Origin of the sequence: Bartonella sp. TT119HLJHH (genome assembly GCF_042193385.1) — a bacterium.
In the GTDB taxonomy this organism is placed as follows: Bacteria; Pseudomonadota; Alphaproteobacteria; order Rhizobiales; family Rhizobiaceae; genus Bartonella.
Genome location: NZ_JBHILS010000006.1, coordinates 1 through 57,671, shown reverse-complemented (window position 1 = coordinate 57,671; position 57,671 = coordinate 1). Strand labels below are relative to the sequence as shown.

Sequence of the window (57,671 nt, the reverse complement as noted above, 5' to 3'; positions counted from 1 at the left end):
TGATCGAACAATGCGCATGCAACAACAAGAAGAATGGAACTTTTTATACACATATCACTCCCCAATAGGGAACATAAAGATAACTGTCTTTTCTATCATATCCCCTCTGCTCCTAAAAGAGCTCACATACCCCATTTTCTCTGAAAATAATAAGTTGTTAAATATAAAGTGCATTCGTTAACTTCTATAATCGCTGTTGATCATAACGTACTCTTTTGTTAAATCGCAAGACCAAACTGTCGCCGTACCATTACCCAAACCGATATCAACACGAATTGTTATGTGTTTACTTTGCATATAAGTACCTATTGCTTCTTCACAATACTCAGGATCTCGTTCGCCATTAATCGCCAAACGATGTTCACCAAACCAAATCGTTAACAGATCACGGTCTACTTCAACACCTGCCTTACCCACTGCCATAACAACCCGCCCCCAATTGGCATCTTCACCGGCAATTGCTGTTTTTACAAGGGGTGAATTTGCAATTGAGAGAGCAATCGTTTTTGCAGCATCGTTTGTTGTAGCACCAATTACATTAACTTCAATTAAATGACGAGCACCTTCACCATCACACACCACTTGTAACGCAAGCTCATGCAAAAGTGCACTCAAGTGCTTTGAGAACACTTCATAACGCGGATCTGTTTTACATCTAATGCAAGGAAAATTTTCTTTTCCTGTCGCAAACATCATGAGTGTATCTGAGGTTGAGGTATCGCTATCAACCGTGATTGAATTGAAAGAGCTCTGAACCGCCTCTGACAACATGGATTGGAGTGCATCCGAAGAAATGGTAGCATCACTAACCACAAATGACAGCATTGTCGCCATATCGGGTGCAATCATACCAGCACCTTTTGCAATTCCATTAATGGTAACATGCTCTCCCCCACAGTCAAAAGTGCACGTAGCAAGTTTTGGAAATGTGTCCGTTGTCATTATGGCTTTTGCAGCTTCCAACCAATTTCCCTCTTCTGCTGTCTCTGTCATACTGGGTAACAGATTGACAATACCCGATGCATCCATTGGCTCACCAATAACACCCGTAGAAGCTATAAAAATTTCATCTTCTCTAACCTTTAAAGCGTTCGCTGCTGCACAAATGATTGCATTGGTTGTGTGCTTTCCTTTGCTTCCTGTAAAAGCATTTGCATTTCCAGAATTCACAATAACCCCCCTCGCAACCCCATGAGGAAGCGATGCACGACAATGCTCTACAGGGGCAGATGGACATTTTGAACGGGTAAAAACACCGGCCACACTCACTGGTTTATCGAATATGATGAAAAGAAGATCTGTACGATTTTTATATTTAATCCCAGCTTCAGCTGTTGCTATCCGTACACCAGATAAAGGAGAAAGCTCCTGGATCTTTTGAGGTGACAAAGGAGAAATTTTCAAAACCACAATATGCTTTCTATAAAAACGAATGAAATGATTGCAGATCAATAACCTCTCATAGAAAACTGCTAGTTTTTTTGAACAAAACTAACCTAGCAAATTATCTATTAAAGAGGCTATCCACCTATTTTTCCTAGCTACTCCGTATCTTCTTCATCGGATGTCTCATCGGGAAGTAGCGTCCCATTTTGATGAAGCGATTCCATGATTTTTGTAACATTAGGATCAGGGTATTTCACATCTATCTTGCTACGCAAATCAACAATCAGTTCTTGATAGCGCTTTTTTATCAGCTGTGTCCGCAACATCTCTTTAACATCATCAAATGCAGGCGGTTGTTTTACACGACGATCTTCTAATTTAATAATATGCCAACCAAAAGGACTTTCAACGGGTTGTTTCGTGTATTCGCCAACTTTCAAACCAAATGCTGCATCTTCAAAAGGCTTGACCATTTGACCATGGCTAAAATAACCAAGATCACCCCCAACGGCAGCAGAACCATCTGTTGAACTTTTCTTTGCAATCTCTTCAAAATTTTCGCCTTTATTCAAATGCTTAATGATAGCTTCTGCCTCTTTTCTCGTTTTGACCAAAATATGACGCGCTTTAACCTCATCCTCTTTAGGTAAAGCCGCAACTTCTTGCTTATAAAGAGCTTCCAAATCAGTGTCCGATATTTTATCAACAATCGCCTGTTTAAAATAAAGCTGCTGAAGAACATTGTCACGCATGACTGCCATACGTTTATCGTAAGCTTCTGTCTTATCAAGCCCTTTGCTTCTTGCTGCTTTTGCAAGTGCCTGCATATCTAAATAAGCTTTTAGAACCATCATACGGCGTTGTTCATCAGGAAAACGTGCTAAATTAGGATTTATTTCAAGCGCTAAATCATCTAATTGGCCTGCTGTAATATTTTTCCCATCAATAACCGCCATAATATGAGAAGGAGAAACGGATTTTTCAGAAGCTTTCTCTAAAGTCTTTAAATCATTCGACGATGAATTCAAACCTTCTTGGGCTTTCACCCCTAAACTTGTACTTGCCAATAAAGTTGATGCTAAAAACAGCGTGATAAAGTTAAATTTCATAAATATACTCCTTAAAAATGAAGGCAGGTTCAAGATTCCAATTTTCTTTACCATAACACTTTAATCTTTAAACATAGAGAAATAAATTGGTAATTTATTTCAAAAAAGTATAAAATTGTCCTTTTATCTCAGTTTCTCCAATCCTATCTAATGCAGATGAAAAACATGATAATAGAGAAAAATGACATATTGTATCTTAAATTACTTTGTATTGTATCAATTAAATAGCATACTTAAAGTTGACATAGAGCGCTTAGCCTCTTATCTCTACTTTACAATTAAAGTGGAAAATTGCACACCAGCAAGTATAATGGTACCATCTGCATTTCATGATGTCTCTAATGATATCAGATAACTTGAAAAAAATGTAGAGTATGGGGAAAGCGTATGAATTACCCAACAAGAGTGACAACAATTAAAAGAAAGGGCCAGAGATGGTCAGTTTAGGTGTTTTTGCCCGTAAGTTTTTTGGTTCTGCTCATGAGCGACATCTCAAAGCACTCCGCCAAAAAGTTGCACAAATTAATGCTTTGGAAGAACAATTCGTAAAATTAAGTGATGAGCAGCTTTGCCAAAAAACAGATGCCTTTCGTAAACGTCTTCGTGAAGGTGAAAGTGTTGATTTGCTCTTACCAGAAGCTTTCGCAACTGTTCGTGAAGCCGCAAAACGTGTTTATGACATGCGTCCTTTTGACGTACAACTTATTGGTGGAATGGTCCTTCACGACTGTGGCATAGCTGAAATGCGTACAGGTGAAGGTAAAACATTAATGGCAACTCTACCAATTTATCTCAATGCATTGGAGGGTAAAGGCGTTCATGTTGTGACAGTAAACGATTATCTCGCTAGTCGTGATGCTGAAACAATGGGAAAAATTTTTAGTTTTCTAGGACTTACAACGGGCGTGATTCTTCATGACCTTGATAGTGATGCCCGCCGAGAGGCCTATGCATGCGACATCACCTACGCCACAAATAATGAACTAGGTTTTGATTATTTGCGGGATAATATGGCCTTCGATCGTAGTCAAATGGTCCAACGTGGACATCATTACGCAATTGTCGATGAAGTTGATTCGATTCTTATTGATGAAGCCCGTACCCCCCTTATTATTTCTGGTCCTCTAGAAGATCGTACTGACTTCTATAACCTTATTGATACATTTATTCCTGCCTTAACTCCAGAGGACTATGAAATAGACGAAAAACAAAAAACAACGACCTTTACCGAAGTTGGTACTGAAAAAATTGAAAAACTGCTTGAACAAGCTGGGCATCTTAAAGGTGAAAGTCTTTATGACATAGAAAATGTCGCTATCGTTCATCATGTCAATAATGCTCTAAAAGCCCATAAACTGTTTTCTCGCGATAAAGATTACATTGTTCGCAATGATGAAATCGTTATTATTGACGAATTTACAGGGCGAATGATGCCTGGGCGACGTTATTCTGAAGGACTTCATCAAGCTTTAGAAGCTAAAGAGCATGTTGCTATTCAACCAGAAAACCAGACACTTGCTTCCATCACTTTCCAAAATTACTTCCGTATGTATAGAAAATTATCTGGCATGACTGGAACGGCAACAACAGAAGCCGAAGAATTCAGAAATATTTATGGTCTTGACGTTGTTGAAGTCCCTACAAATTTGCCAATACAACGTATTGATGAAGATGATGAGATTTATCGAACAGCAGAAGAGAAATATCGAGCAATTGTGCGTGATATCCGTCAAGCACATGAAAAAGAACAGCCTATTCTTGTTGGAACAACCTCTATTGAAAAGTCAGAACAATTGGCAGAGCGTTTGCGAAAAGAGGGCATTACCGGTTTTAGAGTCTTAAATGCTCGCTATCACGAGCAAGAAGCATACATCATTGCGCAAGCAGGAGTTCCTGGAGCTCTCACCATCGCAACCAACATGGCGGGACGCGGTACGGATATACAGCTTGGTGGTAATGTTGAAATGCGCATCCGGCAAGAGTTACAGGATATCCCTGAAGGTCCAGAGCGCACAGCTAAAATTGAAGAAATCAAAAAAGATGTTCAGAAGCTTAAAGAAAAAGCTTTAGCAGCTGGAGGGCTTTATGTTATCGCTACTGAACGTCATGAAAGCCGTCGTATTGATAACCAGCTTCGTGGACGTTCTGGTCGCCAAGGTGATCCTGGTCGCTCAAAATTCTTTCTCTCTCTTCAAGATGATCTTATGCGTATCTTTGGCTCTAACCGTATGGATGGTATGCTGCAAAAACTTGGATTGAAAGAAAATGAAGCCATTATCCATCCATGGATTAATAAAGCCCTTGAAAAAGCACAAAAAAAGGTCGAAGCACGAAACTTTGAAATTCGTAAAAATCTGCTAAAATATGATGATGTCATGAATGATCAACGCAAGGTTATTTTTGAACAGCGTATGGAGGTCATGAACGCAGATGATTTAACAGAAATGATCCATGAAATGCGCGATGAAGTCGTAGAGGATCTTGTAGAGGCCTATATTCCTTCAGGGACATATTCTGAAAAATGGGATGCAAAAACTCTCGAAGAAGAGCTTCAACACCTCTTTAATCTTGAGCTTCCAGTGGAAGAATGGGCAAAAGAAGACGGAATTGCCGAAGAGCAAATTCTAGAGCGTATCTCAGATGCTGTTACAAAACTTGAAAATGAGCGTACTGAACGTTACTCTCCAGAAGTTATGGCTTATTTTCACAAAGCAGTATTGCTCGAAACTATTGACACGTTATGGCGTGAACATCTGGTAAGTCTAGATCATTTGCGTTCTGTTGTTGGTTTTCGTGGTTATGCTCAACGGGATCCACTCAATGAATATAAGACAGAATCTTTTGAACTCTTTCAAAGTATGTTGAAAAATTTGCGCAAAATTGTCACTTCTAAACTTATGCGCTTTGAAATTATTCAACACTCCACAGAACCGACCATGCCTGAGCAAACTGATGCTGCTTCTTCTATCTTTAATGATCAAAGTCAAGAAAATGGTCCCACCTTATGGGCAAGATCACAAGAAAATAGATTTGTTAATCCACAAGATCGTGACCCTAATGATATAACCACATGGGGAAAAGTTGGACGTAATGAGCGTTGTCCTTGCGGTTCAGAGAAAAAATACAAACACTGTCATGGAACCTTTGTTTGAAAAGCAAACTATGCAAATGAATAAAAAGCGAAATTATGAGCAAGAATTACGCACAGCTGGTTTAAGAGTAACACGCCAACGACGTATTATTCTTGATATTTTGAATGATACAAATGATCATCCCAATGCATTTGAAATTTTTCAGCGTGCAAACAAAGTGGATTCGAGTATTTCACTCTCGACGGTTTATCGAACCATGAAAACATTAGAAGGAAATGGAACAATCCATCGGCATACTTTTAGTGGTGGTCCATCTCGTTTTGAACAAGCAGATGGGCAACATCATGATCATCTCATTGATATAGAAACAGGACAAGTTATCGAGTTTCATTCTGATGTTATTGAAAAACTGCAAGAGGAAATTGCAAAATCCCTTGGCTATGATATTATTAATCATCGCCTTGAGCTTTACGGAAAAAAACTCTTAAAAAAATGATTATATATCATTAGATAAAAGACCTCTGGCAAATCAAATTTTATAAAAATTTACCTTTAAAATATAATAGTTTTCATTGGCAAAAAAAAAGAATTGCTTTATTACCTCTTTTTGTATGATGCTATGCGGTAATTCATTGCCAATATTATAACAAAAAATCATTGCAACAAAATACTATAAAAATTGTATTATGAAAAATTAGGCCAATATTATCATGGTTTCTTTGCCACAAGATCGTATGAGACAGCTTGAAAAGCGCTTTGAAATAATTGAAAGCCAAATGACGACGAATCCAAATGCTGAAACATATGTCAAATTAGCTTCTGAATATGCAGAACTACAACCCGTTATTGCCTCTATACGCGCATTAAATGCTCTTTACGAAGAGATTACAGAATTAGAAACGATTATCAACGATAAACAAACAGATATAGAGATGCGTAATCTTGCCCAAGAAGAGCTACCATCGTTATATAAAAAAGTAGAGCAATTTGAAAAAGAACTCCAAATTCTGCTTTTGCCTAAAGATGTTGCTGATGAAAAAAACGCTATTGTTGAAATTCGAGCAGGAACGGGTGGATCAGAAGCAGCACTTTTTTCCGGTGATCTTTTCCGCATGTATGAACGTTATGCCCATGCTCACAATTGGAAAGTAGAGGTTATTTCAATCAGTGAGGGGGAAGTTGGTGGATATAAAGAGATTATTGCTACCATTTCAGGAAAAGGAGTCTTTTCTAAATTGAAATATGAATCAGGGGTTCATCGTGTGCAACGTATCCCCGAAACAGAGACAGGTGGACGTATCCATACATCTGCTTCTACCGTTGCTGTGCTTCCAGAGGCTGAAGAAATTGATATCGATGTTCGTCCTGAAGATATTCGTATCGACACAATGCGTGCATCTGGAGCAGGAGGACAGCATGTTAATACAACGGATTCAGCTGTTCGTATCACGCATATTCCAACAGGAATTATGGTCGTACAAGCAGAAAAATCACAACATCAGAACCGAGCACGAGCCCTTCAAATTTTACGGGCACGCTTATTCGATATCGAACGACAAAAAGCGGAAAGTGAACGTTCAGCTTCCCGTAAAAGTCAAGTTGGTTCTGGTGATCGTTCAGAACGTATTCGTACCTATAATTTTCCACAAGGACGCGTCACGGATCACCGTATTAATCTAACCTTGTATAAGCTTGATCGCATTCTAGAGGGAGATCTTGATGAGCTTATTCATGCACTCATCTCAGATCACCAAACAGCACTCCTGATGGAAATGGATAATAATTGAGTAAATATTCTTTTAAAAATGTCATCCAACGAACTCAAGAAAAACTGCGCACGAAAGGAATTGCTGAAGCCGATCTCGATGCGAAAATACTCGTTGAATGGATAACAGGAATAAATGCTGCTGAAAGAATTTCTCAACCGGATATGCCTCTAACTTCTGAGCACATTACACAAATAGAACAGGCTTTACAACGGCGTATTGCAGGCGAACCCGTTTACCGTATTATAGGAGCACGAGAATTTTATGGTATATCTTTTACATTGTCTCAAGAGACGTTAGAACCACGCCCTGATACAGAAACGCTGATAGATCTTGTTCTCCCTTTTCTCCAAAAACAGGTCGAAAATTCAAGAAGAACAACATTCCTTGATATGGGAACAGGAAGTGGCGCCATTGCCATTGCACTCCTTAAACAAATTCCCCAATCCTATGCGGTGGCAGTCGATATTTCTGAAGATGCCCTTAAAACAGCGAAAAAAAATGCAAAAAATGCTGAAGTAGCACACCGCTTCACACCTCTTCTTAGCGACTGGTTTGATTCTGTCGCAGATCGCTTTGATTTCATTATTTCCAATCCACCTTATATTCCCGCAAAAGATATCAAAAAACTTGCAAAAGAAGTGCGCTTATATGATCCATTGCGCGCTCTGATAGGAGGGGAAGATGGTCTTGATTTTTATCGAAAACTCGCCCATGAAGCAGCCAACCACTTAAAAGAAAACGGCTATGTCGCTGTTGAAATTGGTTTCTCTCAAGAAAATGAAGTTTGCAATCTGTTTGAAAAAAATGGTTTTCAATGTTTAGAAGTGCGCAAAGATCTCTGTGGGATACCTCGCGCTCTTCTGTTTACATGCAAATATTAAAATTCCCAATCATCATCCGTAGTAGCAACCGCCTTACCAATGACATAAGAAGAACCAGCCCCTGAAAAAAAGTCATGATTTTCGTCAGAGTTTGGTGATAAAGCTGCCAAAATAGCGGGGTTAACATGACAAACCTCAGGTGGGAAAAGAGCTTCAAAACCCAAATTCATTAAAGCCTTGTTTGCATTATAATGGAGAAAAATTTTAACATCTTCCGTCAATCCAAGTGCATCATAAAGATCTTCAGTATATTTGCACTCGATATGATAAAGGTCAAAGAGCAAGTTAAAAGCAAAATCTTTAATTTCTTGCTTTTTGGCTTCATCAAGCTTTGCAAAGCCTAATTGGAATTTATAACCTATATAATAACCATGAACAGCTTCATCACGAATGATCAGTCGAATGAGATCTGCTGTATTGGTTAACTTAGCGCGGCTGGCCCAATACATTGGTAAATAAAAACCAGAATAAAATAAAAAGCTTTCCAGTAAAGTAGAAGCAATTTTTTTCTTGAGTGGATCATTTGCTTCATAACGTTCTAGTACTAATCTAGCCTTTTTCTGCAAATGAATATTTTCTTCCGACCATCTAAATGCATCATCAACTTCTACCGTCGAGCAAAGGGTTGAAAAAATAGAGGAATAAGAACGTGCATGAACCGCTTCCATGAAGGCAATATTCGTCAAAACCGCCTCCTCATGCTCTGTTATCGCATCAGCCAACAGTGAAATGGCTCCTACAGTATTTTGAATTGTATCGAGAAGCGTTAATCCTGTAAAAACACGAATTGTTAGCTTGCGTTCTTCATCCGTTAAGCTTGACCATGAGGGAATATCATTAGAAAGCGGAACCTTTTCAGGCAACCAAAAATTTCCAGTTAAGCGGTTCCATACTTCAAGATCTTTCTCATCATGTAATCTATTCCAATTAACAGCACACACAACAGGATTTTTGGTTGTAATCTTGGTCATATGATGATCTCCTATAAACTACACGAAACACAGCCATCTACTTCTGTTCCACTTAATGCTACTTGCCGTAATCGTACATAGTAAATACTTTTTATCCCCTTTTTCCAGGCATAAATTTGTGCGCGATTAATATCACGTGTAGTAGCCGTATCAGGAAAAAATAATGTTAATGAAAGACCTTGATCAACATGCTGTGTTGCCGCAGCATAGGTATCTATAATTTTTTCAGGACCAATCTCATAAGCATCTTGGTAAAAATTCAAATTCGTATTATCCATATAAGGAGCGGGATAATAAACGCGCCCAATTTTTCCCTCTTTGCGAATCTCGATTTTTGAAGCAATCGGATGAATAGAGGAAGTGGCATGATTAATATAGGAGATAGATCCCGTGGGAGGAACTGCCTGTAGATTGCGATTATAAAGCCCGTACTCAACAACTAAATCCTTGAGCTCCTGCCAATCCTTTTGACTTGGAATAACAATATTGTTCCGCTCAAAAAGCTCTTGCACAAGCGCAAATTGCGGTTTCCATTCTCTTTCAATATATTTCTCGAAAAAACGTCCATCTGCATAAGCTGATTTTTCAAACCCTGCAAACATTTCTTGACGTTCGCGCGCAATTAAATTGGAAGCACGTATGGCGTGATATGTCACAATATAAAAATAGATATTGGTAAAATCAATCGCTTCTGGAGACCCATAATAGATCTGCTCACGCGCTAGAAACCCATGCAAATTCATTTGTCCCAAACCAATCGCATGACTTTCAGCATTGCCTTTCGCAATGGAAGGCACACAATCAATATTGCTCATATCCGAAACAGCTGTCAGAGCGCGAACAGCAGATTCCACGGTCTGTCCAAAATTAGGACTTTCCATTGCTTTGGCAATATTCATGGATCCAAGATTACAGGATATATCACTTCCAATCGTGCGATAAGTTAAATCTGTCTCCAGTTCACTCGCCTCACTCACCTGCAAAATTTCTGAACATAAATTGCTCATACTTATGCGCCCAGCTATCGGATTCGATCGATTAGCAGTATCCTCAAATAAAATATAGGGATAGCCCGACTCAAATTGAATTTCCGCTAATGTCTGGAAAAAAACGCGTGCACTTATTTTCTTTTTACGAATCTTTGCATTATCAACAAAAGAACGATAATGCTCCGTTAAAGAAATATCGCTAAAGGGCTTACCTGTCACACGCTCGATGTCATACGATGAGAAGAGATACATATCCTCATTATTCCGTGCAAGCTCAAAAGTAATATCAGGAATAACAACACCAAGCGAAAGCGTTTTAATTCTAACTTTTTCATCAGCATTTTCACGCTTTGTATCCAAAAACTTCATAATATCTAAATGATGAGCATGCAAATAAACAGCTCCAGCCCCCTGACGTGCCCCAAGCTGATTGGCGTAAGAAAAAGAATCTTCCAAAAGTTTCATCACTGGTAAAACACCTGAGGACTGATTTTCTATTTGCTTAATTGGCGCTCCAGCTTCCCGCAAATTCGTTAAACAAAGCGCCACACCTCCACCACGTTTTGAAAGCTGCAAAGCCGAATTAACCGCACGACCTATCGATTCCATATTATCTTCAACACGTAGCAAAAAACACGAAACCAATTCACCTCGTTGTTTTTTCCCAGCATTTAAAAATGTCGGTGTTGCCGGTTGAAAACGTCCTGTAATAATTTCATCCACAAAACTTTCAGCAAGAGCTTTATTCCCTTGTGCCAAATATAAAGCCACAAGACAGACACGATCTTCATAACGTTCAAGATAACGTTTCCCATCAAAAGTCTTCAGTGTATAGCTGGTATAGTACTTAAATGCGCCTAAAAAGGTAGGAAAACGAAACTTAAATGCATAAGCACGTTTAAAAAGCTTTTTAATAAAAGAAAAATCATAAAGCTCAAATAAAGCTTTTTCATAATAACCTTCTTCTATTAAGTAATCTATTTTTTCCTTCAGGTTATGAAAAAAAACTGTATTTTGATTAACATGCTGAAGAAAATATTGCCGTGCAGCAAGCCGATCCATATCAAATTGAATATGACCATTTTCATCATAAAGATTAAGCATTGCATTCAACGCATGATAATCTGTAATCTGATCCGATTTCTGCGATTGTCCTATACCAATTGTTTCCAAAATCTTTCCAATCCCTTTTTTACATAAATAACGTCTTCATCAGTTCCACGCAGCTCAAAACGATAAAGGCAAGGTACACAACATTTTTCAGCAATAATTTTACTTGCTAAATTATAATAGCGACCAAAATTACGATTCCCACCGCCAATAACACCACAAATTAATTTTCGGTTCTCAGCTTCATTAAGAAACTGGACAACGGCTTTCGGCACGGCCCCTCTTCCTTCGCCATCTGCATATGTAGGAACAACCAATACATAAGGTTCACCAACCAATGCAGAAGGCTTTCTTTTATCAATTTTGAAGAGTCGTTGACCAAGCTGCGAGACAAAATGTTCTGTATTACCCGTTGCACTCGAATAATAAACAATAAGCCCCATTAAGCACAAAGACCACTAATCATATCTGGTCTAAAACCAGACCAATGATTTTCACCACAAACAACGACAGGAACCTGACGATACCCCAGAGATTGAACAAAACTGTATGCTTGTTCATCACAAGAAATATCAACAACACGATAATGAATGCCTTTTGCATCAAAAGCGCGGCGTGTAGCATCACATTGGACACAAGATGGTTTGCTATAAATAGTGATCGACATTTTCTTCAACTTTCACAATTCCAAACAATCAACCCTGAAAGGTCAATCTAATAATTTTATAGGTACTCAAGAATAACAAAAAACAGAAATTGTACGCAAAACATGTGGTTATTTTCAAATAATATACTGCTTCCTGAACATAACAGAATTCCTCATCAAATAACTTCAAAAACTATGATGAGAATAAGCGATTATTCTACAACTTAAATGGCAAAGCCCCCTAGTTATAAAACAATCTTTTGTTTGCATTACAATTCCCTCCTGCTGTCTAAAAAACTAACGTTCTAAACCACCGTTTTTCAAGAGCTCTGTTTTACTCTTTTACGGCAAAAATCAATTACAAAAACGAAAGGGAATCCTTCCAAAAGAGATTCTTCAGTAAAAATACTGCTATACCTTTGGCCAATAAACTCTTTACAATAATGGAAATAACTTAGATACCAAACGAAACACACTAACACCCTCTCTTGTGCTTATTTAGAATCACCAATCATTTTGATACTATATATAGTATATACTCTCTCTCTTTCGTCAAGGTGAATTCAATTATTATTTTTAATTTTCCACGATCTTCACACTAAAATTTTCAGTACTCAAAACTATGTAATAATATAACATTTTGTTGACAAACGTTATATTATTACATAGTTTCCCAAATAATAAGCAATGATGGTAAAAAATATGGATCTGCACTTCAATAAGACAACATTAGGCTATAGGAATAGAATAGCAATAAAGAACTTTTCAGCAAAGTTAAAAGCTGGTTCATTGGTTGCAATAACAGGTGATAATGGCGCTGGAAAATCAACACTGCTAAAAGCCATCGCCGGATTGATTAAACCTCTTAAAGGAAAAATTACAAAACCAAAAAAAAGCCGCATTGCTTATCTTGCTCAGCAATGTGATGTAGATCAAACATTTCCAATTGATGTGAAAACGCTTGTAAAAACAGGATTGTGGTCTTTTTGTGGATTATGGAAAAACCAGCGCCCTTATGATTCTAAGATTCAAAATGCTCTTAAAATGGTTGGGCTTACAGAACTCGCACCCCGTTCGCTTGAAACATTATCAGGCGGGCAATTGCAACGCGCTCTTTTTGCACGTATCATTGTACAAGATGCCAATATTATTTTGCTTGATGAACCTTTCAATGGTGTAGATCATAATACCCAAAAAGATCTTCTTGCACTGATTACATGCTGGCAACAGCAAGGACGCACAGTTCTCACAGCACTCCATAACCCTCTCATCGTGCAAGAATTTTTCCCCCAAATGATTCAAATTGATCAACAAAACGCCTTTTATGGAGAAACAACACAGTTTTTAAACAACACCCTTTATCACGTTATGCCATCTCTCACATCCAATTCTTTCCCTATTAGCGCACAAAAACAAAATCTTCCCATCAATGATCCTCTCTTTCTTAGGTTATAAGACGTGTATGCATTTTTTCTTGCCCCCTTTGTTGATTTCCAATTTATGCAAAACGCCCTTATCGGTTCTATTTTCCTGTCTATTAGCGCTTGTCCTGTTGGTGTATTTTTGATGCTCCGTGGAATGAGCTTGACAGGAGATGCTATTTCTCATGCCATTCTTCCTGGTGTTGCAACTGCTTTTCTGATTTGTGGTTTTTCCCTCATATCTATGACTCTTGGTGGCATCTTCGCTGGTATTATTGTTGCTTTAGCAACCATTTTGATTTCACGAAACAGCTTTCAGAAAGAAGATGCATCAATGACCGTCTTTTATCTTATTGCACTCGCGTCAGGTGTTATTATTATCTCACTGAAAGACTCAACAATTGAGTTGCTTCATCTCTTATTCGGATCGGTTCTTGCACTTGATGCACAAGCCCTTTGGTTAATCACTACTATAATGCTGATTACACTCTGCAGCCTTTGTATTTTTTGGCGTGCACTCGTTTTAGAAAGCTTTGACCCCCTCTTTTTTAAATCACTCTCTCCATTGAGTAAATATATTCATATTTCATTGCTTGGACTTGTGGTGTTGAATCTGGTTGGAGGCTTTCAATCACTAGGAACATTACTCTCCGTTGGCATTATGATGATTCCAGCCATTACAGCCCGTTTTTGGTTTTCACGGCTAGGCCCTATTTGCGCGCTTTCCACTCTTTTTGGAATCATTTCTAGCGTATGTGGTCTCCTGCTTTCTTTTCATCTTTCACTTCCCTCCGGCCCAGCTATCATCATGGCCGCAGGATTTATTTATCTTGTTTCCTGTTTGATAAGCCCACGTGGCTTTATTGTAACATGGTTTCCCCACCTCTTCTATACCTCCTCACTTTAAGGAAAAAAATGTGCCTAAGTTTGCTCAAAAATTTGCTCTTCTTGGAGCTTTATTGCTTGCCCTTTCTCCATTTTCTGCTTCTGCACACAATAAAATAAAAGTTGTTGCGAGCTTTTCCATTCTCGCAGATCTCGTAAAAAATGTAGGAGACAACCATATCTCTATGACCACTTTTGTAGGTCCCAATGCGAATACCCACACTTATGAACCTACTCCTCATGATGCTCAAGCTCTTAGAAATGCTCAAATTATTTTCATCAACGGACTTCATTTAGAGGGGTTCATTGACCGCCTCATCACAGCAAGCGGTACAAAAGCACTTCTTGTCAAAGTTAGTGATAATATACCCCCTCTCGAAATGAAAAAACAAGAACATGATGCCCATCATCACAGCGTTATTGATCCACACGCTTGGCAAACAATTCCCAATGTCGAAATCTATGTGAAGAATATCGCTGCTGCTTTTTGTAAAATCGATCCACAATCCTGTACCAGCTACAAAAAAAATGCCGAAACCTACATCCAAAAACTTAAAATAGCACAAGATACCCTGAAAACAAAAATTGCTGCCATTCCTAAAGATAAACGTATCATTATCACATCTCATGATGCCTTTGGCTATTTTGCCAAGGAATATGGTTTTACTATCCTTGCCCCTCAAAGTGCTTCAACAGAAGCTGAAGCAACCGCAGCCGATGTTGCTAAACTTATAAAACAAATTAAAACCAATAAGGCAGCTGCCCTATTCGTTGAAAATATCTCTAATCCCCGTCTCATAAAACAGATTGCAAAAGAAACAGGTTTAACAATTGGTGGAACACTTTATTCTGATGCATTGTCAAACAAAAATGGCCCTGCAGCAACTTATCTCGATATGATGGAACATAATGTAAATACCATCATTGATGCTATCACGAAACCTTAAAAAATCTTCTACGAAAGAGAGAAGAAAAAATTCATAAAATCATAGATCTATGATTATGTTACCAATGATACTCAATCCTCATGATTGGTGACAATGATATAAAACAAAGTTGATTTTACAGAAAAAATTTATACCCTATAGATGCTAAAATGGATCAAAGTTAAGATATAAGGTGCATAGTGCCATCATTTATGAATAATTTTCTCTCTCTATTTTTCTTATTCATTCTTTATAAGATACATAAATTATTACATCAGGAAATAGATAATAATAGATTGTTTTTTATTGATAAAGTACCTTTCTAAATGAGAAGAAATATGGTTAATAAATGGTTATTATCTCTTGATGTTTTTCTACAATGAAAAGAACTTTATTATGTTTGATGTTTGAAAATAATATCCTTCTTATAGACCATAAAAGTGCAAGATTTCATTATATGAGTGTTTCGAATATTCTCAACATCATGTGACAATGGACCATTACCAAAACTTTTAAAATTTTATTTTTAATCTCATCGGTTATACTCTGATTTTGTGAATGTAATCAAGAAAGTCAAAACACAACATTATCATGACACAGCATAAAAGAGAGTCGTGTCACATCAATTAATGCTTACTTATTATTTGTGCGCTTTCCTGTGTTTTTATTAAAAGTATGAAAATTCTGATGAGCAACTGTGAAACTTAGTTTTTGACCATATTCGTGTGTCAAGCGCTCTTTTATTTCAATCGTAAAGATGATACCATTCCAACGCGTTAAAACATGGCAACCTGTTCCAATAGGCTTGATAAGCTCAATTTTTGTGTGAAAGACTGGTCCTTTATCTGGATGTTCGCCCAATAAGATTATTTCAGGTCTGAAGGCTAAAAGATCTGTTTCTTCGCTATAAGTAAATGAATGCCCTAAATGTTGTTCTAAGACATGGCGATCAAGAAAATTCATAGGAGGAGAACCAATAAAATCAGCAACAAATGTTGTTGCTGGAGTATCGTAAATTTCCATTGGTGTTCCAATTTGCTCGATAGCTCCTTTATTCAAAACGACTATTCTATCAGCTAATGTCATAGCTTCTAGTTGATCATGGGTAACATAGAGGCTGGTTGTTCCTAATGAACGCTGTAGTGTTTTTATCTCAATACACATTTGTGCCCGTAATTTTGCATCAAGATTTGAAAGAGGTTCATCAAAGAGAAAAACACGGGGTTGACGTACAATCACACGCCCCATTGCTACACGCTGGCGTTGTCCTCCTGATAATTGTCGTGGTTTACGATCAAGAAATGGTTCTATTTCCAAAAGTTTTGCAGCATGTGCGATACGTTTTTTAATTTCTTCTTTAGGGGTTTTTCGATTTTTAAGACCATATTCTAAATTTCCACGAACTGTCATATGGGGATAAAGAGCATAATTTTGAAAAACCATAGCAACATCACGATCAGCGGGTTCACGATCATTGATACGTTCGTTATCAATACGTAGTTCACCTGAGGTAACTTGTTCAAGCCCTGCAATAATACGTAATAAGGTTGATTTTCCACACCCTGAAGGACCAACAAGAACAAGAAGTTCTTTATCGGCAATAGTTAAGTTTAAATCATCAATGACCAGAATGCCGTTGTCATACTGTTTTTTTATATTTGATAACTGGATTATGGCCACAATTACTTCTCCGTTTCAATAAGGCCTTTGATAAAAAGCCGCTGCATGAAGATAACAACAAGAACAGGGGGAACCATGGCAACAACCGATACTGCCATGAGTATATTCCATTGAGGATCATGTTGAAGTGATTCGACAATAAGCTGTTTTAAAATAATAAGGATCGTTTGATGATTTTGATCCGTTGTGATGATAAGAGGCCAGAGATATTGTATCCATCCATAAATGAACATAATGATAAATAAAGCAGCGATATTGCTTTTACTAAGAGGAAGAAGAATATCCTTAAAAAATTTAACTGGACCTGCACCATCAACACGTGCCGCCTCTAAGAGTTCATCTGGAACAGTCAAAAAAAACTGGCGAAATAAAAATGTAGCAGTTGCAGATGCAATAAGTGGAATAATCATTCCACTATAAGTGTTAACCATCCCCAATTTCGCAACAATCTCATAGGTTGGAAGAATACGAACTTCGACAGGGAGCATCAATGTAACAAAAATAAGAACAAAAGCAGTTTTTCGGAAGGGAAAACGCATGTAAACAATTGCATAAGCAGACAAAAGTGAAATAATAATTTTTCCAATACTAATCCCAAGAGCCATAATGAGTGAATTCATTAAGAGTGGCCAGAGGTTGGGCAAACCCAGCTGTGCAAGGCCATCACCAAAGATTGTTTTATAATTTTCCAGAGCATACTTCCCAGGCAAAAGAGGAAGTGTTCCTGAGTTAAATGCTGCTGAACTATGAGTTGATGCAATCATAGCAACATAAACTGGAAAGCAAATAATGATAATACCAACAATAAGCGTTATATGGGTTAGAAATTTCAAAACAGGGCGATTTTCAACCATAACTTATTTCCTAATATTGTACACGACGCTCAATCCAGCGAAATTGGATAAACGTTAAGACAATAACCATCAACATCAATAGTGTTGATTGTACTGCCGATGCACCGATTATTTGATTTCTAAAGCCATCATCATATACTTTATAGACGAGGATGCTCGTTGCACGCGCAGGACCTCCAGAAGTTGTGCTATCAATGATACCAAAAGTATCAAACATAACATAATTGACATTAACGATAAGAAGAAAAAATGTCGTTGGTGAAATTTGCGGAAAGACCACCGTCCAAAATCGTTTAAAGGGACCAGCACCATCAATAGCTGCGGCTTCTATTTGAGAACGCGGAACGGACTGAAGACCTGTAAGAAAAAAGAGAAAATTGTAAGAAATCTGTTTCCAGCTAGCCGCAATGACAATAAGAAGCATCGCTTGATTGCCATTAATACGATAATTCCATAAAACCCCTATTTTTTCGAGAAGAAAAGGGATAATCCCAATAGTGGGATGAAAGATAAACAACCATAATATACCTGCCAATACTGGAGCAACAGCATAGGGCCAAAGCAAAAGCATTGTATAAGCCTTTTTTGCACAGATGACACGATCAACACAGACAGCTAAAAGAAGCGATATTGTCATTGATACGACAGTAACTGAGATGGAAAATACTGCGGTTGTAAGAAGTGATTGCAGATAAGCAGGATCAGAAAGAACGGTTAGATAATTTTCAAAACCAATAAAGGTTGCTGTAAAGCCAAAAGGGTCTTCACGCTCAAAAGATGATTTTATTGCTTGAGCAGCAGGCCAAAAGAAAAACAAAAAAGTCACAAGAAGCTGAGGAAAAAGCAATCCGTAAGAAAGGAGACTATTTTTAAAATATGCATGTTTTTCTTGCATTCGTAGGGCTCTTTAAATGTAGAGACTTTAAAAAGACAAACAAAAAGGACTCAACTGTTTTTGTTGAGTCTTTAATGTTTAACAATAAAACGAAATTAATGATTAGATTTTTCAAATTCACGCAAAAGTTTATTTCCACGTTTAACGGTCTCATCTAAACCATCTTTCGGTGTTTTTGAACCACTAAGAACAGCTTCCAACTCTTGATCAAGAATGGCACGGATTTGTGGTAAATTACCAAATCTTATCCCTTTCGAATTAACTGTTGGAGGATTAAGATTGATCTGCTTGATAGCTATATCGGCACCTGGCGTTTTCTCATAGAAATGTTGTTTTTTGCTCAATTCATAAGTTGCTTTTGTGGTTGGAAGATAACCTGTCTCCTGATGCCATCTTGCTTGATTTTCTGTTTTTGAAAGAAATTTAAGAAAAGCGGCTGCCCCCGCATATTCCTTTGCGGTATGGCCCTTAAACGTCCAAATAGAAGCTCCCCCAATAACTGAATTTTGCGGTGCTCCTTCTACATCCTTATAGTACGGTAGCATACCAACCCCCACATTAAACTGAGCTTCAGAAACAATTCCAGCATATGATCCTGAAGATTGCATTAAAATTGCACAATTTTGTGCCATAAACATTGGTGTTGAATCTAATGCGCCAGCAGGACCACCATAGCGGAAAATACCTTGATCAGACCACTTTTTTAGGTCAGTCCACATATGTACTTGTAAAGGTCCATTAAATGTAAGTTCTGAATCAAATCCTTTAAAGCCATTTTCCTTCGTTCCAAAAGGAACATTATGCAACGCTGAAAAGTTTTCTATACCAATCCATTGAGCGGCATAAGTCATTGTAAAACCACACGTTGCCGCTTTAGTCTCAAGAATTTTTTTGGAAAAATCTTCTATATCTTGCCACGTTTTAGGAGGCTGTTCTGGATCAAGCCCTGCTTTTTTAAAGATATCTTTGTTATAATAAAGGATGGGTGTTGAAATATTGAATGGCATAGAAACCATACGCCCCTGTTCATCGGAGTAATAGCCACTAATAGCAGGAAAATAATCTGTAGAATCGAACTCTTGTTTTGTATCAGCCATAAGTTGATAAAATGGATAGATTGCGCCTTTTGCTGCCATCATAGTTCCAGTACCAACGTCATAAATTTGAGCGAGCACTGGCTGTTTCTTTCCACGAAATGCTGCAATGAGTGAAATCAAACCCTCTTCATACTCACCGCGATATGAAGAAATAACTTTATATTCAGACTGACTCGCATTAAAATCGTTAATAAGACTTTCAGTTTGCTTTCCTAATTCACCACTCATAGAATGCCAAAAGCTGATTTTTGTCTGTGCAAAACTTGCTGTCACCCCCGCTGTAGACATTATGATAGCAACCGTGGCCGCTATGGAAAGATAAAAACGACTCATGGTTCACCCTTTCTGAAGTGATGGAATACAAACTACCCCTAAATTTATAGTATTACACATGAACATGCTATGACAGTTTTATTTCAGAAACATATTCTCTCATTTAAACAGGAACCACCAAAAGGTCAAATGAATTTGTTTAAATTTATTCATTTTCTTTTATAAGCTTTCTTATGTATTAACGAAGAGACAAATAGAATTTCTCTTAAAATTAAAAAAATCATTTTGAGCGCCTAATAGTCTCTTTCCCTGTAACGAGATCACACCCCTCACGCAAAACAAAATGACACTGTATTACCAATTTCCATGCTGTTAAAAAATCTTTCAATACCTCTACATTTCATGATAGCTCCTATAAAATAAGCCATAAAGCCTCTCCACTAAAGTGTCTAAGACTTTTTGTATGCCATCATTTTACACTTCATAAAAGTGCAAAAGAACATCATCATATGAGACCCTCATGCTTCAACAAGTCTTGCATTTGAAATACGTTAAATGAATATTTTTATTCTTTTCTCAATAATTTTTTATCCACACACCAACCCTGCTTGTAATGTGAAAACGAATGATTTTGATTGATTCATTGTAAAAATATTTGAAATAAGAGAAACTGACGTATTAAGGTCTCTTAATTATATGAATAAACTATTAATTAGCATTATAAATCAATGTATTATTGTTATATATTAGATATTTTTTCCATCATACTAGCTTTATGAAGGTACAGGAGTTTCTTTTATAAAATATATATTTTTTACCTTTGTGCTCGCAATTTCAATGCAAGATCAGGTTGATCTGTCGTAATATAATGTACAGGCATATCAAGCCAATGTGATAACCGAGCTTTTCCGTTGATCGTCCATACTCCTACAGTAAAACCAGCCCCAAGAGCTGATTCAATAAAGTTCTGTGAAACAATAGAACCATTTAAACTGAGATCAGAATATCCCAATTGTTTCCATTCAGAAAAATGACGGTCCATATCACCTTCAAAATTATCAACACATGGACCAGATGGTATTCCTGCTTCAATAAAAGGACGAAGGACTAAAGGATCAAAACTAATTGCAGAAACCCGTTCTGTTAAATTGCGGCTTTTTATGAGCGCAAGCGCTTTTTGGGATAATATTGTTTCACGCTCCACTTCACCACATGTTTTGATTTCAAGATGTAACGCAACATTCGTTGGCGCTAGAAGATCAAGCACCTCTTCTAATAAAGGAGGTGCTTCTCGGCTTCCTTTCACGCAGAGTTGTTTGCGTATTTCATTATCAATGTCGTGAATATATCCCTTTTTGCCAACCAATTGCTCTAGATAAAAATCGTGAAAGACAACCACCTCACCGCTTTTCAGTAAGTGAACATCACATTCAACTTCATCAACACCTAACGCTATGGCATTATTAAATGCAGAAAGAGTATTTTCAGGATAAAGATGAGCTCCACCACGATGTGCAACAATTTTTTTCTCAGACATGCAAAATTTCATACTTCTCACTTTTCAATATATTGACGTACAGATTTTCAGATAAAGACTTATATCACATGAAAATGCACAATCATTTTTAAAGATTTTTTCTACATTTTTCTGAATATCAAACCCTCAGTCATATTTTATTCTGAAAAAGGCTTATCCTTCATTTCAATTATTCCCATTCAATGGTACCAGGAGGCTTTGAGGTTACATCATATACAACACGATTAATCCCTCTAACTTCGTTAATAATACGTGCTGCTGTCTTACTTAAAAATGCCATATCATAGGGATAAAAATCAGCGGTCATTCCATCTACAGATGTGACAGCGCGAAGAGCACAAACAAATTCATAAGTGCGATCATCCCCCATAACACCAACAGTTTGAACTGGAAGAAGAACAGCAAAAGCTTGCCAAATTTCATCATAAAGACCGGCCTTACGGATTTCCTCAAGATAAATAGCATCTGCTTCGCGTAAAATTTCTAATTTTTCACGTGTTACAGCACCTGGACACCGAATTGCAAGGCCGGGACCTGGAAAAGGATGGCGACCAATAAACTGCTCCGGTAGCCCTAACTCTCGCCCTAGCGAGCGAACTTCATCCTTAAAGAGCTCACGCAACGGTTCTACAAGTTTCATCTTCATCTGTTCTGGTAGCCCACCCACATTATGATGGCTTTTAATGGTTACCGTTTTACCAATAGCAGACACACTCTCAATAACATCTGGATAAAGTGTTCCTTGTGCTAAAAACTCTGCACCTCCTATTTTTTTAGTTTCTTCTTCAAAAACTTCAATAAAAAGGCGACCAATCGTTTTGCGCTTTTTTTCTGGATCTGTCTCACCTTCTAAAGCATTAAGAAATATATCGGCAGCATTAACATGAATAAGCTCTATATTATAATGATCACGAAAGAGCGTGAGAACTTCTTCAGCTTCATTCTTGCGCATCAGCCCATGGTCTACCAAAATACATGTCAGTTGATCTCCTATAGCTTCATGAAGGAGTACCGCTACAACAGATGAATCCACTCCCCCTGAAAGACCACAAATCACACGACTTTTCCCAACTTTTTGTCGTATCGTAGCAATTGCCTGCTCACGATAAGAAGCCATTGACCAATTGCCTTTAATAGCAGAGATCTTATGAACAAAATTTTGCAAAAGTTTTGTACCATTGTGTGTATGGATAACTTCAGGATGAAACTGTACCGCATAAAAATGTCTTTTTTCATCCGCAATAGCCGCATAGGGAGCTCCTTTTGAGGTTCCTATGACACGAAAACCTTCTGGTAAAGCTGCCACACGGTCACCATGGCTCATCCATACTTGATAACGAGAACCTTTTTTCCACACTCCATCAAAAAGGGCACTCTCTTCTTGCACTTCCAAAAAAGCACGCCCAAATTCACGCTCATGCCCAACTTCAACCTTTCCTCCAAGCTGAACACACATGACTTGTTCACCATAGCAAATACCCAGAATCGGAATACCCGCCTCAAAAATTTCCATTGGAGCACGCGGAGAGCCCTCATCAATAACGGAATAAGGACTCCCTGATAAAACAATAGCTTTAGGATTGATCCGTCTAATAGCTTCTAAAGCTAATTGAAAAGGAACAATTTCACAGTATACCCCCATTGCTCGCACCCGTCGTGCAATAAGTTGTGTAACTTGTGAACCAAAGTCAATAATAAGAACAGTGTCTGGATGTGATATGCTCATAGAAAACCAATCAACAATTGTAAAAGAAAACTCATGAGAGTTATGATTCAATCTTTCTCTTTTCACAAGCCTGTTTTCTTAAGAAAAAGATTATTCTCGTAAAGTTTATGATAAAAAGTGCAAAAATATGGATCAATGTTTTTTTTGCAACACAGATAAAAAGAACCCATCTGTTTGTGTTGTGGCCGGCGACAAAGTAAGTCCATAATTTGAAAAAACTGGTTGCACAGGAGAAAAACTAAAATGTTTTTGCCAAAGCGCTGGCATATCTATTGGAGAAAAATGAGAATGTTGTTGAAGAAAATGGGAAATTTGTTCCTCATTTTCATCTGTAAAAAGAGAACAGGTAATATAGATTAAGCGCCCATTTGGCTTAAGATAAGCTATCGCTTCATTCAAAATAGCCCTCTGTTCTGTTTGGCGTTGTTTCACTTGTTCTAATGTTAAACGCCATTTCGCATCTGGACGACGACGCCATGTTCCTGTCCCACTACATGGTGCATCTAGTAGAACTCTATCCATCTGGCCTATTAATGGCTTCAATTCTTCTTTTTGTGCTCGTGTTTGTACATTACGAACACCAGCACGTCGAAGACGATCAAAAATAGGAGCTAGGCGCACTTTATCAAAATCATAAGCATAAATTTGCCCACGATTGTTCATATCGGAAGCTAAAGCTAATGTTTTGCCCCCAGCACCTGCACAATAATCTAATACCTGCATGCCCTCTTGCGCTTCCACAAGGTGAGCAACAATTTGAGATCCTAAATCCTGTATTTCAAAGTGTCCTTTTTGAAAAGCTGGTTCCACTTGAACATTGGGATGACGATTAAACTTTTCAATCGGTGCAATTCTTAAAGCTTGTCTAAACCATGGAAAAGATTTAAGTTTGGTTTTTGCTAATTCTTTCAGCACCTTTTCTGGTGTTGCCTTTAGGTTATTTACCCGTAGGTCTAAAGAAGGACGCGTTGCTAACGCAGCCGCTTCAGTGATCCAATTATCACCAAATAAAGGATGCAAATGCGCTTGACACCATTGCGGAATATCACCACGAATATAGTCTGGAGCATCCACTAATTGCTGACCTTGCCATGATTTACGCTGTTTAACCCCTAATAACTGCGGTGCAAACCGATCTTCTGCCAACTCACCGTCAATTTGCTCCAGCGTCATTTTTCCAGAATCTAATAAAGCACCAAAAACGATATCTCGGATATCATCACTCTCCATACGCCATTGTAAAGAATATCGTCGTCTTAAAACATCATAAACGATTGTACCAATGGCTGCGCGATCACCTGCTCCAGCAAAGCGATGAGAAAGACCCCAATCTTTTAAAGCTTCTCCTACTGGGCGATACCTAATTTCTATCTCTTTGAGAACATCTATTGCCGCTTGCAAACGCCCACCTAATCGCATTCATTTCTCCCATTAAAATAATAAAATTTTAAATCATCTAAAAAAATAATATTACCTCCTTCTTGCCAATGAAACCTTCTCAAAGCCATCAAAAATTTATATTCAATATTAAAATGATTTGACCATATTTTTTTATAAAATCTAATTTAGAGTATCTAGATTTTTCCCTTTATCTTCTGCCCAGTCGCTTTTTATCCTTCTACCTCTTATGTTAAAAGATACGTAGCCATCCATAAAGAACTTATTTCCGCCATGCATTACGAAAAAATCAAATATTTCCCATCTTTGTACGGCTATCCTGCTGAAAAAATAGAAAAAGTCTTCTCATAAAATTAAACAATTTCATCTTACGTTCAACAAAAAATTAACTTTTTAGAAAATGCTTGGAACCACTATTTGGCATGACCGTTTTTATTGTACTGGCAATTGCCAGACAATTTAAAAGGAGAAAATAATGACTTATAATAATGGAAAAACAACCTCATCTAAAAGTCGTCACAATACAATGCCCTCAAACAATGCAAAGAAATCCGTCCAAAGTGATCAGACAAACACTCGCCAACGTGCGTCAAAGACAGGACGGAAGACAACAAAAAGTTAATTCTAATTTTATATAACTTATTTCACATAGTCTTGAAGAAAGAATTAGAGTTTTCGCCTCTAATTCTTTCCTTTTAGGATTATTATTCCAAATCACAAACAGAAAAAGAACAGCCTCTCTTCCTTGTTTGCGGAAGATTTTATATTGATGCAATATGACATTAGGCTCTTGTATCTTTAAACTGGCCCACGATAGTTTGGACTCTCCCGTGTGATAGAAACATCATGCGTATGACTTTCATGGAGTCCTGCATTCGTAATACGAACAAACGTTGCTTTTTCACGAAACTCTACGAGATCTTTTGCCCCAACATACCCCATCGAAGCACGAAGTCCACCAGCAAGCTGATGTAGAACTGATGCTATAGGACCTTTATAAGCCACCTGCCCCTCCACACCTTCAGGAACCAACTTAAGTTCATCACGAACGTCATCTTGAAAATAGCGATCAGCCGATCCTCGTGCCATAGCACCAACAGATCCCATACCGCGATAGGCTTTAAAAGATCGACCTTGATATAGATAAACTTCACCAGGACTTTCTTCTGTACCTGCTAAAAGAGAACCAATCATCGCTGCACAAGCCCCACCCGCTAAAGCTTTAGCAAAATCACCCGAAGCTTTGATCCCTCCATCTGCAATTATGGGAATGCCCGCTTTTTCAGCAACTTCTGCAGCATTCATAATGGCTGCAAGTTGAGGTACACCGACACCAGCAACTATACGCGTTGTGCAAATAGAGCCAGGACCAATCCCAACTTTTACCGCATCTGCACCACTGTCAATCAATGCCTGCGTTGCTTGAGCAGTCGCCACATTCCCAGCAATAACAGCTGGAGAGGAAGTCATCTTTTTAATTCGTTCAACAGTGTCTAATACACGCTGAGAATGTCCATGTGCAGTATCAATCACTAGAATATCAACACCTGCATCAATTAATCGTTCAGCCCGCTCAAACCCATCGTTCCCTACACTACTTGCAGCTGCAACACGCAAGCGACCTTGCGTATCTTTGGCAGCGTTTGGATTTAATTTTGCTTTTTCAATATCCTTAACTGTTATCAGTCCGACACAACGATTCTGTTCATCCACAACTAATAATTTTTCAATACGATGATGATGCAAAAGATACTTCGCTTCATTGAGTTGAACATTTTCACGCACTGTGATTAAATTTTCATGCGTCATTAATTCATAAATTTTTTGTTTGGGATCCGATGCAAAACGCACATCCCTATTTGTCAAAATGCCAACAAGCCGTCCAGCAGTTTCACCTTTAGCACCATTTTCAACAACCGGAATACCGGAAATACCATGAGAGCGCATCAAAGATTTTGCTTCTTCAAGTGTTGCATCTGGTCCAATGGTGACTGGATTAACAACCATACCAGATTCAAACTTTTTTACTTGGCGGACCTCTTCTGCCTGCTCTGCAGGAGACATATTACGATGAATAACTCCAAGACCACCAGCTTGAGCCATCGCAATAGCCAAACGCGATTCTGTTACCGTATCCATTGCTGCAGAAAGCAATGGCAAATTGAGCTTAATATCCGCTGCAATGCGCGTACTGAGATCCACTTGACTAGGCATAACAAGAGAATGACCGGGTTGTAAAAGTACATCATCAAAAGTCAGTGCCAATGCACCTGTCCCCGTTTCAACAATCTTTGCCATAGCAAAATTCCTTTTATAATAAAACACCGCAAGGAGCTTTAAAATACAACTGCGGTTCTCATACATGGTAGATTGGCAAAAAATTATGCCATGCTACAAACAAAATGCAAAGAAAAATAAAATATTTTTTTAAGTGTGGTTTATAAAAATTTACAATTGTGATTCAATAGGTAACCAACTTATTATTTTTGCAAATGCGCGACGCCAAAAATTGCTTTCTGGCTCATAGTCAATGCTATATTTTTTTTCATTTTCAATAAAATCCCAATAAATACGATTATTATCACCAAGACGCAGATGATAGCTCATTTCCCCTGTGGTTTCTTCAGAAAACAACAAATCTAATCTTGCTGTAATGGGAGCACATTCAAAAAGAATGCCCATTTCTGTATTTAATGATGCTGATCTTGGATCAAAATTTAAAGATCCAATAAAAGCTGTTTTACGATCAATTAAAAAAGCTTTGGCATGTAAACTTGCCTTACTCGATCGAAACAATCGTAACCCATGAGTATTGCCTTCCGCTTTTAATTCATAAAGATTAACACCACTTTTCAACAATGCCTTACGATACGGTACATAACCACCATGCACTAATGCGACATCAGTAGCAGCTAAAGAATTTGTCAGAATTTTGACATTAACACCCTTTGAAACCAAATTACTAAAATTCTGCGTGCCAACCTTACCAGGAACAAAATAAGGTGACGTAATCTGAACCGTTTTTTGGGCATTTCCAATAACCTTTGAAAGTGCCTTCATAAGCCAATTGCTTGCTTTTTTACGCAATGCTTTTTCTGGAGGGTCAGAAAGAACAACAACTTTGTCTGCTAAAAATAACCGCTTTCCTGTTTGGATAAAACAATTAAAGTTAATGTGCTCTTTGACATAATCTAAATAAACTTTTGCAACCGTGGAATCACGAAACTTTCGTAATTTATCTTTCCAATAGCTAAGATCACTTGCGCTTTTAGGAACAACCAAAGTATGAATTGGCAAAACAACAGCACTATTCCAAAAATCATCAAAGATACTTTCTACCTTTTTAACAGAGGGACCGATTAACATCAAATCTAAATCTCGAAAATGGGATTTTTTACCAGCATCAAAATAAGAATCTGCAAGATTACGTCCTCCTACAAAAGCGACCCTGCCATCAACAATAAAAGCTTTATTATGCATTCTACGTGTTACAGTAATTGCCCGTAATATAATTTCTAAACCACGGCGCAAACCACCTTTACGCGATCGCCCTGGATTAAACATTCTCACCTCAATATGAGGATGTTTATCTAGCGCAATATAAGCTGGATCACGTGCTTGAGCATTAATATCATCCAAAAGAAGCCGTACCCGAACACCCCGATCTGCTGCCTCAACTATTTCACTTAATAATAGGCGCCCCGTTAAATCATCGTCCCAAATATAATACATCAGATCAAGGCTACGCCCAGCCTCTGCTGCTCCTATTGCCCGAACACAAAACGCATCCAAATTGCTGATAATGAGGGAAAGGGCATCTTTATCAATCCCCAATCCATTTTCTTTCTCAGCTAATTGACTGACAATACGATCAAGCTTAGTTTCATCTTTCTGAATAGGCAACGCATAAGAACATTGCCCCCTAGCACTTTTCACAAAACGCCCATACGTATAAATTGCCAACATAGATGCAATAAAAAAAAAGAGGACAAAACCAATAACAATTTGTAAAAAAGGCAAAGAGGGCAAACTTTCTATTTTAAACTATCGCATCATCAGTAATGCAAACGATAACACTAATCACTTTATCTTAATCATGTAGCAGATAAAATGCCACTTTTTGCTTAAGAGAGTATAAATTTAATATTGATGACACAAAAATTTTAGCGGTAGTATTTAAAAGTTTTTAAAATGCCTCTCTGCTTTAATAAATGTAAACTTAACTAAAATTGTATAAATTGAAACAAACAATTAAAATAGTCACAATAAAATTTATATTTGATTTAAATCTCAAAATTATACTCTATAGATAAATTTTACAATAAATGATTGTTTTCTTAAGCCCCCCCACGGACTTTATCAAAATCCACTCTATTTTTTTGAAACTCATGCTTGTCATGAAGAGAGATTTGTTATGAATTTTACTTTCGTTCTTGATTTCTTATTGCTCTCAATTCTTCCATTTTTCTATAAAGTGTAGAGCGACCAATGTGAAGGCGGCGTGCAATCTCACTCATATGTCCTTTATAATGTTTAACCGCTTTCTCGATAATATCATGTTCCATCTCTGCAAAAGTACGCACATGCCCATCAGTATTCAAAAATTTTATCGATTCTTGTTCATCATCTTCTTGCATATTACCCTCAATGATATTGGGAACATTCATTAATGAATTTCCCATTAATTGCGGAAAATCTCGAACAGTTAATAACGGTCCTTCACTGAGTAAAATCGCACGAAATAAAAAGGTTTCAAGCTCATTTCTATTGCCAGGCCAATCATACTGCATAAGCAAGGAAAGAGCAGAGCCTGCTAAACCATGGACATGTGATCGCCCTGTTTCTGTAATAATGCGATCAATCAAACGTTGTGTGATCTCTGGAAAATCATCCCTTAATTCTCGTAAAGCAGGGACGCTAATAGACAAATGAGAAAATTGTTCAAACAAACTATGCAAAAAAAAGTTCTCATTAACCAAGTCCTTTAAACGCGATGTTGAAATAGCGATGATCCGGAAAGGAAAAAAATCTCCTTTTGTATCCCTTTCCCTTTCTTTAAGGTAATGAGCAAACCGTTTTTGCTGTATGGGCTCAAGTCGATCAATATCACAAAGGCAAAGTGTCCCTTTTTCAAGAGAAGAAACCAATGGCAGGAATTCTTTAAACCACTGCTGATTTTCTTCTTCTGGATCAACGATAGCTGAACATTGAAAGCGAATAAAAACACCCTCCGAGAATAATCCCTCATGATGAATAATCCGAGCTAATGTCTCACGTCCTGTTCCAGCTTCCCCCTCTATCAAAAGATTCTGTAAAGAAGTTGCTGCTTGTCTCGATTGTTCTAACACTATCTGCATAGCTCTACTTTTTACGCAAAGATCAGAAAACCGTAAATGATTCTCTTTTTTTCGCCGAATATCTCGCACCTCATGCTCCAAGGCAGAAATAAGAGCAAGGATATCCAAAGTAACTCTTACGCGTAATAATGTTACTGGATGGATCCAATAATCAATCGCTCCAGCTGTTAAAGCTTTCTGGAGTAAATGCTGATTCTCTTGTTGTGCTATAACGACAATAGGAACAGAAACACCAGCAACTCTAATCATTTTAATCAAATCGCTCACACTCAAATCACTCATAACGACATCAAGGAGTGCAAGCACAATGTTTTTACGCCTATGTAAAAGATCAATCGTACGGAGACCATTTTCTGCTTCAATGACACGATAACCAAAACCTCGCAGCATAGCAGAAAGTTCTATACGTCTTCCATAATCTTCACTCGCAACAAGAATGGGACCAACCATAATGTCAATAATCTCCTTTGAGACTACTCAGCAGCTTAATATAAAAATTGTTGTAAACCATAAGAAATATTTCACCTCTTGTGTTTCACTTACGAACTTTATCAAGCTGTCAATTAAATACAACATTAAGGCATTTTTTTCCATTTTTTTGCTTTTTCATTGATTTTCATCAAATTTTTCATATTGACTCATGAGGTAATTTAATAATGTTATAGAAACTAGAGAGCAAAATAATCTAAATAGAGTGCAATAAATGAAACATACCTATCATATTTTATGTCTTACAATCACCACCTTGCTGTTAAGTGCCTGTAACTTTTCGCAATATTATAACTCAAATATGCCAACTGGAATTGATGGAAAATGGATTGATGAGAATGGTATTATTTCTTCTTTCCACAATGGTGTTTTTGAAACGCATGCAGCAGATACAGAAGAAAAACTATCAGAAGGGACATATAATTATCTCAATGCTCAAAATATAGAAATTGAAATACGCTCTATTCTCCGTGGAACAATTTCTAGAGTCAATTGTACAATGTCATATGACGCCACACAACTTCTCTGCACCTCACATACAGGAGCTCAGTTTTTTCTTCAGAGAAAATCTTAACAAAGTACAAGGGAAGCCTCTCTTAAGAACAGAGGGAGCACATACATTAAGCAGGAGGCGATATCCTTTCTCCTCCTAATAGGAAATCCTCTCTAAAATATGCAAAGAGACTGTTACAATCTCTATCCATAGGATTTTTTAAACATTATGAAATGCGCAAAACACTCATTTTCTTCTACAAAACATAAGCAAACTCATTTCACAAAAAATTATAACTTTGTATCATTCAATCTATTTTAACCTAAAATAACATTTTTTTGGTAGGGAACTTTAATCTAAGCAGCGCCAATGCGCAAAAGATCATGAAAATGAACAATTCCTATCGGTTTTTTATCTTCAACCACAAAAAATGCACCAATCTGATGATCATTAATAAAAGCTGTTGCTGCACCAACAAGTGTATTTGGCTTTACAACTTTAGGAGCTTTGGTCATCACCTCGTCAACATTAAATTTTGATAAATTAAAATGAATGTTACGTGCAAGATCGCCATCAGTTACAATGCCGATTAGTTCACCTTCCTGATTCACAACACCAACACAACCAAAATGTTTTTTTACCAAAACATTCATCGCTTCAGTCATAGCTGTTCCCTGCATAACCAAAGGAATACTATCACCCTCATGCATAATATCACGCACATATTTGAGGCTTGCACCAAGAGAACCACCAGGATGATATATTTTGAAATCCGTTGCGGTAAAACCACGCATTTCTAAGAGAGAAACCGCTAATGCATCTCCCATTGCCAATTGCATAATTGTTGAAGTTGTAGGCGCTAAACCATGGGGACAAGCCTCTTCTATCTTTGGTAATAATAGCACAATATCAGCTTGTCGTCCTAACACAGAATGCTCACTTGATGTCATTGCAATAAGGGGGATACGAAAACGTGCAGCATAGCTCATAATGCCACTTAACTCTTGAGTTTCACCAGACCATGATAAAGCAAGAATAACATCATCAGATCCAATCATACCAAGATCACCGTGATTGGCTTCTGCAGCATGAACAAAAAAAGCCGGTGTTCCTGTTGAAGCTAAGGTTGCTGCAATTTTTGTCCCTATATGACCACTTTTCCCAAGACCAGTAATGACCACATGTCCACGGGCATTTCTAATAGTTTGAACAGCTGCTTCAAAAGAAGAAGAAAGACTTCCAAGAAGAGCTTCTTCAAGGGCTTTAAGCCCTTGCTTTTCACTTGCAAGTGTTTTAAGCGCCGATGCAACAGCACCTTGCAAAGCCACATGAGGAGATGGTCTGGTCATAATCAAATTCGATCAATAAAATTAAATGAGAAATCTACATCATTTTCAATTTTAATGGTTTCCAATAAATTTTTCAATGAGGCAGAAATGTGGCTGTGCATATCAGCGCGGGCTAAAGAAAATGCAACATTAGCTTCAATAAAACCAGCTTTAGAACCGCAATCAAAAGTGCGCCCTTCTAATTGCAAACCCCAAAAATTCTGTTCGTTTGAAAGCCGTATCATCGCATCTGTTAATTGAATTTCATTTCCTGCTCCTCGTTCTTGAGTGGAAAGAATATTAAAAATTTCTGGCTGCAAAATATAACGTCCATTGATATATAAATTTGATGGTGCCGTTCCTTGTGCTGGTTTCTCTACCATTTTTGTGATTTCAAAACCATTTGCAATCTGTTTTCCTTTCCCAACAATACCATATTTATGTGTTTCTCTAGGATCGCATTCCTGAACTGCTATAATATTTCCCCCACCCACCTTTTCATAAAGGCTCATCATTTCAGAAAGACAGCCCTTTTTCGCTTGTATCAACATATCCGGTAATAACAAAGCAAAAGGTTCCCCTGCAACTAATTCACGTGCACACCAAAGAGCATGCCCTAATCCCAAAGGTTGTTGTTGCCGAGTGAAAGAAGTTGACCCTGGTAATGGCTGTAAACGGTATAAATGTGCAAGATCTTCTTTCTTTCCACATTCAGCAAGTGTCGTATATAATTCAACTTGCTCATCAAAATAATCCTCAATAACGGCTTTGTTACGTCCAGTTACAAAAATAAAATGCTCAATACCAGCTTCCCTCGCCTCATCCATAACATATTGAATAACAGGTTTATCAACAACTGTTAGCATTTCTTTAGGAATCGTTTTTGTCGCAGGAAGAAAACGCGTACCAAGACCTGCTACTGGGAATACTGCTTTCCGGATTTTACGCACACTCACCCTCCTCAATGAATTCATATAACTTTTTTGTTTTATTTATCATATGTTTTTACGAAATGGTAAAAAAGATATCTTATTGTTTTGATTATCATTATAATGGGCAATCAAAAATGTAAAAAGAGTCTGAGAATTTATTGAAGGGATTAAAACGAATTATTTATTTCAGTTTTCTCCTCTTCTTGATCATATTATCGATTAAACTAAATACAAAATAAAGTTATTGCACATCTAATGAATTGAATATTAATGGGGATTTCAAAATGCAAAAAACAGAATTGAAGACTTTCTCTTTTTTAGAGAAGTCAATAGCTTGGAGAACTCTTCTCACTGGCTCTGCCGTTATTTTTTCTGCTTTTTTAATGTTTTTTGCACCCCTTTCATATGCTGACAGCGGATTTAAACATTGGATTCAAGAGTTTAAAAAAATAGCTATTGCTCAAAATATTACTCCTTCTACGTTTCATATGGCGTTTAAAGGTGTTAATGCCATTGATCCAGAAGTTCTAAAAAGCGCCGCATACCAACCGGAATTTGTTGCTCCTTCATGGAACTATTTCGATAATCGTGTCCATGATATTGCAATTGAGGAAGGACGGCGCCAAACTCAAAAATGGAACAAATGGCTTCTTCAAATTGAAAAACGTTTTGGTGTGGACCGCAATATTCTGCTTGCTATTTGGTCAATGGAAAGCAATTATGGGAAAGTTTTAACCAATAAAAGTGTAATGCGTGATACCATTCGCTCCCTTGCAACGCTAGCCTATGCTGATAAAAAACGTGCAAAATATGCATATACACAGCTGATTGCTGCTCTGAAAATTCTACAAAGTGGCGAAATTAACCGCTCTCAACTTACTGGATCTTGGGCCGGCGCATTGGGGCATACACAATTTATTCCAAGCAGTTATCTCGCCTATGCTGTTGATATGGACCAAGATGGACGGCGTGATATTTGGAACTCTGTTCCCGATGCTCTTGCTACTGCTGCTAACCTTCTCCATAAAAATGGCTGGAAACCTAATCTTATTTGGGGAGTAGAAGTAAAAGTGCCGCAGGGGAAAAACCTTCCTGAAGGCTGGTATTCCTTTGAACAATGGAAAAAATTAGGTGTAAAACACGCAAATGGGCATCCTCTTCCTACATTAGCTGAACAAGCAATATTAAAATATCCAGATGGAGAAAAAGGACCTATATTTTTAGTCACAAAAAATTTCTTTGTTCTGAAACATTATAATAATGCCGATCGTTATGCTCTTGCTGTTGCCCTTCTTGCTGATCGCATCGCTGGACATCCTGGATTGGTGCATGATTGGCAAAGACCTTTTCAATCTATTACTTTCCAAGAATGTAAAGAACTGCAATCGCGCTTAAGGGCACTGGGCTATTATAAAGGGAATGTTGATGGAAAAATCGGAACAGCCTCTCGCGAAGCAATTAAAGCTTTTCAACTCCGTCACGGACTAAAAGCAAATGGATATCCATCATCTCAAGTGCTTTTTCTCCTTCGCAAACAATAAGAGAGACTAAGGTTTTGTCTTCTTTTCGCCTGATATACTTGACATTATTGCTGTTTTCACTTTCTATTGTGGGGATCTTACAGCCATCCCCAAGTAAAGCAACGAACTTCTTCAAATGGTTGTCACAACAAAACAAACAGACACAGCAGCCACCGCAAATTATAGAACAAAAAATAGACAAGCCGCAAAAAAAGATCGTAACACAAAAAAACATACAAAAGCTAAAAAATGAGAATGCAAAGCGCATTCTTGTCATAGGGGATTTTGCAGCTTCTGCTGTTGCCGATGCACTTAAGAAGTCTTTTATAAATAATAGCGATATCGTTATCATGAACAACACAGTACCAGCTTCCGGCTTAGTTCGAACGGATTATTATTCTTGGCAAGGCAATATTTCTAAACTCATTGATCAAAATAATCCCGATGTTATTATCATGATGATCGGTGCAAATGATAATCAACCCATCACAGACTCTCATAACATGATTAACACAGATCAGTCAGAATGGATGCGCATCTACAAACAAAGAATTATCGAAATTGCTGAAAGTCTTCATGCCTCTGGAAAATCATGGATATGGATAGGTCAGCCTTCTTTTGGAAATGATCTTTTGACACAAAAAATGAAAATTTTTAATGCGCTCTATAAACAAGAAACCGAAACAGCAGGAGGGTATTTTCTCGATATCTGGAGCGGCTTTAGTGATGAAGAAGGAAATTTTTCTTTTTCAGGCTATGATATTAATGGGAAAATAACCAAATTACGCACCAATAATGGCATGTATTTCACCTCTGAAGGAAAGAAAAAACTTGCCTCTTATTTAGAAAAACCATTGAAAAATATTTTAAATTTTCATGCCTTTTCTCATGAAAATTCATACTCAACCGATAAAGCTATTCAAAAACTTATACAAGAGCCAAATAATCAAGAGTCAAGTAATATTATACGCCAGCCTCCAATGAGCCTCGATGATATGGTACAACAAAATACCCACCTTCTAGGCAGAAGAACGTCAAGTTTTATAAAAAAATCATGGTTTCCACCAAATGGGCATCAAAAAGATCGGGCTGATAATTTTTCTTTCCCATAATGTCTATTTAAAATACAAAATCTAATTTCCTCTATAAACAAAAAGCGAATAAGATAAAAAACTCTGTTTACAGAGCTATAATGCAGAGAGAATTTGCATAAATCGCAACCACATCCTTCCAAAGAATATGAAAACGGCATGGTGCTAACCATACCGTTATATCTTACAGACCACGTTTGTTAATCATTGCCTCTGGTAAAGGCATCCGTCCCCGAAAAGCTTTATAAAGCTCCTCTGGATCACGACTTCCTCCAGCGGAGTAAATAAAACGTTTCAACTTATCAGCAAGTTCTGAATTAAAAACATCTCCCGTTTCTTCAAAAGCCTGAAAAGCATCAGCATCAAGCACTTCTGACCACATATAAGAATAGTAACCAGCGGCATAACCATCCCCTGCAAATACATGCATAAAATGTGGAGGACGATGACGCATAATAATTGTATCTGGCATTTGTAACTTTTCCAATTCTTTATGTTCAAAAATTGTTGGATCAGTTACTGTTTCGCCTTGATGAAAAGCCATATCCACTAAAGCTGATGAAATAAATTCAACCGCAGAAAATCCAGCATTAAATGTCTGTGCTGCTAAAACTTTATCTATCAACTCTTGTGGCATAGGAAGACCTGTTTTTGTATGTATAGCATAAGATTTTAATATCTCTGGTACGGTTAACCAATGTTCGTAAAGTTGAGAAGGTAGCTCAACAAAATCACGTGAAACAGATGTTCCCGACACAGATGGCCATGTTACATCAGAAAGCAAACCATGCAATGCATGCCCAAATTCATGGAAAAGCGTACGTGCATCATCAAGTGATAAAAGAGCAACTTCCCCTTTGGGTGGTTTAGCAAAATTACAAACATTGTAGATAATAGGCTTTTGGCCGCCATCCAATTTATGTTGTGATTGCAAACTACTCATCCACGCACCAGAGCGTTTTGAAGAACGCGCAAAATAATCACCAATAAAATGCCCAAGCAAGCTTCCATCAGATTTCTTTACTTCCCACAAACGTGCATCAGGATGCCAAAGTGTAATAGAATTTTTTTCTTCAAATGTAATGCCAAAGAGTTTTTCTGCTACTCCAAAAGCTGCTTTAATCATACGATCAAGCTGAAAATAATATTTAATTTCAGCGCCATCGAAAGAAAATTTTTCAGTGCGAAGTTTTTCAGAATAATAACGCCAATCTGAAGCGGCTAAAGATTCATTGCTGCCCTGATTATTGGCAAAATTTTGTAATTCAATTTGCTCAGTAGAAGCCTTCACTCTTGCTCGCTCCCATACAGGCATAAGCAAATCCATAACTGAATCAACACTTTTAGCCATGGTATTATCGAGTTTTAAATCTGCAAAAGATTTATATCCCAATAATTTAGCTTGCTCATCTCGAAGCGCAACAATCTCTAAAATAATGGTTCGATTATCATTCTTGTTATTATTTTCACCACGTTTAGCCCAAGCTTGGAATGCAACCTCACGCAAATCACGACGATCAGAGAATTTTAAAAAAGGTTCAATAATCGAGCGTGCTAATGTTAATGCATAGGCTTCTTCATTGCCTCTTTCACACGCAATTTCCTTCATTGAAGCAATGAGATCTTGTGGTAAACCAGATAAGTCTGTTTGTTTTAAAAACAGAATCCATTCAGCTTCATCATTTAAGACATTTTGTCCAAAAGTAGCATTTAAAAAAGCAAGTCTTTCATTAATTTCCAAAAGCCGTTTCTTAGCTTTTTCATCGAGTTTTGCCCCATGACAAACAAACTTTTTCCACCATAATTCAAGAACACGTGTTGTTTCACTCTCAAATATGCCCAGCTGCGACTGTTTATAAAGCACATCTATTTTCGCAAATATCCGCGCATCCATCATCATTTTTGAAGAATAACGAGAAAGTTTTACAACGAACTCTTGCTCTAGCTGTTGAATTAATACATTCGTATGAGCACTGGTGCGTAAGAAAAATATCGAACAGACACGATCAAGCGCTTTGCCGCAAAGCTCAAAAGGCTGTAAAAAATTCTCAAGCGTTGGTGGTTCTTGCACCATCGCAATCGCCTCTAGTTCTTCTTCGGCTTCTTGAAGTGCCTGTTCAAAAGCGGGTTTAAAATCTTCATCACTTATAGAAGAAAAATCAGGAAGACATGAAAATCCCTTCCACTCCAGCACTGCTTCTTTTGCCATAATACTTTATATCTCCATTATAAATTTAAACTGTAACAATTATCTTTACAACACAAATTGATAACATACTAAAACTATCTCGTGAGTTTCAAAACTACCTTTCAAAACGCTATTGAATAAAAAACCTGAAAATCGCAAAACTGCATTAAAGAAATGATGGTAAAAATCAGAACTGATTTTTACATTTACGCTTTTATATTATCCTCAAATTAAGCTGTATTCTCGTTTTAGTGATTCAGAAACTTGTTTATAACTTATAATTTACCCTTGACTTTACTGCAAATATTAACAATTGGGAATATAGCTGGGGAGTTTTTTTAAATCTTCCATAAACTTTTGTTTTTATCTCATCTATTATCTAGATTTACAACTCTCCAACTCTTCAGGAGGTACTTTATCATGACTGAAATCAAAACGGCCTTCGACTTCAAAAATTTTTCTCCTGAAGCTCTTGCTGAAAAGTTAAAGAACCAGCATTTTGCAGACTCTATTGATATCATAAATGACCTCGATATCATGGAACGTGTAACTATTCTTAGTCTTCTGCCTCTTGATTATGTTATCGAACTTTTTGATAAACCAGAGCTTGAGCAACCTGCTGCCATCCTAGAACTTCTCCCTATAAATCGTGCTGTTGAAATTCTTGATGGCATGTCTGCCGATGCGGCTGCAGACGTCTTTCAAGAAATGGATAAAGAAACCCGCACACGACTTTATGCCTTGCTTAACCCCTTAACGCGCGCTGAACTTAAAAAACTCACCAGTTATCCTGACCATACAGCAGGGGCACTGATGACAACAGAATTTATAGCCGTTCCTTCAAACTGGACCATACAAAAAACTTTGGATCACATCCGTGAGGTCGAGCGGACACGTGAAACAGTTTATACCAGCTATGTAATTGACCCTAAAACAGGTACTCTTCTCAAAGCTGTTTCCCTGCGTAACCTTATTCTTGCCTCACCTGATGAACTAATTCTTAATGTCCCTACCCATGACTCGCCCATTACAATATCGCCCTTCACACATCATGAAGATATCGCACGCCTTTTCCAGCGCCATGATCTTCTCTCTGTGCCTGTAGTTGATGAAAGTAACCATGTCATTGGCATTGTAACCGTTGATGACGTGCTTGATACTATGGTCGATGAGATGAATGAAGATGCCTATAAATTTGGGGGTATGGAAGCGCTTAATAAGCCCTATATGCAAATTAAGTTTCCTGAAATGATGAAAAAACGTGGCGGATGGCTCGCTTTACTCTTTATCGGTGAAATGCTGACAGCAAGCGCTATGCAACATTTCGAAACAGAACTCGAAAAAGCGATTATTCTTACACTGTTCATACCTCTCATTATGAGCTCAGGAGGAAATTCCGGCTCACAAGCTACATCCCTTATTATCCGTGCATTGGCTTTACGTGAACTCACGTTGAAAGACTGGTGGAAAGTGATCATTCGTGAAATTCCAACAGGACTATCCCTTGGTCTCTTACTAGGAATTATTGGTGTTACGCGCATTGCTCTTTGGCAAAAACTGGGTATCTACGACTATGGCCAACATTGGATTGCTATTTCGACAACAGTGGGTACAGCTTTAGTTGGAATCGTTACCTTTGGTTCTCTTTCTGGATCTATGTTGCCTTTTATTCTTAAAGGTTTAAAATTTGATCCAGCAAGTGCTTCTGCTCCTTTTGTGGCAACTTTAGTAGATGTCATGGGCATTATAATCTATTTTTCTGTAGCTTCCCTCATTTTGTCAGGAACTCTTCTTTAAACATATAAAGTAAAAACTTTTTCTTCTGGAAAGATCTTATAATGTAACCTAAGATCTTTCCATAAGAGAATAAACTCTATTATTTGTTTTCTAACACACCGCTCCATAGATAATTTATTATTTTTTTTGAATAACAGCTCTGAATAACGTAAATTTACCTCATCATAAAGCTTCTCATATTAAATCGATTAAAGTCATCTTCTTGCCAGTCACAAACGAGATCGGTGTATGGCTAAAAACTATTCAAGAAAAAATAAAATACTTCTTATATCTTCTTTCTCGTATCAAAAACTGGCGCAATATTGACAGCTGAGAAAGAATAATAATGATAATGCTCAACAGCTTTATATTTTTTCACAAAGGCGTTAATAGTATACTATTCGCGTATATTATATCATTTATGAGCCCTATCATGGAATGGATGTAGTGTACGTTAAGCAATCTCTCTTAAGTACATGAATATGTAACAATAAGTATATTCTGTTTAAAGTGTTCTGTTTGGCATGAAAAGCATGCTCCTATTAGAGAATACGATTAACAAAAGTGTGAGTGGCAAGGCACTATCTCCATGGTTTAAAAGATATTACTTTAGATGCCTTTGAAAGCATAAATTGGATTAACGGCAAAGATGGACATTTTCTTTGGATGCCTTCATATTCTTTCTAAATAAGACTGTATTCTGGGTTCATAAATAAATCAAACAGATATAACTCTTGCCCAATCTGGCATACAAAAGCTAGAACTTCTTATAAAATTCTTAATCATCTCAATATTTACCTCAAATACACGGTTGCATTAGATCTGGATTTTGATTGACAAGTTATAGAATAAGAATGTTGTACAGTTGTCAATAAATTGGCTATGGATTGAGAGATATTCCGGATTTTTATCAATCTCTTTGCAAAACAACAACAATAATACGGCTAGCTTTATACTTACTCTTACAAGAGCTCATATAAATTCCTTGTGTCATATTGATAGAAATCAAGTTGACGGTGTTTTTTGGATAATTCTTAGCTCGAGAATAGAACATACGTACTATAAAAATCCTTTTACAAAGCTCCAGCAATTGAAGCTTAATAGAGCCTTAAAGACTTGGATAAATAGTTTTGCCATAAAAATATTGCCTCCATCTTCCAAAATTATAAAAAAACATGTAAAAGGTTTTTTAATAGTCAGGCAAAGAATGTAAAGACTTTGCCTCAAATGAAATTTCATTAAACGAAAAGAAGAAAATTTATGCAATTGCGTAACATTGCCATCATTGCCCACGTTGACCATGGGAAAACAACGCTTGTAGACGGACTTCTCAAGCAATCAGGAAACTTCCGTGATAATCAGCGTACAAGCGAACGTATGATGGATTCCAACGATATTGAGAAAGAACGCGGAATTACAATCCTAGCGAAAGTGACATCTGTTGTTTGGAAAGATACTCGAATTAATATTGTTGATACACCAGGACACGCCGACTTTGGTGGAGAAGTTGAACGCATCCTCAATATGGTTGATGGAGCCATTGTACTTGTTGATGCTGCTGAAGGACCAATGCCACAAACAAAATTTGTTGTTGGCAAAGCATTGAAAGTAGGATTGCGCCCTATTGTTGCTATTAATAAAATTGACCGACCAGATGCACGCGTTGATGAAGTCATTAATGAGGTTTTTGACCTTTTCGCTGCTCTTGATGCAACCGATGAACAGCTTGATTTTCCTATTCTTTATGGATCTGGACGCGATGGATGGATGGCTGAAGCCCCAGAGGGACCAAAAGATCAGGGATTAGGTCCTTTATTTGACCTTGTAACGCGGCATGTCCCTTCTCCTAGTGTAGCAGAAGGACCTTTTCGCATGATTGGAACTATTCTTGAAGCGGATCCGTTTTTGGGACGAATTATTACAGGGCGAATTCATTCTGGATCTCTAAAACCCAATCAAAATGTCAAAGTTCTTGGACAAGATGGAAAACTTTTAGAAACTGGGCGTATTTCAAAAATTTTAGCATTTCGTGGTCTAGAACGGCAACCTATTGAAGAAGGAAGTGCGGGTGATATTGTTGCGATTGCTGGTCTACAAAAAGGTACCGTTGCGGATACTTTCTGTGATCCAGCTGTCAATGAACCCCTTACTGCGCAACCAATTGATCCTCCTACTGTTACTATGAGTTTTCTTGTCAACGATAGTCCCCTTGCTGGAACTGAAGGCGATAAAGTAACAAGCCGTGTCATCCGTGACCGTTTGTTAAAAGAAGCAGAAGGCAATGTCGCTCTTAAAATTGAAGAATCTGCCGATAAAGATTCTTTCTACGTTTCAGGACGAGGAGAATTACAGCTTGCAGTTCTCATTGAAAATATGCGCCGTGAAGGATTTGAACTTAGTGTTTCACGTCCACGTGTTGTTATGCAAAAAGATGAAAATGGAATAACTCTTGAGCCAATCGAAGAAGTTGTTATCGATGTTGATGAAGAATATTCCGGTACTGTTGTACAAAAAATGTCTGAACGTAAAGGTGAAATGGTGGAATTACGTCCTTCTGGAGGTAATCGTGTCCGCCTTGTCTTTTATGCACCAACCCGAGGACTCATTGGTTATCAATCTGAACTTTTAACGGACACACGTGGTACAGCAATTATGAATCGCCTTTTCCATGCATATGAACCTTATAAAGGAGACATTGCTGGTCGTGTTAATGGTGTTATGATTTCAAATGACAACGGTGAATCTGTCGCTTATGCTCTTTTTAATCTTGAAGATCGTGGACCTATGATTATCGATGCGGGTGTGAAAGTCTATCAAGGTATGATTATTGGCATCCACTCACGGGATAATGACTTAGAAGTCAATGTGTTAAAAGGAAAAAAACTCACCAATATGCGCGCTTCTGGAAAAGATGAAGCCGTAAAGCTAACGCCTCCCATTAAAATGACGTTAGAACGCGCCTTATCGTGGATACAAGATGATGAACTTGTGGAGGTGACCCCTAAAAATATTCGTCTCCGCAAGCTCTATCTTGATCCCAATGAACGTAAACGTTTTGAAAAAACACGTGCATCAATTTCAAGCTAATTTTACAATCTCTTTGGTAAAACACTTGATTGTATTGAGCCCCACCCTATCCCAGAAAGGATGTCTTTATGAATATTAAGGAAATACCCGTGGGTAAAAACCCACCAGAAGATATTAATGTTATTGTGGAAGTCTCTCTTGGTGGTCAACCAATAAAATATGAGATGGATAAAAAATCGGGCGCATTATTTGTTGACCGTTTTCTTCATACATCGATGGTTTATCCTGGAAATTACGGTTTTGTCCCTCATACGCTTTCAGATGATGGTGATCCTATTGATGTCCTTATCTGTAATACCCGTCCACTTATGCCTGGTTGTGTGATCAATGTTCGCCCCATCGGAGCTCTAATGATGGAAGATGATGGTGGTAAAGATGAAAAAATTATTGCCATTCCCACTACAAAATTAACAAAACGCTATATCAATATTCATGACTATACAGATCTGCCCGAGATTACACTCAAACAAATTGAACATTTCTTCAAGCATTACAAAGATCTGGAACCTGGAAAATGGGCTAAAATTGAAGGATGGCGTGATAAAAACTTTGCTTATGAATTGATTAAGCAAGCTGTTGAACGCAATAAAGAAATATAACAATTCTAATAAAATAAAGCCTGTTTTTATAGGCTTTATTATTTATTTCTTCTGCGACATATACTCTGTGAGGGATTGCCATATCTGCTGTAATTCTTCTAAATGTGTCGAAAAGTAAAGTTGTTTGTAGCGAGATGTTGCGCCGCTTTTCAGAGAAATAGAAGAAGCTGAAATCTTCCACTGCTTCGCAAGAAATTTAATGAGAGCTTTATTTGCTTTTCCATCTTCAGGAACAGCACGAAGGCGTATAACCAGATATTGTTTTTCACCATCCCTACATTCAATCCCTATTATTTTGTCAACGGATGATTTGGGAATGAGATATACAAACAAAATCAAGTTATTTTTATCAACTTGATAAAACATGTATTCGCCTCAAGTAATATTTCTATACATATATGTTTGCGTAAACGCGCCACATGAAAACACGAATAAAATAAATAATAATGAACACTACAATAGGTGAAATATCAATCGTTCCCAAATTTGGTAAAATTTTCCGGATACGGCTTAGAACGGGATTTGTAAGACGATATAGAAAGCTTCCTATCAAAACAACAAAGCGATTGCGCGAATTTATGATATTAAAGACATAAAGCCAAGAAAAAACGACACTAGCGATTAAAATATCAATATAAATTTCAAAAATCAAATCAATTGCTCTAAGCAATGCATAAATCATGCGTTATCCCTTTCAATCAAGGAAACAGAAGAGCGTATAGAAGGCCTTCATTACAGTAAATATGTGTATCAAACAATGGTTTTATATTTTAATATTCTTTTTTCTTGAATAAAAACCAGACATCTAAATTCTTCATCTCTCTACTTAATGACGATGCAGTTAAAAAACAAATATCAAAATTAAAAATAGCACATAAAAATAGAAGAAACGGCAAAAAATCTGAGAACTTAAAAAACTCTGAATATCCCTTATAGAATTAATCTTAAATCTCATCGTTTTAATTATTAATATATAAAAAACAAACAAACTAAAAACGGACTTAAAAGGCCGTTTTTAGTTTATTTTTAAAATTATTTCTGCAAAGCAGTTAAACGGTTAAGAGCATTGCTAAAACCATCTAGCTGAACAAATAAATCATTCAAAGCTGGTTCACCTGCAGCAGCAATTGTCATCGCCAACTTTAACTGTTTTCCAGAACGTAAAGCTGCTACGTGATTTTTGTCAAAAACGACAGGAACCACACAACCTGCTGGTACACAAGTCCGGATACCGGTTTCGATAACAGCTTTTCCCTCATCAACTTGTAAACGAACAGGCTTAGAAACCAAAATGCCAAAAGGAACTGTTAAATTACCAGATACAACACCCTCAGCATCGAGAGTAAGACCCATAGCCACAACAACACGCCCCTGCTCATTCACTTCTTGACGGTGCATAAAACAAATTCTTTTCCCTTCTTGTATACCACAGTTAATAGTCCACAAACCGTAGGTTTCAGTCAAAGAAGAAGCTCCATTTGGCAATGTTGCTGCCGCATCTTTTGATGCAGGAGGTTTTGAACTTGTTGCAAATGCAACAGATGAAATACTCAAGAGAGTAAAAACTATAAGTAAATTAAATAATTTTTTCATTTTATATTCCTGTTCTTTACATAAAAGAGAAACATGGTTATTATTTATAAATAATATAAAGCACCTTAATAAAAAATACTTTCTCATAATCATATAGCTTTTATAATGGTCTAAGGCTACCTCGAAATTCACTGACAACTTTCGTATAAACGTGCTTTTTAAAAGAAACAGCAATCAACGGAAGGGTTTCTAGATCAATCCATTTCCATTGATCGAATTCCGCTTTATTGCCATCTGGTGGCGGATTAATCGCAATTTCAGAAAGCTTTCCTGTAAACTGGAAAGCAAACCACTTTTGTATTTGCCCACGATATTTATTGCTTAATGTGCACCCAATAAGTTCTTGTGGAAAATCATAATGGAACCAATTTTGTGCTTCTTTAATCAACTTTACAGATCGAATACCCGTTTCTTCATAAAGTTCACGATATGCCGCATCTAATGGTTTTTCATCTTCATCAATCCCTCCTTGAGGAAGCTGCCAACGATGAGATATGTCAATATCTGCATCTGCATGAATGGGCATCATTAAACGACGCCCAACCCACACTTTACCCTCATGATTAAAGATAACAATCCCAACACATTTGCGATATGGAAGAATCTTCAAATTAATACCTGCATCCATTTAATATTCCTCAAAATCGCAAGCTATAGATATCAATTCTCACTTTAACACATCCTTATTGGGATCTGGTGGAAATGCTGCATTTGCCATTTCACCTCGTAATAATTTATAAGCCTCATTCAATTGAATATCATCCTTAGGGTCTTGGGGAACAAAAGCAGCTGAACCAGATCCTTTATTACTCTCTCGTTTTCCTTTGATATGTCCTTTTAATGCAGACTCACCAACTTTTACATCATAACCCTTATATTTTTCAGGAAGTGGCTGCTCTACAATAATATCAGGCGTGATCCCTGTTCCTTGAATAGAAGTGCCAGATGGCGTATAATAAAGTGCTGTTGTTAAGCGTAAAGCTCCATTTTCACCCAAAGGAATAATTGTTTGAACAGACCCTTTACCAAAAGACTGCGTCCCTAAAATTGTTGCACGACGATGATCTTGTAATGCACCCGCAACAATTTCAGAAGCACTTGCCGAACCACCATTAATGAGAACAATGAGCGGTTTTCCATTGATGACATCACCTGGCTTTGCATCAAATCTCGTCACATCACTTTTTTTGCGCCCACGAGTTGACACAATCTCACCCTTATTGAGAAAAGCGCTCGAAACATTAACAGCTTGATCTAAAAGACCACCCGGATTAAGCCGCAAATCAAGAACGTAACCTTTTAGCTTATCTTCAGGAATTTTAGATTGGATATCTTTAATTGCCGCTAGAAGATTATTTAATGTCTGCTCAGAAAACTGAATAACTCTCACATATCCAATGTCACCCTCAACCCGATATTTTACCGCTTTTACTTTGATAATATCACGAATAATCTTCACTTCAAATGGCTTATCAACGCCAGAACGAATAATTGTTAAGGTAATTGGTGTTCCAGGAGCACCTCGCATCTTATTAACAGCTTCATTCAATGTTTGACCATTCGTTTGTACATCATCAATTTTTGAAATAAGGTCTCCTGCTAGAATACCTGCTTTTGAAGCGGGAGTATCATCCATTGGTGAAACAACTTTAATTAAGTTTTTTTCCATAGTGACCTCAATACCAAGACCTCCGAATTCTCCTTTCGTAGAATCCCGCATATCCTTGGCTTCTTCAGCATTCAAATAAGATGAATGAGGGTCAAGCGATGTGAGCATGCCATTGATAGCATTTTCAATCAGCTTTTTATCATCTGGAACTGTAACATATTGCATACGCACGCGCTCAAAAACATCGCCAAATATAGCTAGCTTTTTATATGCATTATCTTCATTATTCGCAGCAACAGACTGCACCATAACCATTGAACAGGCGCCGAGCAATACCCCAGCGACCAAAAGAATAACTTTACGAATCATTTTGGCTCCTTCTTATTTTTTCAGTCTGCCACCAAGGAGTTGGATTTACAGGTTTTCCCTGCTTTCTAAACTCAATGTAAAGCATTGGAGAAGTTTTTCCTATATCCAATGCAACACTGTTTGAAATAAATTGCATCTCCATTATACCCAGAGGCTCACCTGAAAGAACAAACTGCCCCTGTTTTACATTAATTCTCGACATTCCAGTAAGAATGATATGATAACCATTTCCAACATTGAGAATGATTAAATGTCCGTAAGAACGAAATGGCCCAGCAAAAGCAACAAAAGCATCTACAGGTGATATAACAACAGCTCCTGACTCTGTTTCTATCGTTTCACCAAAGCGCGTAATCTGCGAACTTTTGCTAGAATGATATATTCTTTTTCCGGAAACAGGAAAAAGTAAAGAACCTTTTCGGCTTTCAAAATTGGACTGTTCTAACAATTGCAAACTTTTCCGTACCTGTACTGATGCATCAGAGCTAAGTTTTGACTGACGGTCGAGCTCTAAAATCAATTCTTCCAAAGACTGCGCTTTTTTAGCAAGAGCAATATTTTTTCGTTGCTGTTCTGTAAGTTCTTTTTCTGATTTTGTTTGTAGTTTGTTTTTTTTGTCTAATAAAAGCTCTAAACGTTTTCGCTGCTCTGCTTGATTTTGCAGTTTTGTCTTTAATGCTGTATATTCCCTAGTAATGGAATTACTCAAATTGGTCAACTCCTTGAGTTTTACTGTTAAATCTCGTGTTTTCTCCTGCATCTGAGGAATAACAGTACCTAATAAAACAGAACTACGTATAGAAGCCAACGCGTCCTCTGGCTGTATCATAAGAGCAGGAGGCGGATTCAATCCCATACGTTCCAAAATTGCAAGAACTTCCGCAAATTCAGAACGACGATTTTTTAAACTTTGATAGACTTGTACCCGCTTTTCTATCATTTTTTCAAGCTTTTCTTCCCTTTTAGCAATATCATCTGCTACTGTACGTTCTTCTTTAGCCGCCTTTATGAGTGCATCTCTCAAAACACGTTGATCTTTTTTTAAATGCTCAACTTGATGCATAAGAAAAGCAACACGCTCACGCGAAAGTGAAATATTTTGGCGAATCTCTTCCAATTCTTTATGTGCTTCCGTACTCCTCATTGTATCTTCCGCATGCGATACAGAAAAGCAAAAAAACATACTCAAGAGCAGGATGACAAATATCACGCATTCCCCATATAAATATCGCATCTTTCTATGAAGAAGCTTTTTCATTTGCGAACACCATGACACCTCATCGTATACATTAGAGATGTTGTAAATGGTGTCGGCTAAAACACTATTAATAAATATATAAATAAGTGCTAAAAATTGCACAAAAATATTAAAAACGATGATACGGATGATTATTTTCAATTGTTACAGCGCGGTAAAGTTGTTCTGTAAGAAGAATACGTGCAATTTGATGTGGCCACGTCATCAAACCAAAAGATAAAAGAAAATCAGCACGCTTCCTTATTTGTTCATTATGCCCATCAGGTCCTCCCAAAGCAATGACGACATCTCGAATGCCTTCATCACGATAACACCTCAATTTTTCAGAAAAAGAAGTTGAAGAAATCGATTCTCCACGCTCATCTAACACAATTAATCGACATTTTTCAGGTAAAAATTCAATAAGTTTTCTCCCCTCTTCCTCCATACGTTGACAAGCTGTTTGAGCACGACTTTCTGGTATCTCTTGTAACTTTTTTAAATGAAAGCCTACATCTCCAGAAATTTTAGAAAAACGATCCAAATAATGCTGAACCAATTTTTGCTCCGCCCCACTTTTCATACGACCAACCGCAAAAATAGAAATTTGCATTTTAATGATCTCCGAAAAGAACCGATTTTGTATTGTTTAAATCCGGAGTCATCCATATCTTTTCTAAATTATAAAAAAGACGAATTTCTGGACGAAAAAGATGAATGATAATATCACCTGTATCAATCAATACCCAGTCACCTCCAGCAAGCCCTTCTACACGCGCAAGCCCCTGCCCACTATCTTTCCAAGTACGTAATAAATGATCAGCAACAGAAGATACATGACGCTGCGAATGTGCTGAAGCTATGATCATATAATCAGCTAAAGATGTCTTCTCTTGAATATCAATAGCAACAATATCTTCTGCTTTTGTATCTTCCAAACTCTTGAGAATAACTTCAAGACTCCCCTTAACAGAAAAAACTTCTTTTTCTGTTAAGGGCATAATATCGTAAGAGTGGTTTTTTACAACTTTTTTCAGATCAATATTCCTTTCTTATTGTTGTAGAATGTAAAAAGTTTTCTCTAAAGAGAAGCAGAATCTTATAAATTGTTCAAGAAAAATTATTCTTCTTCAAACGAAGCTTTGTTGAAGATTGAAAAGATAAAGGTCCATGCAAATAAGTCCAAACTGGTGGTTTTATAAAAGGTAATCGCTCACTTTCTCTCTCGTCCAAACGAAACTGGCTATAAATGTGCGCCATAGGAGAAGAAAGTGCCGACCGATTGCCTAAAGGACGATCAATAATCGCAATAGGAAGCATAGAAACAATATCATGCCATCGATACCAATGATGTATCGTCGTAAAACTATCTGCCCCCATAATCCATACAAAATTTACACCACTGCAATGGGTAAGAATATGAAAAATCGTATCTACAGATACTTTGCTCCCTATAGCCTGTTCAAAACCTGTTAAGCGAATTTTTGGATGGTCAATAAGTTTAAAACTTAATCGCATTCTCTCCTCTAAAGGGAGTAACTGTGTACAATCCTTTAAAGGATTCCCAGGACTAACCATCCACCATAACTGATCAAGATGCAAACGCCGAATGGCAATTTTTGCAACGAGAAGATGCCCCGCATGCGGCGGATTAAAAGAACCACCAAAAAGACCTACAACATTAGATCTTTCAACATGTGGCATACGATTTTTCCATAGAAAAAATGGATTTTTCAAGCTCTAACCTGACCATTTCCTTTAACGTGATATTGAAATGATGTTAGCTGTTCAACACCTATGGGACCACGTGCATGCATTTTTCCTGTTGCGATACCAATTTCCATTCCAAAACCAAATTCACCTCCATCAGCAAATTGTGTAGATGCATTGTGTAATAAAATAGCTGAATCTAAATGATTAAAAAAATCCTTCACCACTTCCAAATCCTCAGCAATAATCGATTCCGTATGTCCTGATGAATAACGCTTGATATGAGCAATGGCTCCCTCAACCCCCTCAACCGTTTTAACAGAAAGAATAGCATCAAGATATTCATGCGACCAATCTTCTTCAGAAGCTAATTTGACATCTGGCATAAGAAAAACAATATCTTCTGTGGCACGAATTTCACATCCCTTCTCCTGTAAAGCAGTTAAAACAGGAAGAAACTTTTTTAATGCCTCGTTGTCAATGAGAACTGTCTCAACAGCACCGCATATCCCTGTCCGACGCAACTTCGCATTTAAAACAATATTACGCGCCATATCCAAATCTGCCGATTTATCAATATAAATATGACAAAGTCCCTCTAAATGGGCAAAAATTGGAACACGTGCATCAGACTGAACGCGCGCAACAAGGCTCTTTCCACCACGTGGCACAATAACATCAATCGCTCCATCCAATCCTTTGAGCATTTCCCCAACGGCAGCACGATCTGTCGTTCCAACCATTTGGATAGCATCTTTGGGTAAACCAGAGCACTCTAAACCTTGTACCAACGCACAATGAAGAGCATGTGAAGAATGAAAACTATCCGAACCACCGCGCAAAATCGCAGCATTGCCTGCTTTTAAGCACAAAGAACTCGCATCAACTGTAACATTTGGACGACTTTCATAAATAATGCCAATCACACCAAGAGGTGTCCTTACACGACTTATATGAAGCCCATTAGGGCGTGTCCACGCACTCATGACCTGCCCAACAGGATCAGACAAACGAGCAACTTGACGAACACTGTCTATCATTGCACCTAAACGCAAATCATCTAATTTTAGCCGATCAATCATTGCAGCTTTCAAATTATTCTGAGCAGCCTTCTCTAAATCTTGACAATTCGCTCGTAAAATTTTATCTGACTGAGCCTCTAGACTTAAAGCGATCATTTCCAATGCATTGTTCTTTTGCTCAGAAGAAGTAACGGCCAACACTGCAGCGGCATGGCGTGCTTTCTGCCCCATATTCCTCATTTGTTCTTCTAAAGTCATCGTATTATCCACTCTGCGAAAACAATAAAAACAAAAGTAACTTTTTTAAACAGAATTGATCAAGCAACGTACAATCATATCATTACGATGCACCATAGCAGAGCGCGCCTCATACCCAAGAATAGCTTCAATTTCTTCACTTTTATGTCCTATAATGCGTACAGCCTCATCTTTGTCATAGCTTACAAGTCCACGCGCAATCTCAACTCCATCTGTACCAACAATTGCAACCGTATCCCCACGTTGGAAATTTCCCTCAACGCCAATAACCCCTGCTGCTAATAACGATTTTCCTGTTTCAAGAGCCCTAATGGCTCCTTGATCAATCGTCAAAACACCAGATGGATCTAAATGACCAGAAATCCATGTTTTCCAAGCATTGACAGATTTCTTACTTGCCGCAAAAAAACTCTTGCGTTCACCTTTGTCAATTGCAGCAAGGGGATTCATACGCTTGCCTGAGGTGATAATCATCGCCGTTCCAGCAGCATTAGCTATTTTTCCGGCATCAAGCTTAGTCTTCATTCCTCCCCGTGAAAACTCTGAAGCAGCAACATCTGCCATTTTTTCGATATCATGCGTAATGGATGCAACAAAAGGTATAAATTCAGCCGTAGGATCACTATGGGGAGACTTTGTATAAAGACCATCAATATCAGATAAAAGTATTAAAAGATCTGCCCTCACCATTGTTGCCACACGCGCAGCTAAACGATCATTATCACCATAACGAATTTCAGTTGTTGCAACAGTATCATTCTCATTAATAACAGGCACAGCTCCCAAACATAAAAGCGTCTCAATCGTTGCACGTGCATTGAGATAACGCCTTCGCTCCTCCGTATCAAATAAAGTGAGCAAAATTTGGCCTGTTTTGAGCCCATGTTGAGCAAGCGCATCACCATAGGTTTTTGCTAACTCAATTTGCCCCAAAGCAGCACATGCCTGGCTTTCTTCCAATTTCAAAGCCCCCTTAGGAAGCTGTAGCAATGTCCTTCCTAAAGCAATAGCACCTGAAGACACCAACAATATCTCTACGCCTCCTTTGTGCAATTCAACAACATCACTGATCAAGCTTTTAAGCCATTCAACCCGTAAACCTGCCTGAGGATCAACCAAAAGGGCAGATCCAATCTTGACCACAATACGTTTATAGTGTGTAAGTTTTTGCAATCCAACAACCATCTCAATCAATCCTGCTATCCCCACCGTTCTCCTCTTTGCGTGATATTTCAATAATATGTGCACCAGCACGCAGCACATTTTCTAAACCTTCGCGACTAACCGCAGAAAACATCATAACTGGTTGATCCGCTGCTCTTTGCAAAGCTTCCTGTTTAGCTTCACGTTCTTCAATTGTCAGAGTATCTATCTGGCTTAAAGCAACAATTTCAGTTTTATCACTTAGATTATTTCCATATGCCTCAAGTTCATGACGCACAATTTGATATGCTTTTGCTACATCTTCTTCTTGAGCAGAAATCAAATGAAGGAGCACACGACAACGTTCCACATGTCCTAAAAAACGGTCTCCAATTCCTACACCTTCATGCGCTCCTTCAATCAATCCCGGAATATCAGCCAAAACAAATTCACGACCATCAATTCGTACAACACCAAGGTGAGGATGTAGAGTGGTAAAAGGATAATCTGCAACTTTTGGCTTTGCCGCCGTTACAGAAGCTAAAAAAGTTGATTTTCCGGCATTGGGTAAACCAACAAGCCCGGCATCAGCAATTAACTTCAAACGAAGCCATATTGCACGCTCTTCTCCAGACAAACCTGGATTTGCACGACGCGGTGCCCGATTTGTCGATGTTGTAAAGTGAAGATTGCCAAAACCGCCATTCCCCCCTTTTGCAAGGCGATAGCGCTGTCCCACTTCCGTTAAATCACATATTAACGTTGTATTATCTTCTTCAAAAATTTGCGTCCCAACCGGAACTTTAAGGATGACATCATCACCCTTCTCACCTGTCATATTACGCCCCTTGCCATGGCCTCCTGTTTTTGCTTTAAAATGCTGTTGGTAGCGATAATCAATCAGTGTGTTAAGCCCATCAACAACAAGAGCCCAGACATCACCACCCCGTCCTCCATTCCCTCCATCTGGCCCCCCAAATTCTATGAATTTTTCACGACGAAATGATACTGCTCCAGAACCTCCATTACCAGAACGAATATAAACTTTAGCTTGATCAAGAAATTTCATTGGAAACACTCACTGAGGAATCAATCTCTCTACCTCTATAGGCAATACATTAGTTTTACCAGTTTTTCATCATTGATAACAGAAAAACTGTCACTATCGCCGATAACTCCTTGAGAAAAAATCATCACATTTAAATAGGTTAAGTAAAGTTAAATCTTCTTAAAAGAAGGCGCTATTCTTGAATGTTTGTTTTTCCTTTAAATTCAAGTGCTAAAAGATAAAGTTCTACTGATTCTGATCGGCTTGCGGGTGGTTTAACATGATAGACTTTTTTAAAATGCTGTTTTAGTATCGTGAGAAGAGTGTTTTCTGCTCCTCCTTGAAAAGCCTTTGCTAAAAAATGCCCCCCAGGTCTTAAAACCGAAAGAGCAAAATCAGCCGCAACTTCACATAAATAAATCGTTCTTAAATGATCCGTCTGACGATGACCTGTTGTTGGCGCTGCCATATCAGAAAGAACCACATCTGGTTTTGTTCCTAAAGTCTCAATTAATTTCTGCGGTGCATCTGTATGCAAAAAATCCATTTCCAACATGGCAACTCTAGGCAATGGATCAACATGTAAATAATCAATACCAACAACGCTAGGATCTTCATCACTTGACCCTACTATACACTCAGCCACCTGACACCAGCCCCCAGGTGCCGCTCCTAAATCAATAACCTTTTGGCCTTTTTTCAAAAACCTATAGCGCTCATTAATTTCAATGAGTTTATAAGCCGCACGCGAACGATAACCATCTACTTTTGATTGATGGACATAAGGATCATTCAGATGCCTCTCTAACCATCGTCGTGATGAAGCTTTAATGGTTCCTGCTTTCTTTTTTACGCGCTGATATAATTCATGTGACCCTGAACCTCCATAGCCACCTCGCGGTGTTTTTGTTGTTTTTTTCATCGTTATTCATTGTCTCCATATTTAATTCTCTAACGCTTGAAATCTCTGCTCTTTCTACGATGACACCATACCCCATCGCGTAACATCAGCTCTATCAAAATTCCTTCCCTTAATCCACGATCAGCAACTCTTAAACGCTGACTGGGCCAAACTTCCCTAATAACATCTAAAATTGCACAACCAGCTAAAACTAAATCTGCTCTCTCGCGTCCAATAAAAGGATTTATGACACGTTTTTCTATATCCCATGATAATAGGCGTTGTGTCATAAGTGTAATGTCTGCATCATTCATCCAAATGCCATCCACTTTTTTCCTATCATAACGCTCTAAATTAAGATACATTCCTGCTAAAGTCGTAACCGTACCGGAGGTTCCCAAAAGATGAAACTTTGAACCTTGTGCTAACTTTCCTAATTTATGACGATCTGAAAAATTATTTAATAACCCTCGCACATAGCTTTTCATTTTTTCAAAGTCGTCTAAGCTAATATCATTCCCTCCAAAACGTTCAGCGAGCGTAACAACACCAACAGGAAGAGAAGTCCAAGCGATAATTTGTCTAGCTAAACGAAAAGAACGCTTTTGAGAAACATCAAGTAGCACAATTTCTGATGATCCTCCTCCAATATCAAAAAGCACAATAGCGTCAGTATTTGGTTCAACAAGTGTACTACACCCTGTAACAGCAAAACGCGCTTCTGTTTGCCGATCAACAATTTCCAATTCAAGACCTGTCTCCTCCAAAACACGCTGAATAAAATGTCTACCATTTTCTGCAGAACGACAAGCTTCCGTTGCAATCAAGCGATAACGCTTAATATGCCTTTGTTTTAGCTTTAAATGACAAATCTTTAATGCTTCAATCGCACGATCCATAGCTTGTGTATTAAGAAAACCGTTATTTATTAAACCTTCTCCCAATCGTACAATACGAGAAAAAGCATCAACAACACGAAAATATCCAGGTTTACTGGGAGATGCGATAAGAAGACGACAATTATTTGTTCCGAGATCAAGTGCCGCATAAAGAGGTGGAGATTTTACTGGATGGAACCGTCGAAGAAAAGGTGCTTTGAGTTTTTTTGTTTTTTGAGCACCTATCATTATCTGACTATGAAAATCAAAAGCTGTTTCAGATTGAACAAAAACTTGTTTCTGTTCATAATGTTTTTTTCTCTGTTGTCTCTTTATATCAACAAGGACAGAGTATGCCTCTGTTCGTGACAATGCAGAATGATGATTTGTATTACTACCGCACTGATCATACAACTGATCTGCTTTGGTACCGTATATTTCTCCTCGCTTTAACTCTTTTGAACCATAATTTAACGGAGCCATTTCCCTTATCCCTTGAGCGTTCCCCCCAATAAATAAACGCGAAAACTCTTCTGCTCATTCCTAAATAAAGCAATAATGCAGCATCAAATGATATATACAAGAAACCATTCTTTCTTTTCCTATCATTAAAATTTTCTACACTAGCATCATTCAGATTTTTGTATAATCTTTCGGTTGTTTCCGTGAAATCATGCTTCTCTTTATGAACTTAAAACTATAAATTTATCGTTTACGTTCACATTATTTTTTATAAATTATGCTCTTTTCTTTATACCATTTACACGGAGCACACCTCTATTGTAACAAACCTACACTATCATACTATTTGCTGACTCTTAAGGTTACAACAACTTATACATTCTTATGCTTTATAAGAAAAAAAATTTTTTAATCTCGTTATCCACACACAAGCCTCGTTTGTTATACGCAATGAAATGGCTTTGATTATGCTGGAATAAAAGTCCCATAATACTACGAAATGCAATTACAATAGCTGTTATTTTGTAAATACCAATGAAAACTATCGTTAAAAAAATCTATAGAATTATAAATTTATCTAAAAATATTAATACTTATCAGACCGCTCTAAAAATCCATTTGAAGCTTTAAAAAAGAATTTAGTCTACTCATTATTGTAAGGAAGAAATCGAGTATTTCTAATCTTTTTTACTTTTAATAACTAATGAAATCATTCTTTAAGCATTATGGAAAACACTAACTTGATTTTCTATTATATATAAAAAACTTACTGTGACTTTATATTCATAAAACTCTCACTCTTTCCAACAAATCACCTCGATATCATATTATATAAAACTTCTTACTTATTTGACCTTATAATTTACACTCAGAAATACAATACAACAATTTATGGAAAAATGACTCTTGTTAAAAATACTCGATAGATTCTAAGGACGGAAAGAATTAAGTGCCGCATTTAACCCTTTAAAGGGTACAGTAAAAGAAAATACCTTACCTTCTTTAGTTTTATAGGAAATACGTACCTTATTGTTCTGCTCTATTTGTTTAGTCAAAACCGGCCCTACAGGTGATTGTGCCAAACAAACCGTTTCATTACATTGCGTATAATTAATAAGAATAGGTTTTTTAACACCTTTTACAAACATTTGAATCGGAACATTTATATCAGAATTTGGCAATGTTCGAAAAAGCATCACTGCTTGACCACTTGTCGTAGAAACAAGAGACCAACTAAAAATGGTATTTCCTTCTTGATCATGAACAGTCTGTGTCACATTACATATACCTTGCTTATGTTTAAGCTTTTGTTTTTCGTCACAAATCAAAGTCCAATCATAAAACTGCATAATAATTCGACGTGTTTCGCCAGGCTCTCCCTTAGGTATCGATAAGTGCGGTGGATGCACTGTATAAATATTATTGTTCTCATTAGCAAAGCTTTCGCCCTTGCCTATTAAGGCAAGAGCAAACAGAACCTTTACTAACATACTTCTCGTTTTTACAATAACAGCCATTTTTTCTATTATCATCTCAACCTCAGAGTAATTCCAGCGCCTATTCCCCAATGACCTCCAGCACTTGTCACAGATACATTCGAGCGAATATTTCCATCTTCAGATGTATAACCAGCACCAATAGCAAGTGCAGATTGACTGCGCCATAAACCACTCCCAAATGAAACACTTAAAGATCCTGGTATATCATAGTAACGTAAGTTGGACACCGCTAGACCAATAGCAGCAGCTTGTCTTGCTTCTTTCCGAACATCCTGAATAGCATAATTCAACGTCTCAAACTTCATATCTGTATAGGATTTCGACTCGTTAACACCATCATTGACAAGACTACTAACTTTTTCATCCGTATACTTATTGGCATCTTCAAGAACTATCTTCATCTGCTCTTCAGTATAATCATGCAACTGACCACCATT

General features: G+C 37.6%; 50 protein-coding genes (1 of these 50 running past the window's edge). 14 read left to right on the top strand and 36 right to left on the bottom strand.

What is annotated here, in order from left to right:
* From mutT to ACFIJL_RS04715, 3 genes are all read right to left on the bottom strand, one after another.
* Positions 1–53 carry the 5' portion of an 8-oxo-dGTP diphosphatase MutT gene (gene mutT / locus ACFIJL_RS04725; protein ID WP_375623010.1) on the bottom strand. 361 nt of this gene lie to the left of the window's left edge, so only the first 53 of its 414 coding nucleotides appear in the window; it begins with the start codon at positions 51–53; its stop codon lies off the left edge, out of view.
* Between the two features lie 124 nt (positions 54–177).
* Positions 178–1,410 (bottom strand): bifunctional glutamate N-acetyltransferase/amino-acid acetyltransferase ArgJ, encoded by a 1,233-nt coding sequence (argJ, locus tag ACFIJL_RS04720; protein WP_375623008.1) that lies wholly within the window; start codon positions 1,408–1,410, stop codon positions 178–180.
* Between the two features lie 131 nt (positions 1,411–1,541).
* Complete coding sequence (locus ACFIJL_RS04715; RefSeq protein ID WP_375623006.1) at positions 1,542–2,495, bottom strand: peptidylprolyl isomerase; 954 nt, start codon at positions 2,493–2,495, stop codon at positions 1,542–1,544.
* 434 nt (positions 2,496–2,929) lie between these two features.
* On the opposite strand from ACFIJL_RS04715, the gene secA reads away from it, so the two are divergent.
* From secA to prmC, 4 genes are all read left to right on the top strand, one after another.
* Positions 2,930–5,647, top strand: coding sequence for a preprotein translocase subunit SecA (secA, locus tag ACFIJL_RS04710; RefSeq protein ID WP_375623004.1), 2,718 nt, complete (start codon positions 2,930–2,932; stop codon positions 5,645–5,647).
* A complete protein-coding gene (locus ACFIJL_RS04705) occupies positions 5,586–6,083 on the top strand; it encodes a Fur family transcriptional regulator (RefSeq protein WP_375623002.1) in 498 nt (165 codons plus the stop codon). Before secA ends, ACFIJL_RS04705 begins: the two co-directional genes overlap by 62 nt.
* Before the next feature lie 214 nt (positions 6,084–6,297).
* Entirely contained in the window at positions 6,298–7,374 is a 1,077-nt protein-coding gene (prfA, locus tag ACFIJL_RS04700; RefSeq protein WP_375623000.1) for a peptide chain release factor 1, read from the top strand.
* Positions 7,371–8,237: a peptide chain release factor N(5)-glutamine methyltransferase gene (gene prmC / locus ACFIJL_RS04695; RefSeq protein WP_375622998.1), complete on the top strand. Its 867-nt coding sequence runs from the start codon at positions 7,371–7,373 to the stop codon at positions 8,235–8,237. The genes prfA and prmC overlap by 4 nt, the downstream gene beginning before the upstream one ends.
* On the opposite strand, the gene nrdF is transcribed toward prmC, so the two are convergent.
* Genes nrdF through nrdH form a run of 4 tightly spaced genes read right to left on the bottom strand, consistent with a single transcriptional unit; the run spans position 8,234 to position 11,974 of the window.
* Positions 8,234–9,208: a class 1b ribonucleoside-diphosphate reductase subunit beta gene (gene nrdF, locus ACFIJL_RS04690; RefSeq protein ID WP_375622996.1), complete on the bottom strand. Its 975-nt coding sequence runs from the start codon at positions 9,206–9,208 to the stop codon at positions 8,234–8,236. The two genes, prmC and nrdF, sit on opposite strands and share 4 nt — an antisense overlap.
* Before the next feature lie 11 nt (positions 9,209–9,219).
* Positions 9,220–11,370 carry a class 1b ribonucleoside-diphosphate reductase subunit alpha gene (gene nrdE / locus ACFIJL_RS04685; protein ID WP_375622994.1) on the bottom strand — a complete coding sequence of 717 codons (2,151 nt, stop codon included), beginning with the start codon at positions 11,368–11,370 and terminating at the stop codon, positions 9,220–9,222.
* Positions 11,352–11,750 (bottom strand): class Ib ribonucleoside-diphosphate reductase assembly flavoprotein NrdI, encoded by a 399-nt coding sequence (gene nrdI, locus ACFIJL_RS04680; protein WP_375613294.1) that lies wholly within the window; start codon positions 11,748–11,750, stop codon positions 11,352–11,354. Before nrdI ends, nrdE begins: the two co-directional genes overlap by 19 nt.
* Entirely contained in the window at positions 11,750–11,974 is a 225-nt protein-coding gene (gene nrdH / locus ACFIJL_RS04675) for a glutaredoxin-like protein NrdH (protein WP_005774163.1), read from the bottom strand. Before nrdH ends, nrdI begins: the two co-directional genes overlap by 1 nt.
* Positions 11,975–12,655: 681 nt before the next feature.
* Here nrdH and ACFIJL_RS04670 point away from each other — a divergent pair.
* The 3 genes from ACFIJL_RS04670 to ACFIJL_RS04660 are packed head-to-tail and all read left to right on the top strand — an operon-like array spanning position 12,656 to position 15,206.
* A complete protein-coding gene (locus ACFIJL_RS04670) occupies positions 12,656–13,408 on the top strand; it encodes an ABC transporter ATP-binding protein (RefSeq protein ID WP_375622991.1) in 753 nt (250 codons plus the stop codon).
* A gap of 3 nt (positions 13,409–13,411) precedes the next feature.
* The gene (locus ACFIJL_RS04665) at positions 13,412–14,281 is read left to right on the top strand and encodes a metal ABC transporter permease (protein WP_375622989.1); all 870 of its coding nucleotides are present in this window, start codon (positions 13,412–13,414) and stop codon (positions 14,279–14,281) included.
* Between the two features lie 10 nt (positions 14,282–14,291).
* Positions 14,292–15,206 (top strand): metal ABC transporter solute-binding protein, Zn/Mn family, encoded by a 915-nt coding sequence (locus ACFIJL_RS04660; protein ID WP_375622987.1) that lies wholly within the window; start codon positions 14,292–14,294, stop codon positions 15,204–15,206.
* Positions 15,207–15,818: 612 nt separating this feature from the next.
* Here ACFIJL_RS04660 and ACFIJL_RS04655 read toward each other — a convergent pair.
* The 7 genes from ACFIJL_RS04655 to ACFIJL_RS04625 all read right to left on the bottom strand — a co-directional run bounded on the left by ACFIJL_RS04655 (position 15,819) and on the right by ACFIJL_RS04625 (position 24,666).
* Positions 15,819–16,865: a sn-glycerol-3-phosphate import ATP-binding protein UgpC gene (locus tag ACFIJL_RS04655; protein ID WP_375622985.1), complete on the bottom strand. Its 1,047-nt coding sequence runs from the start codon at positions 16,863–16,865 to the stop codon at positions 15,819–15,821.
* Between the two features lie 2 nt (positions 16,866–16,867).
* Positions 16,868–17,719, bottom strand: a complete 852-nt coding sequence (ugpE, locus tag ACFIJL_RS04650; protein ID WP_375622983.1) for a sn-glycerol-3-phosphate ABC transporter permease UgpE — start codon at positions 17,717–17,719, stop codon at positions 16,868–16,870.
* A 10-nt stretch (positions 17,720–17,729) separates the two neighbouring features.
* The gene (gene ugpA, locus ACFIJL_RS04645; protein WP_375622981.1) at positions 17,730–18,614 is read right to left on the bottom strand and encodes a sn-glycerol-3-phosphate ABC transporter permease UgpA; all 885 of its coding nucleotides are present in this window, start codon (positions 18,612–18,614) and stop codon (positions 17,730–17,732) included.
* Positions 18,615–18,709: 95 nt separating this feature from the next.
* Positions 18,710–20,044 (bottom strand): sn-glycerol-3-phosphate ABC transporter substrate-binding protein UgpB, encoded by a 1,335-nt coding sequence (gene ugpB, locus ACFIJL_RS04640; protein WP_375622979.1) that lies wholly within the window; start codon positions 20,042–20,044, stop codon positions 18,710–18,712.
* A 754-nt stretch (positions 20,045–20,798) separates the two neighbouring features.
* On the bottom strand, positions 20,799–21,521 hold the full coding sequence (locus ACFIJL_RS04635; RefSeq protein ID WP_375622977.1) for a glycerophosphodiester phosphodiesterase: 723 nt from the start codon (positions 21,519–21,521) through the stop codon (positions 20,799–20,801).
* 169 nt (positions 21,522–21,690) lie between these two features.
* A complete protein-coding gene (gene guaA / locus ACFIJL_RS04630) occupies positions 21,691–23,247 on the bottom strand; it encodes a glutamine-hydrolyzing GMP synthase (protein WP_375623105.1) in 1,557 nt (518 codons plus the stop codon).
* Between the two features lie 132 nt (positions 23,248–23,379).
* Entirely contained in the window at positions 23,380–24,666 is a 1,287-nt protein-coding gene (locus tag ACFIJL_RS04625; protein WP_375622975.1) for an RsmB/NOP family class I SAM-dependent RNA methyltransferase, read from the bottom strand.
* 454 nt (positions 24,667–25,120) lie between these two features.
* Between ACFIJL_RS04625 and ACFIJL_RS04620 the strand changes: the two genes are divergently transcribed.
* Positions 25,121–25,267 (top strand): hypothetical protein, encoded by a 147-nt coding sequence (locus ACFIJL_RS04620; RefSeq protein WP_375622973.1) that lies wholly within the window; start codon positions 25,121–25,123, stop codon positions 25,265–25,267.
* Between the two features lie 176 nt (positions 25,268–25,443).
* Here ACFIJL_RS04620 and guaB read toward each other — a convergent pair whose 3' ends face one another.
* From guaB to ACFIJL_RS04605, 3 genes are all read right to left on the bottom strand, one after another.
* Positions 25,444–26,943 (bottom strand): IMP dehydrogenase, encoded by a 1,500-nt coding sequence (gene guaB, locus ACFIJL_RS04615; RefSeq protein WP_375622971.1) that lies wholly within the window; start codon positions 26,941–26,943, stop codon positions 25,444–25,446.
* Positions 26,944–27,093: 150 nt separating this feature from the next.
* Complete coding sequence (locus ACFIJL_RS04610) at positions 27,094–28,665, bottom strand: phospholipase D family protein (RefSeq protein WP_375622969.1); 1,572 nt, start codon at positions 28,663–28,665, stop codon at positions 27,094–27,096.
* Positions 28,666–29,066: 401 nt separating this feature from the next.
* Positions 29,067–30,452: a sigma-54-dependent transcriptional regulator gene (locus ACFIJL_RS04605; RefSeq protein WP_375622967.1), complete on the bottom strand. Its 1,386-nt coding sequence runs from the start codon at positions 30,450–30,452 to the stop codon at positions 29,067–29,069.
* Between the two features lie 253 nt (positions 30,453–30,705).
* Here ACFIJL_RS04605 and ACFIJL_RS04600 point away from each other — a divergent pair, with 253 nt between their 5' ends.
* The gene (locus ACFIJL_RS04600) at positions 30,706–31,065 is read left to right on the top strand and encodes a hypothetical protein (RefSeq protein WP_375622965.1); all 360 of its coding nucleotides are present in this window, start codon (positions 30,706–30,708) and stop codon (positions 31,063–31,065) included.
* 275 nt (positions 31,066–31,340) lie between these two features.
* On the opposite strand, the gene ACFIJL_RS04595 is transcribed toward ACFIJL_RS04600, so the two are convergent.
* Positions 31,341–32,333 carry an SIS domain-containing protein gene (locus ACFIJL_RS04595; RefSeq protein WP_375622963.1) on the bottom strand — a complete coding sequence of 331 codons (993 nt, stop codon included), beginning with the start codon at positions 32,331–32,333 and terminating at the stop codon, positions 31,341–31,343.
* A 2-nt stretch (positions 32,334–32,335) separates the two neighbouring features.
* Complete coding sequence (locus tag ACFIJL_RS04590; RefSeq protein WP_375622961.1) at positions 32,336–33,262, bottom strand: UTP--glucose-1-phosphate uridylyltransferase; 927 nt, start codon at positions 33,260–33,262, stop codon at positions 32,336–32,338.
* A 266-nt stretch (positions 33,263–33,528) separates the two neighbouring features.
* Here ACFIJL_RS04590 and ACFIJL_RS04585 point away from each other — a divergent pair, with 266 nt between their 5' ends.
* Positions 33,529–34,785 carry a lytic murein transglycosylase gene (locus ACFIJL_RS04585; protein ID WP_375622959.1) on the top strand — a complete coding sequence of 419 codons (1,257 nt, stop codon included), beginning with the start codon at positions 33,529–33,531 and terminating at the stop codon, positions 34,783–34,785.
* 14 nt (positions 34,786–34,799) lie between these two features.
* Entirely contained in the window at positions 34,800–35,876 is a 1,077-nt protein-coding gene (locus tag ACFIJL_RS04580) for an SGNH family hydrolase (protein ID WP_375622957.1), read from the top strand.
* A 163-nt stretch (positions 35,877–36,039) separates the two neighbouring features.
* Here the strand turns inward: ACFIJL_RS04580 and ACFIJL_RS04575 are convergent, their stop codons facing one another.
* On the bottom strand, positions 36,040–38,064 hold the full coding sequence (locus ACFIJL_RS04575) for a M3 family metallopeptidase (protein ID WP_375622955.1): 2,025 nt from the start codon (positions 38,062–38,064) through the stop codon (positions 36,040–36,042).
* 399 nt (positions 38,065–38,463) lie between these two features.
* Between ACFIJL_RS04575 and mgtE the strand changes: the two genes are divergently transcribed.
* The 3 genes from mgtE to ppa all read left to right on the top strand — a co-directional run bounded on the left by mgtE (position 38,464) and on the right by ppa (position 43,505).
* Positions 38,464–39,840: a magnesium transporter gene (gene mgtE, locus ACFIJL_RS04570; RefSeq protein WP_375622953.1), complete on the top strand. Its 1,377-nt coding sequence runs from the start codon at positions 38,464–38,466 to the stop codon at positions 39,838–39,840.
* 1,239 nt (positions 39,841–41,079) lie between these two features.
* The gene (gene typA, locus ACFIJL_RS04565) at positions 41,080–42,906 is read left to right on the top strand and encodes a translational GTPase TypA (RefSeq protein WP_375622951.1); all 1,827 of its coding nucleotides are present in this window, start codon (positions 41,080–41,082) and stop codon (positions 42,904–42,906) included.
* Between the two features lie 68 nt (positions 42,907–42,974).
* Positions 42,975–43,505, top strand: a complete 531-nt coding sequence (gene ppa, locus ACFIJL_RS04560) for an inorganic diphosphatase (protein WP_375622949.1) — start codon at positions 42,975–42,977, stop codon at positions 43,503–43,505.
* 42 nt (positions 43,506–43,547) lie between these two features.
* On the opposite strand, the gene ACFIJL_RS04555 is transcribed toward ppa, so the two are convergent.
* From ACFIJL_RS04555 to ACFIJL_RS04480, 16 genes are all read right to left on the bottom strand, one after another.
* On the bottom strand, positions 43,548–43,871 hold the full coding sequence (locus tag ACFIJL_RS04555; RefSeq protein WP_375622947.1) for a DUF167 domain-containing protein: 324 nt from the start codon (positions 43,869–43,871) through the stop codon (positions 43,548–43,550).
* A 22-nt stretch (positions 43,872–43,893) separates the two neighbouring features.
* Positions 43,894–44,187 (bottom strand): YggT family protein, encoded by a 294-nt coding sequence (locus tag ACFIJL_RS04550; protein WP_375622945.1) that lies wholly within the window; start codon positions 44,185–44,187, stop codon positions 43,894–43,896.
* Between the two features lie 350 nt (positions 44,188–44,537).
* A complete protein-coding gene (locus ACFIJL_RS04545) occupies positions 44,538–45,098 on the bottom strand; it encodes an invasion associated locus B family protein (RefSeq protein WP_375622943.1) in 561 nt (186 codons plus the stop codon).
* 100 nt (positions 45,099–45,198) lie between these two features.
* Entirely contained in the window at positions 45,199–45,726 is a 528-nt protein-coding gene (locus ACFIJL_RS04540; RefSeq protein WP_375622941.1) for an RNA pyrophosphohydrolase, read from the bottom strand.
* A 39-nt stretch (positions 45,727–45,765) separates the two neighbouring features.
* On the bottom strand, positions 45,766–47,076 hold the full coding sequence (locus ACFIJL_RS04535) for a S41 family peptidase (RefSeq protein WP_375622939.1): 1,311 nt from the start codon (positions 47,074–47,076) through the stop codon (positions 45,766–45,768).
* Positions 47,066–48,310 carry a murein hydrolase activator EnvC family protein gene (locus ACFIJL_RS04530; RefSeq protein ID WP_375623103.1) on the bottom strand — a complete coding sequence of 415 codons (1,245 nt, stop codon included), beginning with the start codon at positions 48,308–48,310 and terminating at the stop codon, positions 47,066–47,068. Before ACFIJL_RS04530 ends, ACFIJL_RS04535 begins: the two co-directional genes overlap by 11 nt.
* A gap of 133 nt (positions 48,311–48,443) precedes the next feature.
* The gene (gene rlmH / locus ACFIJL_RS04525; protein WP_375622937.1) at positions 48,444–48,926 is read right to left on the bottom strand and encodes a 23S rRNA (pseudouridine(1915)-N(3))-methyltransferase RlmH; all 483 of its coding nucleotides are present in this window, start codon (positions 48,924–48,926) and stop codon (positions 48,444–48,446) included.
* 1 nt (position 48,927) lies between these two features.
* Complete coding sequence (rsfS, locus tag ACFIJL_RS04520) at positions 48,928–49,314, bottom strand: ribosome silencing factor (protein WP_375622935.1); 387 nt, start codon at positions 49,312–49,314, stop codon at positions 48,928–48,930.
* A 109-nt stretch (positions 49,315–49,423) separates the two neighbouring features.
* Positions 49,424–50,017, bottom strand: coding sequence for a nicotinate-nucleotide adenylyltransferase (locus ACFIJL_RS04515; RefSeq protein ID WP_375622933.1), 594 nt, complete (start codon positions 50,015–50,017; stop codon positions 49,424–49,426).
* A gap of 29 nt (positions 50,018–50,046) precedes the next feature.
* Positions 50,047–51,303 carry a glutamate-5-semialdehyde dehydrogenase gene (locus ACFIJL_RS04510; protein WP_375622931.1) on the bottom strand — a complete coding sequence of 419 codons (1,257 nt, stop codon included), beginning with the start codon at positions 51,301–51,303 and terminating at the stop codon, positions 50,047–50,049.
* 45 nt (positions 51,304–51,348) lie between these two features.
* Positions 51,349–52,488: a glutamate 5-kinase gene (gene proB, locus ACFIJL_RS04505; protein ID WP_375623101.1), complete on the bottom strand. Its 1,140-nt coding sequence runs from the start codon at positions 52,486–52,488 to the stop codon at positions 51,349–51,351.
* A gap of 1 nt (position 52,489) precedes the next feature.
* Positions 52,490–53,515 carry a GTPase ObgE gene (gene obgE / locus ACFIJL_RS04500; protein WP_375622929.1) on the bottom strand — a complete coding sequence of 342 codons (1,026 nt, stop codon included), beginning with the start codon at positions 53,513–53,515 and terminating at the stop codon, positions 52,490–52,492.
* Between the two features lie 172 nt (positions 53,516–53,687).
* Positions 53,688–54,416 carry an RlmE family RNA methyltransferase gene (locus ACFIJL_RS04495; protein WP_375622927.1) on the bottom strand — a complete coding sequence of 243 codons (729 nt, stop codon included), beginning with the start codon at positions 54,414–54,416 and terminating at the stop codon, positions 53,688–53,690.
* Between the two features lie 29 nt (positions 54,417–54,445).
* Positions 54,446–55,756, bottom strand: coding sequence for a Ppx/GppA phosphatase family protein (locus ACFIJL_RS04490; protein WP_375622925.1), 1,311 nt, complete (start codon positions 55,754–55,756; stop codon positions 54,446–54,448).
* 908 nt (positions 55,757–56,664) lie between these two features.
* Positions 56,665–57,267, bottom strand: coding sequence for an invasion associated locus B family protein (locus ACFIJL_RS04485; protein WP_375622923.1), 603 nt, complete (start codon positions 57,265–57,267; stop codon positions 56,665–56,667).
* Positions 57,264–57,671: YadA-like family protein (locus ACFIJL_RS04480; RefSeq protein ID WP_375622921.1), on the bottom strand; the 408-nt coding region annotated here is incomplete at its 5' end. The genes ACFIJL_RS04485 and ACFIJL_RS04480, both read right to left, overlap by 4 nt.

Bases quoted from the DNA above. Each gene is read 5' to 3' on its own strand.
- ACFIJL_RS04715 (WP_375623006.1), bottom strand. From the start codon at position 2,495: ATGAAATTTAACTTTATCACGCTGTTTTTAGCATCAACTTTATTGGCA.
- secA (WP_375623004.1), top strand. From the start codon at position 2,930: ATGGTCAGTTTAGGTGTTTTTGCCCGTAAGTTTTTTGGTTCTGCTCAT.
- ACFIJL_RS04705 (WP_375623002.1), top strand. From the start codon at position 5,586: ATGAGCGTTGTCCTTGCGGTTCAGAGAAAAAATACAAACACTGTCATG.
- prfA (WP_375623000.1), top strand. From the start codon at position 6,298: ATGGTTTCTTTGCCACAAGATCGTATGAGACAGCTTGAAAAGCGCTTT.
- nrdF (WP_375622996.1), bottom strand. From the start codon at position 9,208: ATGACCAAGATTACAACCAAAAATCCTGTTGTGTGTGCTGTTAATTGG.
- nrdI (WP_375613294.1), bottom strand. From the start codon at position 11,750: ATGGGGCTTATTGTTTATTATTCGAGTGCAACGGGTAATACAGAACAT.
- nrdH (WP_005774163.1), bottom strand. From the start codon at position 11,974: ATGTCGATCACTATTTATAGCAAACCATCTTGTGTCCAATGTGATGCT.
- ACFIJL_RS04670 (WP_375622991.1), top strand. From the start codon at position 12,656: ATGGATCTGCACTTCAATAAGACAACATTAGGCTATAGGAATAGAATA.
- ugpE (WP_375622983.1), bottom strand. From the start codon at position 17,719: ATGGTTGAAAATCGCCCTGTTTTGAAATTTCTAACCCATATAACGCTT.
- ugpA (WP_375622981.1), bottom strand. From the start codon at position 18,614: ATGCAAGAAAAACATGCATATTTTAAAAATAGTCTCCTTTCTTACGGA.
- ugpB (WP_375622979.1), bottom strand. From the start codon at position 20,044: ATGAGTCGTTTTTATCTTTCCATAGCGGCCACGGTTGCTATCATAATG.
- ACFIJL_RS04635 (WP_375622977.1), bottom strand. From the start codon at position 21,521: ATGTCTGAGAAAAAAATTGTTGCACATCGTGGTGGAGCTCATCTTTAT.
- guaA (WP_375623105.1), bottom strand. From the start codon at position 23,247: ATGAGCATATCACATCCAGACACTGTTCTTATTATTGACTTTGGTTCA.
- ACFIJL_RS04625 (WP_375622975.1), bottom strand. From the start codon at position 24,666: ATGCGATTAGGTGGGCGTTTGCAAGCGGCAATAGATGTTCTCAAAGAG.
- ACFIJL_RS04620 (WP_375622973.1), top strand. From the start codon at position 25,121: ATGACTTATAATAATGGAAAAACAACCTCATCTAAAAGTCGTCACAAT.
- guaB (WP_375622971.1), bottom strand. From the start codon at position 26,943: ATGGCAAAGATTGTTGAAACGGGGACAGGTGCATTGGCACTGACTTTT.
- ACFIJL_RS04605 (WP_375622967.1), bottom strand. From the start codon at position 30,452: ATGGTTGGTCCCATTCTTGTTGCGAGTGAAGATTATGGAAGACGTATA.
- ACFIJL_RS04600 (WP_375622965.1), top strand. From the start codon at position 30,706: ATGAAACATACCTATCATATTTTATGTCTTACAATCACCACCTTGCTG.
- ACFIJL_RS04595 (WP_375622963.1), bottom strand. From the start codon at position 32,333: ATGACCAGACCATCTCCTCATGTGGCTTTGCAAGGTGCTGTTGCATCG.
- ACFIJL_RS04585 (WP_375622959.1), top strand. From the start codon at position 33,529: ATGCAAAAAACAGAATTGAAGACTTTCTCTTTTTTAGAGAAGTCAATA.
- ACFIJL_RS04575 (WP_375622955.1), bottom strand. From the start codon at position 38,064: ATGGCAAAAGAAGCAGTGCTGGAGTGGAAGGGATTTTCATGTCTTCCT.
- mgtE (WP_375622953.1), top strand. From the start codon at position 38,464: ATGACTGAAATCAAAACGGCCTTCGACTTCAAAAATTTTTCTCCTGAA.
- typA (WP_375622951.1), top strand. From the start codon at position 41,080: ATGCAATTGCGTAACATTGCCATCATTGCCCACGTTGACCATGGGAAA.
- ppa (WP_375622949.1), top strand. From the start codon at position 42,975: ATGAATATTAAGGAAATACCCGTGGGTAAAAACCCACCAGAAGATATT.
- ACFIJL_RS04555 (WP_375622947.1), bottom strand. From the start codon at position 43,871: ATGTTTTATCAAGTTGATAAAAATAACTTGATTTTGTTTGTATATCTC.
- ACFIJL_RS04550 (WP_375622945.1), bottom strand. From the start codon at position 44,187: ATGATTTATGCATTGCTTAGAGCAATTGATTTGATTTTTGAAATTTAT.
- ACFIJL_RS04545 (WP_375622943.1), bottom strand. From the start codon at position 45,098: ATGAAAAAATTATTTAATTTACTTATAGTTTTTACTCTCTTGAGTATT.
- ACFIJL_RS04540 (WP_375622941.1), bottom strand. From the start codon at position 45,726: ATGGATGCAGGTATTAATTTGAAGATTCTTCCATATCGCAAATGTGTT.
- ACFIJL_RS04535 (WP_375622939.1), bottom strand. From the start codon at position 47,076: ATGATTCGTAAAGTTATTCTTTTGGTCGCTGGGGTATTGCTCGGCGCC.
- ACFIJL_RS04530 (WP_375623103.1), bottom strand. From the start codon at position 48,310: ATGCGATATTTATATGGGGAATGCGTGATATTTGTCATCCTGCTCTTG.
- rlmH (WP_375622937.1), bottom strand. From the start codon at position 48,926: ATGCAAATTTCTATTTTTGCGGTTGGTCGTATGAAAAGTGGGGCGGAG.
- rsfS (WP_375622935.1), bottom strand. From the start codon at position 49,314: ATGCCCTTAACAGAAAAAGAAGTTTTTTCTGTTAAGGGGAGTCTTGAA.
- ACFIJL_RS04515 (WP_375622933.1), bottom strand. From the start codon at position 50,017: ATGCCACATGTTGAAAGATCTAATGTTGTAGGTCTTTTTGGTGGTTCT.
- ACFIJL_RS04510 (WP_375622931.1), bottom strand. From the start codon at position 51,303: ATGACTTTAGAAGAACAAATGAGGAATATGGGGCAGAAAGCACGCCAT.
- proB (WP_375623101.1), bottom strand. From the start codon at position 52,488: ATGGTTGTTGGATTGCAAAAACTTACACACTATAAACGTATTGTGGTC.
- obgE (WP_375622929.1), bottom strand. From the start codon at position 53,515: ATGAAATTTCTTGATCAAGCTAAAGTTTATATTCGTTCTGGTAATGGA.
- ACFIJL_RS04495 (WP_375622927.1), bottom strand. From the start codon at position 54,416: ATGAAAAAAACAACAAAAACACCGCGAGGTGGCTATGGAGGTTCAGGG.
- ACFIJL_RS04490 (WP_375622925.1), bottom strand. From the start codon at position 55,756: ATGGCTCCGTTAAATTATGGTTCAAAAGAGTTAAAGCGAGGAGAAATA.
- ACFIJL_RS04485 (WP_375622923.1), bottom strand. From the start codon at position 57,267: ATGATAATAGAAAAAATGGCTGTTATTGTAAAAACGAGAAGTATGTTA.